The sequence below is a fragment of the Virgibacillus ihumii genome, from assembly GCF_902726655.1.
GTDB classification, from domain to species: Bacteria; Bacillota; Bacilli; order Bacillales; family Amphibacillaceae; genus Lentibacillus; species Lentibacillus ihumii.
In genome coordinates this window covers 2,422,201-2,479,871 of sequence record NZ_CACVAN010000001.1, presented here as the reverse complement: position 1 = coordinate 2,479,871, position 57,671 = coordinate 2,422,201, and the positions used below count along the sequence as shown (strand labels likewise).

50 protein-coding genes and 1 riboswitch (1 of these 51 running past the window's edge) are annotated in these 57,671 nt (G+C 42.8%); of the genes, 31 read left to right on the top strand and 19 right to left on the bottom strand.

Annotated elements, in window-relative coordinates:
- Window positions 1-92: 92 nt before the first annotated feature.
- The 3 genes from HUX68_RS11915 (at window position 93) to HUX68_RS11905 (ending at window position 3,881) form a co-directional block, all read left to right on the top strand.
- Window positions 93-227 carry a YvrJ family protein gene (locus tag HUX68_RS11915; RefSeq protein WP_174615040.1) on the top strand — a complete coding sequence of 45 codons (135 nt, stop codon included), beginning with the start codon at window positions 93-95 and terminating at the stop codon, window positions 225-227.
- Between the two features lie 229 nt (window positions 228-456).
- Window positions 457-3,618, top strand: coding sequence for a DEAD/DEAH box helicase (locus tag HUX68_RS11910; RefSeq protein ID WP_174615039.1), 3,162 nt, complete (start codon window positions 457-459; stop codon window positions 3,616-3,618).
- 113 nt (window positions 3,619-3,731) lie between these two features.
- Window positions 3,732-3,881: a hypothetical protein gene (locus tag HUX68_RS11905; RefSeq protein WP_174615038.1), complete on the top strand. Its 150-nt coding sequence runs from the start codon at window positions 3,732-3,734 to the stop codon at window positions 3,879-3,881.
- Window positions 3,882-3,943: 62 nt separating this feature from the next.
- Here the strand turns inward: HUX68_RS11905 and HUX68_RS11900 are convergent, their stop codons facing one another.
- Both HUX68_RS11900 and HUX68_RS11895 read right to left on the bottom strand, forming a co-directional pair.
- On the bottom strand, window positions 3,944-5,236 hold the full coding sequence (locus HUX68_RS11900; RefSeq protein WP_174615037.1) for a hypothetical protein: 1,293 nt from the start codon (window positions 5,234-5,236) through the stop codon (window positions 3,944-3,946).
- 18 nt (window positions 5,237-5,254) lie between these two features.
- A complete protein-coding gene (locus tag HUX68_RS11895) occupies window positions 5,255-5,980 on the bottom strand; it encodes a serine hydrolase (protein WP_174615036.1) in 726 nt (241 codons plus the stop codon).
- A gap of 246 nt (window positions 5,981-6,226) precedes the next feature.
- Between HUX68_RS11895 and HUX68_RS11890 the strand changes: the two genes are divergently transcribed.
- Window positions 6,227-7,330, top strand: coding sequence for an NAD(P)H-dependent flavin oxidoreductase (locus HUX68_RS11890; RefSeq protein ID WP_174615035.1), 1,104 nt, complete (start codon window positions 6,227-6,229; stop codon window positions 7,328-7,330).
- Window positions 7,331-7,651: 321 nt separating this feature from the next.
- On the opposite strand, the gene HUX68_RS11885 is transcribed toward HUX68_RS11890, so the two are convergent.
- A complete protein-coding gene (locus tag HUX68_RS11885) occupies window positions 7,652-9,268 on the bottom strand; it encodes a long-chain fatty acid--CoA ligase (protein WP_174615034.1) in 1,617 nt (538 codons plus the stop codon).
- A gap of 170 nt (window positions 9,269-9,438) precedes the next feature.
- Between HUX68_RS11885 and HUX68_RS11880 the strand changes: the two genes are divergently transcribed.
- The 3 genes from HUX68_RS11880 to HUX68_RS11870 are packed head-to-tail and all read left to right on the top strand — an operon-like array spanning window position 9,439 to window position 11,636.
- Window positions 9,439-10,059 (top strand): lysozyme family protein, encoded by a 621-nt coding sequence (locus HUX68_RS11880; protein ID WP_174615033.1) that lies wholly within the window; start codon window positions 9,439-9,441, stop codon window positions 10,057-10,059.
- A 12-nt stretch (window positions 10,060-10,071) separates the two neighbouring features.
- Window positions 10,072-10,449, top strand: coding sequence for a RidA family protein (locus HUX68_RS11875; protein WP_174615032.1), 378 nt, complete (start codon window positions 10,072-10,074; stop codon window positions 10,447-10,449).
- Window positions 10,450-10,466: 17 nt separating this feature from the next.
- The gene (locus HUX68_RS11870) at window positions 10,467-11,636 is read left to right on the top strand and encodes an iron-containing alcohol dehydrogenase (RefSeq protein ID WP_174615031.1); all 1,170 of its coding nucleotides are present in this window, start codon (window positions 10,467-10,469) and stop codon (window positions 11,634-11,636) included.
- A gap of 110 nt (window positions 11,637-11,746) precedes the next feature.
- On the opposite strand, the gene HUX68_RS11865 is transcribed toward HUX68_RS11870, so the two are convergent.
- Both HUX68_RS11865 and HUX68_RS11860 read right to left on the bottom strand, forming a co-directional pair.
- A complete protein-coding gene (locus HUX68_RS11865) occupies window positions 11,747-11,992 on the bottom strand; it encodes a YuzB family protein (RefSeq protein WP_174615030.1) in 246 nt (81 codons plus the stop codon).
- Between the two features lie 91 nt (window positions 11,993-12,083).
- Window positions 12,084-13,352 (bottom strand): MFS transporter, encoded by a 1,269-nt coding sequence (locus HUX68_RS11860; protein WP_174615029.1) that lies wholly within the window; start codon window positions 13,350-13,352, stop codon window positions 12,084-12,086.
- 196 nt (window positions 13,353-13,548) lie between these two features.
- Here HUX68_RS11860 and HUX68_RS11855 point away from each other — a divergent pair, with 196 nt between their 5' ends.
- From HUX68_RS11855 to HUX68_RS11845, 3 genes are all read left to right on the top strand, one after another.
- A complete protein-coding gene (locus HUX68_RS11855; protein WP_174615028.1) occupies window positions 13,549-14,460 on the top strand; it encodes a DUF1002 domain-containing protein in 912 nt (303 codons plus the stop codon).
- Between the two features lie 281 nt (window positions 14,461-14,741).
- On the top strand, window positions 14,742-16,265 hold the full coding sequence (locus HUX68_RS11850; RefSeq protein WP_174615027.1) for an MFS transporter: 1,524 nt from the start codon (window positions 14,742-14,744) through the stop codon (window positions 16,263-16,265).
- 202 nt (window positions 16,266-16,467) lie between these two features.
- Window positions 16,468-17,271, top strand: a complete 804-nt coding sequence (locus HUX68_RS11845) for a 3D domain-containing protein (protein WP_174615026.1) — start codon at window positions 16,468-16,470, stop codon at window positions 17,269-17,271.
- A gap of 53 nt (window positions 17,272-17,324) precedes the next feature.
- Here HUX68_RS11845 and HUX68_RS11840 read toward each other — a convergent pair whose 3' ends face one another.
- A complete protein-coding gene (locus HUX68_RS11840; protein WP_174615025.1) occupies window positions 17,325-17,462 on the bottom strand; it encodes a hypothetical protein in 138 nt (45 codons plus the stop codon).
- Window positions 17,463-17,670: 208 nt separating this feature from the next.
- Here HUX68_RS11840 and HUX68_RS11835 point away from each other — a divergent pair, with 208 nt between their 5' ends.
- The gene (locus tag HUX68_RS11835) at window positions 17,671-18,861 is read left to right on the top strand and encodes a glycine C-acetyltransferase (RefSeq protein ID WP_174615024.1); all 1,191 of its coding nucleotides are present in this window, start codon (window positions 17,671-17,673) and stop codon (window positions 18,859-18,861) included.
- A gap of 80 nt (window positions 18,862-18,941) precedes the next feature.
- Window positions 18,942-19,874, top strand: a complete 933-nt coding sequence (locus tag HUX68_RS11830) for an L-threonine 3-dehydrogenase (RefSeq protein ID WP_174615023.1) — start codon at window positions 18,942-18,944, stop codon at window positions 19,872-19,874.
- Window positions 19,875-19,961: 87 nt separating this feature from the next.
- Here the strand turns inward: HUX68_RS11830 and HUX68_RS11825 are convergent, their stop codons facing one another.
- The gene (locus HUX68_RS11825; RefSeq protein WP_174615022.1) at window positions 19,962-20,450 is read right to left on the bottom strand and encodes a hypothetical protein; all 489 of its coding nucleotides are present in this window, start codon (window positions 20,448-20,450) and stop codon (window positions 19,962-19,964) included.
- A 172-nt stretch (window positions 20,451-20,622) separates the two neighbouring features.
- On the opposite strand from HUX68_RS11825, the gene HUX68_RS11820 reads away from it, so the two are divergent.
- The 3 genes from HUX68_RS11820 to HUX68_RS11810 are packed head-to-tail and all read left to right on the top strand — an operon-like array spanning window position 20,623 to window position 23,020.
- A complete protein-coding gene (locus HUX68_RS11820; RefSeq protein WP_174615021.1) occupies window positions 20,623-21,486 on the top strand; it encodes an ABC transporter permease subunit in 864 nt (287 codons plus the stop codon).
- A gap of 3 nt (window positions 21,487-21,489) precedes the next feature.
- Window positions 21,490-22,491, top strand: a complete 1,002-nt coding sequence (locus HUX68_RS11815; RefSeq protein WP_246206768.1) for an ABC transporter permease — start codon at window positions 21,490-21,492, stop codon at window positions 22,489-22,491.
- 25 nt (window positions 22,492-22,516) lie between these two features.
- Complete coding sequence (locus tag HUX68_RS11810; RefSeq protein ID WP_174615019.1) at window positions 22,517-23,020, top strand: GNAT family N-acetyltransferase; 504 nt, start codon at window positions 22,517-22,519, stop codon at window positions 23,018-23,020.
- 65 nt (window positions 23,021-23,085) lie between these two features.
- Here HUX68_RS11810 and HUX68_RS11805 read toward each other — a convergent pair whose 3' ends face one another.
- Window positions 23,086-23,466 carry a DUF3899 domain-containing protein gene (locus HUX68_RS11805; protein ID WP_174615018.1) on the bottom strand — a complete coding sequence of 127 codons (381 nt, stop codon included), beginning with the start codon at window positions 23,464-23,466 and terminating at the stop codon, window positions 23,086-23,088.
- Window positions 23,467-23,752: 286 nt separating this feature from the next.
- Between HUX68_RS11805 and HUX68_RS11800 the strand changes: the two genes are divergently transcribed.
- From HUX68_RS11800 to HUX68_RS11780, 5 genes are all read left to right on the top strand, one after another.
- A complete protein-coding gene (locus HUX68_RS11800; RefSeq protein ID WP_174615017.1) occupies window positions 23,753-25,480 on the top strand; it encodes a peptide ABC transporter substrate-binding protein in 1,728 nt (575 codons plus the stop codon).
- A 324-nt stretch (window positions 25,481-25,804) separates the two neighbouring features.
- Entirely contained in the window at window positions 25,805-26,734 is a 930-nt protein-coding gene (locus HUX68_RS11795; RefSeq protein ID WP_174615016.1) for an ABC transporter permease, read from the top strand.
- Entirely contained in the window at window positions 26,734-27,753 is a 1,020-nt protein-coding gene (gene opp3C, locus HUX68_RS11790) for an oligopeptide ABC transporter permease (protein WP_174615015.1), read from the top strand. The genes HUX68_RS11795 and opp3C overlap by 1 nt, the downstream gene beginning before the upstream one ends.
- 13 nt (window positions 27,754-27,766) lie before the next feature.
- Window positions 27,767-28,783: an ABC transporter ATP-binding protein gene (locus tag HUX68_RS11785; RefSeq protein ID WP_174615014.1), complete on the top strand. Its 1,017-nt coding sequence runs from the start codon at window positions 27,767-27,769 to the stop codon at window positions 28,781-28,783.
- 103 nt (window positions 28,784-28,886) lie between these two features.
- Complete coding sequence (locus tag HUX68_RS11780) at window positions 28,887-29,906, top strand: ABC transporter ATP-binding protein (protein WP_174615013.1); 1,020 nt, start codon at window positions 28,887-28,889, stop codon at window positions 29,904-29,906.
- A gap of 77 nt (window positions 29,907-29,983) precedes the next feature.
- On the opposite strand, the gene HUX68_RS11775 is transcribed toward HUX68_RS11780, so the two are convergent.
- Window positions 29,984-31,606, bottom strand: coding sequence for an ABC-F family ATP-binding cassette domain-containing protein (locus HUX68_RS11775; RefSeq protein WP_174615012.1), 1,623 nt, complete (start codon window positions 31,604-31,606; stop codon window positions 29,984-29,986).
- A gap of 244 nt (window positions 31,607-31,850) precedes the next feature.
- On the opposite strand from HUX68_RS11775, the gene HUX68_RS11770 reads away from it, so the two are divergent.
- Both HUX68_RS11770 and HUX68_RS11765 read left to right on the top strand, forming a co-directional pair.
- Window positions 31,851-32,477, top strand: a complete 627-nt coding sequence (locus HUX68_RS11770) for a hypothetical protein (protein WP_174615011.1) — start codon at window positions 31,851-31,853, stop codon at window positions 32,475-32,477.
- A gap of 91 nt (window positions 32,478-32,568) precedes the next feature.
- The gene (locus tag HUX68_RS11765; RefSeq protein WP_174615010.1) at window positions 32,569-33,552 is read left to right on the top strand and encodes a helix-turn-helix transcriptional regulator; all 984 of its coding nucleotides are present in this window, start codon (window positions 32,569-32,571) and stop codon (window positions 33,550-33,552) included.
- 38 nt (window positions 33,553-33,590) lie between these two features.
- Here the strand turns inward: HUX68_RS11765 and HUX68_RS11760 are convergent, their stop codons facing one another.
- The 3 genes from HUX68_RS11760 to HUX68_RS11750 form a co-directional block, all read right to left on the bottom strand.
- Window positions 33,591-34,226, bottom strand: a complete 636-nt coding sequence (locus HUX68_RS11760) for a YpmS family protein (protein WP_174615009.1) — start codon at window positions 34,224-34,226, stop codon at window positions 33,591-33,593.
- A 13-nt stretch (window positions 34,227-34,239) separates the two neighbouring features.
- The gene (locus tag HUX68_RS11755) at window positions 34,240-35,157 is read right to left on the bottom strand and encodes an SGNH/GDSL hydrolase family protein (protein ID WP_174615008.1); all 918 of its coding nucleotides are present in this window, start codon (window positions 35,155-35,157) and stop codon (window positions 34,240-34,242) included.
- Between the two features lie 228 nt (window positions 35,158-35,385).
- The gene (locus HUX68_RS11750) at window positions 35,386-36,372 is read right to left on the bottom strand and encodes a homoserine dehydrogenase (RefSeq protein ID WP_174615007.1); all 987 of its coding nucleotides are present in this window, start codon (window positions 36,370-36,372) and stop codon (window positions 35,386-35,388) included.
- Window positions 36,373-36,524: 152 nt separating this feature from the next.
- On the opposite strand from HUX68_RS11750, the gene HUX68_RS11745 reads away from it, so the two are divergent.
- On the top strand, window positions 36,525-36,698 hold the full coding sequence (locus tag HUX68_RS11745; protein ID WP_174615006.1) for a hypothetical protein: 174 nt from the start codon (window positions 36,525-36,527) through the stop codon (window positions 36,696-36,698).
- Here HUX68_RS11745 and HUX68_RS11740 read toward each other — a convergent pair.
- On the bottom strand, window positions 36,668-38,380 hold the full coding sequence (locus tag HUX68_RS11740; RefSeq protein ID WP_174615005.1) for a PLP-dependent aspartate aminotransferase family protein: 1,713 nt from the start codon (window positions 38,378-38,380) through the stop codon (window positions 36,668-36,670). The two genes, HUX68_RS11745 and HUX68_RS11740, sit on opposite strands and share 31 nt — an antisense overlap.
- Before the next feature lie 89 nt (window positions 38,381-38,469).
- Window positions 38,470-38,585, bottom strand: a riboswitch (SAM riboswitch).
- A 79-nt stretch (window positions 38,586-38,664) separates the two neighbouring features.
- Entirely contained in the window at window positions 38,665-39,567 is a 903-nt protein-coding gene (gene rarD, locus HUX68_RS11735) for an EamA family transporter RarD (protein WP_174615004.1), read from the bottom strand.
- Between the two features lie 380 nt (window positions 39,568-39,947).
- On the opposite strand from rarD, the gene megL reads away from it, so the two are divergent.
- The 5 genes from megL to hutH all read left to right on the top strand — a co-directional run bounded on the left by megL (window position 39,948) and on the right by hutH (window position 47,291).
- Window positions 39,948-41,132: a methionine gamma-lyase gene (megL, locus tag HUX68_RS11730; RefSeq protein WP_174615003.1), complete on the top strand. Its 1,185-nt coding sequence runs from the start codon at window positions 39,948-39,950 to the stop codon at window positions 41,130-41,132.
- Window positions 41,133-41,771: 639 nt separating this feature from the next.
- Window positions 41,772-43,214 carry a cardiolipin synthase gene (cls, locus tag HUX68_RS11725; RefSeq protein ID WP_174615002.1) on the top strand — a complete coding sequence of 481 codons (1,443 nt, stop codon included), beginning with the start codon at window positions 41,772-41,774 and terminating at the stop codon, window positions 43,212-43,214.
- A 24-nt stretch (window positions 43,215-43,238) separates the two neighbouring features.
- Window positions 43,239-43,760 carry an acyl-CoA thioesterase gene (locus tag HUX68_RS11720; RefSeq protein ID WP_174615001.1) on the top strand — a complete coding sequence of 174 codons (522 nt, stop codon included), beginning with the start codon at window positions 43,239-43,241 and terminating at the stop codon, window positions 43,758-43,760.
- 140 nt (window positions 43,761-43,900) lie between these two features.
- The gene (locus tag HUX68_RS11715; RefSeq protein ID WP_174615000.1) at window positions 43,901-45,322 is read left to right on the top strand and encodes an alanine/glycine:cation symporter family protein; all 1,422 of its coding nucleotides are present in this window, start codon (window positions 43,901-43,903) and stop codon (window positions 45,320-45,322) included.
- A 448-nt stretch (window positions 45,323-45,770) separates the two neighbouring features.
- Window positions 45,771-47,291: a histidine ammonia-lyase gene (hutH, locus tag HUX68_RS11710; RefSeq protein WP_174614999.1), complete on the top strand. Its 1,521-nt coding sequence runs from the start codon at window positions 45,771-45,773 to the stop codon at window positions 47,289-47,291.
- A 132-nt stretch (window positions 47,292-47,423) separates the two neighbouring features.
- Here the strand turns inward: hutH and HUX68_RS11705 are convergent, their stop codons facing one another.
- Window positions 47,424-47,753, bottom strand: coding sequence for a winged helix-turn-helix transcriptional regulator (locus HUX68_RS11705; RefSeq protein WP_174616445.1), 330 nt, complete (start codon window positions 47,751-47,753; stop codon window positions 47,424-47,426).
- A gap of 287 nt (window positions 47,754-48,040) precedes the next feature.
- Here HUX68_RS11705 and HUX68_RS11700 point away from each other — a divergent pair, with 287 nt between their 5' ends.
- Complete coding sequence (locus tag HUX68_RS11700) at window positions 48,041-49,285, top strand: aminopeptidase (RefSeq protein ID WP_174614998.1); 1,245 nt, start codon at window positions 48,041-48,043, stop codon at window positions 49,283-49,285.
- Between the two features lie 75 nt (window positions 49,286-49,360).
- On the opposite strand, the gene recQ is transcribed toward HUX68_RS11700, so the two are convergent.
- The gene (recQ, locus tag HUX68_RS11695; protein ID WP_174616444.1) at window positions 49,361-51,511 is read right to left on the bottom strand and encodes a DNA helicase RecQ; all 2,151 of its coding nucleotides are present in this window, start codon (window positions 51,509-51,511) and stop codon (window positions 49,361-49,363) included.
- 617 nt (window positions 51,512-52,128) lie between these two features.
- Window positions 52,129-53,427 (bottom strand): branched-chain amino acid transport system II carrier protein, encoded by a 1,299-nt coding sequence (gene brnQ, locus HUX68_RS11690; protein ID WP_174614997.1) that lies wholly within the window; start codon window positions 53,425-53,427, stop codon window positions 52,129-52,131.
- Window positions 53,428-53,768: 341 nt separating this feature from the next.
- Here brnQ and HUX68_RS11685 point away from each other — a divergent pair, with 341 nt between their 5' ends.
- Window positions 53,769-55,658 carry a cation:proton antiporter gene (locus HUX68_RS11685; protein ID WP_174614996.1) on the top strand — a complete coding sequence of 630 codons (1,890 nt, stop codon included), beginning with the start codon at window positions 53,769-53,771 and terminating at the stop codon, window positions 55,656-55,658.
- Between the two features lie 144 nt (window positions 55,659-55,802).
- Here the strand turns inward: HUX68_RS11685 and HUX68_RS11680 are convergent, their stop codons facing one another.
- The gene (locus HUX68_RS11680) at window positions 55,803-55,985 is read right to left on the bottom strand and encodes an SE1832 family protein (RefSeq protein ID WP_174614995.1); all 183 of its coding nucleotides are present in this window, start codon (window positions 55,983-55,985) and stop codon (window positions 55,803-55,805) included.
- Between the two features lie 128 nt (window positions 55,986-56,113).
- On the opposite strand from HUX68_RS11680, the gene HUX68_RS11675 reads away from it, so the two are divergent.
- Window positions 56,114-56,965: a GNAT family N-acetyltransferase gene (locus HUX68_RS11675; protein WP_174614994.1), complete on the top strand. Its 852-nt coding sequence runs from the start codon at window positions 56,114-56,116 to the stop codon at window positions 56,963-56,965.
- Between the two features lie 71 nt (window positions 56,966-57,036).
- On the opposite strand, the gene HUX68_RS11670 is transcribed toward HUX68_RS11675, so the two are convergent.
- A protein-coding gene (locus HUX68_RS11670; RefSeq protein WP_174614993.1) for an AI-2E family transporter crosses the window boundary here: on the bottom strand, window positions 57,037-57,671 show its 3' portion. Its footprint extends 445 nt past the window's final position; 635 of the gene's 1,080 nt are visible here — the last part of the coding sequence; its start codon lies beyond the right edge, outside the window; its stop codon occupies window positions 57,037-57,039.

Below are 57,671 nucleotides of genomic sequence, written 5' to 3'. Positions count from 1 at the left end.
CGTCAGCCCTGGTCTTCCTTTTCATAAACGTCATAATGGAAGAGTCGGATTTACCCCAACCACTATACCAAATAGACAAGGAGGTAATACCAGTGGAAACTTGGATATCATTTGTGACGGAGGTTGGCTTTCCGATTGTGGTGACATTTTATTTGCTGCACCGCATTGAAGGAAAGCTTAATGATCTGATCCAGTCCATCCATGCGCTGCCGGATAAAATGCGATGAATGGTGAATAACTTCGGCCGAGGCCGGAGTTATTTGACTTTGCCTAAAAAAATTTCTTTGATTCAATACCTGAAACGCACAGGAAGGTATATAATTGTAACTGCACTCCTATCCTGTTAAAAGTATTTGGTTTAAAAAAGGCTTGACCTCGTTTACAATAAAAGTGTTTCATGAAAATTAACGGGTAATGAGGATAAAAGAGATTCTTAGAAGGTAGGTTGCTAGTGTTTTGATTAATTTTAGTGATGTGAATATACAAAAAATGTTTCCCTCTGTTGTCTACAGGAGGGGGCTCGAATATTTTCAGAATGACAGGGTCAGGAATCTTTTATATGATATAAATTACAATGTATGGACTGCCTCTGTTGCAGGCAGCGAAGATTATTTTGTGGAAATAGAAACGGAAGACTTTGACCGTGGTTCGATAAACGCTTACTGTGATTGTCCGGCATATGGCACATTTGGTCCATGTAAGCATATTGCAGCTGTGATGCTTGCGATTGCTGACAGACAGTCAGGCGGCAAAAAACAATTTGCCCGGAACTACTTCGCATCTGAAAGCTTTATGCAGTCAATTGCATCGTTAAATGACTACCAGGCGGGTGCGCAATTGACGTATCAGAAAAAGCCCCTGCAGGTGGAATATACGTGCAAATGGACATATGATCATCACCTGCTTCTGGAAATGAAAGCCGGTGATTCCCGCAATCTGATTGTAAAAAATGCAGCGGAATTTCTGAGCGATGTGCATGATGGAAGAGAGCATTATTTTACCAAGCGATTCACCTATGATCCATCGGTGCATGAAATCGATGAACGGGATAAGGAAATTTTTGAACTGCTCTATAACAGCATTCGTAACGAAAAAATTTATGCGGATCGGATATTTCATTATCGCGATTCACCGGAGCGGGCGGTCGTTATTCCGCCATTGCTTGCAAAGCAGCTGTTGCGACTGTTGGTGGAGCGGGATCTTACGGTTGAAACAAGCAGCGGTAAGACATATCAGGATATTCAAATTGTCGAGGATGAACTGCCGTTTCATTTCAATCTAACCAAAGATGACCAGGATGAATTGGTGCTGATGATTGAACAGTTGGAGCGGATGACCTATTTAAAGCTGTATGAACTTATATTTAAAGAGGGGAGCTTTTATTTCCCATCAAACGATCAAATTCCGGTTGTTGAAAAAATCAGCTCACTTCCTCCAAGTCATAAGAACCTTACCGTTCCGAAACAGAAAGCAGACTCGTTCATTTCAGAAGTTCTCCCACCGTTGAAACGGGTTGGTGATGTGCAAATCGCTGAGACGGTTTCATCGGAAATCATTCAGCACCCGCTGGTTGCAAAGTTTTACCTTGAAGTCAAAGATGATGCCATTATGGGCCGGCTGGAATATCATTACGGTGAATATCAAATTGATCCGTTTAATGGTCATGACAGCAAGGATGCCATCGTAATCCGTGATGTCGAGAAAGAACAGCAGGTCATGCATCTAATCGAGCATGCGAATTTTCATTATAATGGGAAGGAGCTGTACATCAATCCGGATGAAGATGAGTTGTACGATTTCCTTTATCATATTCTTCCCCTGATGGATGATTATGTGGAGCTATATTTAACCTCGGAAATTCGTAACATGATTGTCGAACAACAGCCATCACCGAGTACGAGTGTACATCTGGAGTCCTCATCCAATCTGCTTGATATCGGGTTTAATATCGACGGGATCGATGACTCGGAGATCAACCAGGTACTGAATGCAGTGATGGAACGCAAACGTTACTACCGCATGCAAAGCGGAGCATTGATGCCGTTGGAGGGAGAGGAGTTTTCCTCCATCAAACAGCTGATGGATGATCTGGATATTCAAAAAGAAGATATGCAGGATGGAAACGTCCGGATGCCTGTATTCCACGGCGCACAGGTGGATGAATTGATTCATACGAAAAAGGACTATGACCCGGCTTTTCGTAAACTGCTGCACCAGCTTAGGTCACCGGAGGAACAAATTTATCCGCTTCCGGATGGGCTGCAGGCTGAATTAAGAAACTACCAGTTGACCGGCTATCAATGGTTTAAATCACTCAGTAACTATTATCTTGGCGGGATTCTGGCTGATGATATGGGGCTTGGTAAAACAATTCAAAGCATCGCTTATATTCTGTCCGAACCAAGCGATCAGCCGCATTTAATTGTTGCACCATCATCGGTTTTATACAATTGGAAAAATGAGTGTGAAAAATTTGCTCCAACCTTAAAGACAGCCATTTTAACAGGCACGCCAAAAGAACGGGAGAAAATGATCCATGAGTTTTCCTATATGGATGTATGGATCACTTCTTACGCGACGTTGCGTCAGGATATAGCGCTGTACCGGGAAAAATCTTTTCAGACACTTATTCTGGATGAAGCACAATTTATCAAAAATTATGCAACCAAAACGTCCAAGGCAATCCGAGAAATCAAAGCAAGTAGACGCTTTGCATTGAGTGGTACCCCAATTGAAAATTCGATTGATGAGCTTTGGGCTATTTTCCAGGTGATTTTGCCCGGACTGATGCCAAATCAACGTACGTTTAAGCAAATGTCTCATGAAAAAATTGCTTCCATGACAAAGCCGTTTATTCTAAGACGACTGAAAAAAGATGTATTAACAGAACTTCCGGAAAAAATCGAAACCGTCCATGTTTCCGAGCTTACGAAGGAACAGAAGAATTTGTATATCGGCTACTGGCGGCAGCTGCAACAGGAAGCGGCACAGTCCATGGAAGAAACCGGATTTAACAAGAATCGTATGAAAATCCTTGCCGGGCTGACCAGACTGCGCCAAATCTGCTGTCATCCAGCGGTTTTTGCCGATAATTATGACGGGGAATCCGGGAAACTGAACCAGCTGATGGATACCATCAGAAATGCAATTGCTAATGGAAAACGCATGCTGATTTTTTCACAGTTTACAAGTATGCATGAAATCATTATTGATCGGCTGGCTCAGGAGGGAATCGACTATTTTTACCTTCACGGCCACACACCGTCACAGGAACGTGTTCGGATGAGTGAACAGTTTAACGATGGGGAGAAAAATGTTTTCCTTATTTCATTAAAAGCTGGTGGTACGGGACTAAACTTGACAGGTGCCGATACTGTCATTCTATATGATTTATGGTGGAATCCGGCTGTTGAGGATCAGGCAACAGGAAGGGCACACCGTTTTGGGCAAAAGAACGTTGTGCAGGTAATCCGGCTAATTACGGAAGGAACGATTGAAGAAAAAATTTACGAACTGCAGCAGAAAAAACGTGAATTGATTGATCAGGTAATTCAGCCCGGCGAGACAATGCTTTCCAGTCTCAGTGAGGAAGATGTTCGCGAACTGCTGAGTATTTAAATGGCCGGGAAGGGTTCCCCTCTCCGGCTCCTTCCACGCCAATCACGTTTGAATCTTTTGAAAATAAGGTGTATAATAACAGAAAGAGTATTTACTAAAAGGAGATGGTCAATTTGGTAATACTTAAAGGTGCATTGAAATTTCTCGTCTCCAACCTTACTGTAGTTCTTGTTATTATTATGCTGCCGGTTTTTCTCGTAACGGACAGTATAACTATTTTTGAAGATATTATGAATTATCTGTTCAACAACAAATCATCCTAAAGAAAAACCAGATAGCATATTCATCTGGTTTTTCTTTTGTTAATAAGGTTACAATATTTTTTTTATTGATCAATCTGAAATAATTTTCTCGGACGTCCTTTTACATATGGTTTTTCCTCACCAACTACTTTAACCACTTCACCGGCCAGCAGTTTTTTGACAGTACGTTCAGCACTGCGCTTTGTTACTTGATAATAGCCGGCGATGTCGTTTGCGGAAAATGGTTCATTATTCCTGATTTCAATAAAATCTATAAAATTATAGGAAAGTTCATTGTTGAGTCTGGCTTTGTGAATCAATGCCCGATACAATTCCGATGTGTTGAATTCCTTTTCCACACCAAGCGGACCAATTGTATCATTGCGTTCATTCACAATATAGCAGGTGCTTTCACCGGAATGTGAACACGCTTCCAATGCTGATTTAGCATTATCTTCGGCTTGTTTGGCAGTCAGTCCGAGTCCAAACCCAATGTCGACCGGTATATTAAGCGACCGTTCAATCTCCTGCAGCAGCGGGAAGTCCCGGTAATGGTTGGTAATGTGGTTTAATATCCCTTGTGTACCGAACAGGACGAATTCATTATTCCCGCTGGTAAGTACAGATGAATAGGTTTTCCGGGCATACTTCAGCAAAATCTGATGCAGCTTTAACAGAAATTCCTGTGCAAGCAAATCACCCTTACGCTGCTTCACTTCATCAAAGTTCTTTATACGGATATTGCCGGCAACAATTTGAGCGTTCTTTGACTGATTGAGCGTAGCAATTGATTTGGCCTGCTCAATGGTACGTTGTATGTTTAGCATTGGAATCTGCATACAGCTTGTCGGAATATTTTTTTCTCTCAGTTTTAGTTCCACTTCATGAATCGCTGTCAGGGCATAGTCAGCTTTTCCTTCTTTCCACAGTCTTTCATGAAAGGCTGCAATACGGTCGATGTCAACTTTGTTATCATTACCAAAACTGTGTGTGTAAATTTCTGTGTCATCAATCTCCAATTCATTTAAAACCTCATCAACATGATGGCTATTCAACACATCAATGGATAATCGGCTCAGTTTCTGATTGTGATAGTTTCTTACCCGGTAAAATGAGGTCAGAATCATATATTCATCAAACATAATCTGTACGGACGGCAGTCTTTTTTTGTCTATTTTTTCCTTCGCATATAAATATGGCAGAGGCCCTGCAAAAAGATAGATGTCACACATGACTGCCTTCTCCACAAGATCAGCCGTTTCACTTGATTCGGAATAAACAAATGGAACAATTTCCACATCATCCTGAAGCTCAACATGGCTTGTGATTCGTGCAACTATCTCCTCACAGCCAAATACCGCTATTTTAATTTTCATTTTAAAAATACCTCCACGTTAATTTGATTGTATGTATGTTATTAGAAGTTTGCCTAACTCTGCTATTATTCGTTTACCGTCACCGTTATTTTCCCATTCCTCTGACATCACCACTGCATACAGCTGTTTGTCCCGGAATTTAAAAATGGCCGCCTCATGTTCGGTACCTGCTAATTCTCCTGATTTATGAAAAATCCGCACTTCCGAATCTTCGGGAAGATAAAATGCCAGCTTGTCCCGAAATTGTTGTTTAGATAATATTTCGAAAATTTTCGCTCTAGTTTCATCGGTTACCAATGTGTTGTCCTCACCGATAATCTTAAGAAACGTCATCATGTCAGCTGCACTGGTACAGTTTTCTTTACCTTGTAATTGTGCCTGTGTATCCATAAAACTTCGCCGCAGAATAGTACTTCCACAATTCAATGTTTCGCTCAGATCATTGACAGATTCAATTCCGACAGCATCGAGCACGATATTTGCAGCTGTATTATCGGAAACAATTATCATTAATTCAAGCAGATTAAAGTTTGTGAAACTGTTCACACCCGTCAAATTAGAAATAATGCCGGAACCACCAACCATCATATGATCTTCAACAGGTACAGTCTGGTTGGCATGAAAAATGTTTCTTTCGATTTGACGGAATGCCTCAAACAGAATTGGGATTTTTGCTAAACTGGCCGCTTTTCTCTGTACGTTTCCGTTAAATTTAATTTCTCCATCTTCTGTTGTAATGCACACGGAAAAGCTGCCGTGGGAGTGTTGGAGCAACGCATATATGTCGGATTTCAGATTGGAAAAGTTAATGACTGCACCCACTTTCAATCAGCATAACGAACCAATTAACGACGTTCTTCGCTAATTAATTCTATAGTATTGAATTTTCGTAATATTGTCAAGAAGTATTTTTGCAATGTTAAAAATTCCTAGAAAAACATGTTATATGATATGCTTAAATAAGAATCGACAGCGAATGGGGGACTTGAAGTGAGTTTTTTAAATGACAGGCTATCAATTGAATTACCGCTTATTCAGGCAGGAATGGCCGGTGGAATCACAACACCGCAGTTAGTTGCCGCTGCAGCTGAAGAAGGTGCACTGGGAACGATTGGTGCAGGCTACATGGGGGCATCGCAACTGAAAGACGATATTCAGCGGGTGAAACAGCTGACTGACAAACCCTTTGCCGTGAATTTATTCGCAGTCAACCTTGAATCGTTTTCAAATGAAATTGGCCGTATGCAGCAGTTTCTTAATGGATTCAGAAGTAAACTGGAAATCGGACATGGCACAGACTTCGTGAAAGTTAACGATTACCTGCACGAAAAAGTTCATGTTGTTCTTGAAGAAGACATTCGTGTTGTCAGTACTGCATTCGGTGTGCTTTCGTCTTTTCTGATTCAACGGCTGAAAGAAAATGACGTTACGTTGATTGGCATGGCCACCATTCTTGACGAAGCACGTCAGCTGGAAGATGCCGGATATGATGCTGTTGTAGCACAGGGATATGAAGCAGGGGGGCATCGGGGAACTTTTGATATAAACAGATACCCTGATGGAAGTAACATTGGCCTGCATGTGCTTGCACAGGAATTAATGGATCACCTTACAATCCCGGTTATTGCTGCCGGTGGAATACATAATAAAAAGCAGGTTGATGCATTTTTGGAAATGGGCGCCGATGCGGTACAGGTCGGCACAAAGTTTTTAGTTGCAAAAGAAGCAGGCACCAATGCCGCGTACCGAAGAGCACTTATGAAAGCAGACACCGGTTCAACAAAAATTACCAAAGTATTCTCCGGACGACCGGCACGCGCGATTCGGAATCAGTTTGTAAGGGAAGTCGAAGGAAGTGAAATCGCACCACTCCCATTCCCGATTCAAAATCAGATGACCAAAGATATCCGGGGGGCAGGGAAGGAATTTGCCATTGCAGATATGCAGTCACTCTGGGCCGGCCAGGGTGTCGGCGCTATTCATGAAGAAGAATCAGCCGCAGATATCATCGCATCTTTGGTTGGCAGCAACGCCTCTGGTGCAGCGATTGAAAGTGGAGATGATAACGGTTTAAGCAATGGAAGCGGACGATAATTTGTTGGAAACATCGATCATATGAGGGAAACATCAACCGTATGAGAGGAACATCAACCGTATGAGGTAAACATCGACCGTATGAGAGGAACATCAACCGCACGGGAAAAACATCAACCGTACGGGGAAAACATCAACCGTACGAGAGGAACATCAACCGCATGAGAGAAACATCAACCGTACGAGGGGAACATCGACCGCATGAGAGGAACATCAACCGTATGGGAAAAACATCAACCATAAGAAACTAAAATTCTGCCAAACAGAAAATAAAAAGCCGTATCACTTCGAGAGTGATACGGCTTTTTCCAGTCCAATTGTTCATCCCTGCATGTTATAGCGCTTTTTCACTTGCTCACGTAATTCCCGTTTCAAAAATTTCCCGACGGATGTTTTCGGAATTTCATCGAAAAATAATACATCGTCAGGCAGCCACCATTTCGCAAACTGCGGACGCAGGAAATCGAGAAGGTCCTCTTTGGTTACATGATTCGAAAATCCTTCTTGCAGCACGACGCAGGCAATCGGTCGTTCCTGCCATTGGGGATCTGGTATTGCAACGACACTGGCTTCAAAAACTGCATCATGTGCCATGATAGCATTTTCAAGGTCGACCGAGGAAATCCATTCGCCGCCGCTTTTAATCAAATCCTTTGTCCGGTCAACAATTTTAATCGCACCTTCTTCATCAACCGTTACGACATCTCCCGAGTGGAACCAGCCATCTTGAAAGGTCTGTTCACTGCGGTCATCACGATAATATTCGCTGGCAATCCACGGTCCGCGCAACAGCAGTTCGCCCATTTCCTTTCCGTCCCAGGCAATTTCACCATCATTCCCAATTACTTTCATTTCAATTCCCGGTACAAGCATACCCTGTTTTGAGCGCTGGTCAAGTTTATCTTCAGCATTCAAATCCCGCTGATAGCTTTTTAATCGTGACAATGTAACAAGCGGGGTTGTTTCGGTTGCACCATATGCATGGACGAATGGGATATGATATTTTTCTTCAAATGCTTTTATCAGTCCCTTTGGTGCTGCTGAGCCGCCACATAACACTGCCCGGAGACTTGAAGTATCATAGCCTTCCTCCAGTTCACGCAATAAGCCAAGCCAGATGGTCGGTACCCCGGCTGTAATGGTGACCCGAAATTTTTCGATGAATTCAGCAAGCCGTTTTGGAGTAAACCGCGGCCCTGGCATAACTTGTGTGGTGCCAAACCATGTACAAGCGAAGGGGGTCCCCCAAGCATTCACGTGAAATTGCGGGACAACGGCCATGGAAACGTCTGACTCTGAAATCGCAGCAGAATCAGCCAGTCCGAGTGCATAGCTGTGCAGGACAATGCCCCGGTGCGAATAAACGACTCCCTTTGGCTTTCCGGTTGTTGCGGACGTATAGCACATTCCCGCGGGATCGTTTTCATCAATTGTTTTGTCAAATTCGAATTTTGGGTTTCCAGCGTGAAGCAATTCTTCGTATGAATAGAGTGGGGCGAGTCCGGATTCCGGGAGTTCGGCTTTATCGGTCATGACGACAAATGCCTCGACGGTTTCAAGTTTATCCTTGACCGCTTCAACAAGGGGTAACACATCTTCATCAATGAATAAAACTTTATCTTCAGCGTGATTGATAATGTAAATAATATGTTCCGGTGATAAGCGGATATTAATGGTGTGAAGGACGGCACCCATCCCGGGGGCGGCAAAATAAATTTCCAAATGACGATGGTGATTCCAAGCCAGTGTTCCGACCCGGTCCCCTTTTTGTACACCGAGGTTTTCCAGCGTATTCATTAGCCGCCGTGTGCGTTCACCAATATCGGCATATGTGAGGCGATGGAGCTTATCATGGGTTTGTGAAATAACTTCCTTTTTTGAAAAAAACTTTTCCGCGTGCTCAAGCATCGGTCCAACTAATAACGGAGCGTTCATCATGCAAATCATCCCCTTTTTCATTTTTATATAAGCTTATCTTTATAATATCACATTATTAAAATTATTTTAAAAATTTATCGCAGTAAACAGAACGGAAAATCCATGATACAATTGAAACAGTATAGAATAGCGAATATAGTAAAAAAAAGAATCGGTTTTCGGAGGATTAAATGAAACGAAAAACAAAAAAAGCGTTGAAAAAAACGTTTGTCATAACTGGTGCAATGATTGGTGTCTTTATACTTGTCTCGATTCTTTCCATCAGGTTGGCGGAAAACGATTTTAATATTTCCCGGCAGCTGGTTAATGAAAAAGTATGGGATTATAAACCGGTTGTTGAAAAATATGCAAAACAGTATGGAGTTACCGAGCATGTCGATGTTCTGTTGGCGATGATGATGCAGGAATCAGGCGGAAGAGGGAAGGATCCGATGCAGTCATCCGAAAGTTATTGTGGTGAACGAGGTTGTATCAACAGCCCCGAACTTTCCATTAAACAGGGCGTCTATTATTTTTCACAGGCAATCAAAGATGCTGACGGTGATGTGAAATTGGCCATCCAATCGTATAATTTTGGCAGAGGTTTCATTGATTATGTCAATAAAAATTCGGGAACATACTCACTGGAGCTTGCTATTGATTTTTCCCAAAAGATGTATCGAACTGCAGAAAATCAGGCTATTTATACATGCTTACGGGAGGAAGCTGAAAAGTATAATGCATGTTACGGGGATATTTATTATGTCCGTGACGTTATGCAATATAAGCAGAAACTAACTGCAGAAAAATAAGGAGGAGTTTAAATGGTACGATCAATTTATACAAACAATGCACCAGAAGCAATCGGTCCATATTCACAAGCAATTCAAGCGGGGGATTTTGTTTATGTCTCCGGTCAGATACCGATTAATCCGGACACAGAAGAGGTTGTCCAAGGGATTGAAAATCAGACAGAGCAGGTCATAAAGAATTTGAAAGCTATTTTGGACGAAGCGGACGTTGAGTTTGCGCAAGTAGTGAAGTTTACCATCTATCTGAAATCAATGGATGACTTTGCGACGGTAAATGAGATTTACGGCAGCTATTTGACCGATCCATATCCTGCCAGAGCAACAGTCGAAGTAAGCCGTCTGCCGAAAGATGTATTGGTAGAAATGGATGTTGTCGCGTATAAGTTATAAACAGGGGAGGCGCAGTAATGGATAATTTTACATTTCATAATCCGGTAAAATTAATTTTCGGGAAGGATCAGCTTGCTGCGCTTCCCGGGGAAATATCCACGTATGGCAAAAAGGTATTACTGCTATATGGTGGCGGAAGTATTAAGAAAAACGGTATTTATGATGCTATTATGGAAGAGCTAGGTAAAATAAACGCAGAAACAGTAGAGTTTTCCGGCATCGAACCGAATCCGAAGTTGTCAACAGTAAGACAGGCCGTGGATCGCTGTAAACAAGAAAAAATTGACTTTCTGCTTGCAGTTGGCGGCGGAAGTGTGATTGATGCTGCAAAGGCTGTCGCAATTGGGGCCAAAACAGATACTGACGTATGGGATCTCATTACAAAAAAGGAAAGACCAACAGATGCTCTTCCATGTGGAACAATTGTCACCATAGCATCAGCCGGTTCCGAGATGAATGCAAGCTCGGTCATTACAAATTGGGAAACGAAAGAAAAAAGGGGTTGGGCTTCTTCATTTACTTATCCAAAGTTTTCGATTCTCGATCCGACATTTACATATTCAGTTCCTCGCGAACAAACTGCATTTGGAATTGTTGATATTATGGCACATGTGTTGGAGAATTACTTCCATCACGCGTCAAACACCCCGGTGCAGGACGGACTTTGCGAGACGATTTTAAAGGATCTGGTAAAAACTGGTCCAGGACTATTGCATGACCCCGAAAATTACCAATATCGCGAAACGATGATGCTGAATGCAGTGCTTGCCCGAAACGGTATGCTCAATATGGGATATAAAGGTGACTGGGCAACTCATGATTTGGAACATGCTGTTTCGGCAATTCATGACATCCCGCATGCCGGCGGAATTGCTATTTTATTTCCAAACTGGATGAAACATGTACTCGATGAAACGAATACTGAGCGCTTTGCACAACTCGCCGTTCGTGTCTTTGAGGTGAGCTCTGAAGGCAAAAGTGATTACGATGTGGCGTTGGCAGGTATCAATCAACTTCGAGCATTCTGGAATCGCATTGGTACACCGGAAAAGTTGTCGGATTACGGAATAACGGAAAATGATATGGAAGCAATTGCTGACAAAAGTGCAGCGGCAAAACCGGAGTACGGTAAATTTAAAAAACTGACTCGACAGGATTCGCTGAGGATTTTGAGGGCAAGTTTATAATGCGATTCGACAAATATTTCCCGGGAAATATTTTGTCGGAACATGTTATATTTCATCAGAATATAAGAATTCGACAATGATTTTTTGCCGGAAATCAAAGAACTGGCTGCTTATTGATAAACAGCCAGTTCTTCTTTAATTGCTGAACGGATTTTGTCCAGACACTCTTCTGGAGTATTACCAAAGACGCGTTTGTTATTGACCAATGCATATGGCTTCACCCGGCAAAGTCCGCAAAATGATAAACATTCATTCATCAAAACCGCAACTTCGGGAAACTCCTTTTCAATAATTCCTTCTATATCTAAAGTAGTGATTGCATTTCCGTCACAAACCTCAACAACGACAATACCCATTGCTATCACTTTCTTTCTAATGGTAAAATATCGACTCTGTTAGTTTTAGCATATTCAGCAGAACAAATCAATCATTTCGTACATAAAAACCTCATCCGCGTGATGATGAGAAGGATTGTGCGCGTTTTCCTTCATACTCATGCCGGTACCAGGCGATAAGCATGATGGTTCCGCCAAGTATCAGCAATCCGCTTGTTACAAAGAACACACCGGTAAAGCCGAAGAACCCAGCAATGACACCTCCTAATGCAGGACCAATAATATTTCCGAGGAAACGCAAGCTGGTATTGTAGCCAAGCACTTCTCCCTGCATGGAAAGCGGTGCTTCCTGACGAATATATGCAATTCTTACCGGAACGAGACCGCCAATGGAAATCCCCAGTAAAAACCTCAGCACAACAAGCTGCCAGATATTCGTGACAAATGCTCCCGGGAAATACACGATTCCAGCCATGAATAGCAAAAAGATCATTATTTTCGTATAACCAATCCGGTCTCCAAGCCGGCCCCAGCGTTTTGCCATCAGCAGATTGCCAAGCCCTGCAGCGGAGAATGCCACACCGGAGAAAAAGGCAATGTTCGCAGGACCGTGAATTTCGGCAACATACAGGGATAAAATCGGTTGGATACTGAAGTGGGCAATCTGTACCAGTGCTGAAAGGAGCATAACAACCAAAAGCACCGGGTTCTTAGCGACGTGCAGTAACACTTCTTTTGTCGAATACGATTTAAATTCCGTTTCATTATCATCTTTTTTAATAAGCAGTTCTTTCACCCCGAAAAGAACAATTAAGCCTGATGCCATGATAGTTATGGACGTCCAGCGGAATGTGGTGGCGTAACCGAACACATCTGCAAGTGCACCGCCAAGCATTGGACCCATTAAAGCCCCAGTGATACTTCCGGTTTGCAGAGTACCAAGCACCTGTCCGGCGATTCTTTTGGACGTCTGAGTGGAAATCATCGCTTGTGACGTGGGGATAAACCCCGTAAAAATTCCCATAAACAGCCGTAATAAAAACAATTCCCAGACGGAAGTGGCGAATCCCATCAGCAATATCGATACGCCGAGCCCCGCCGCAGAGAAGATCAGAATCTTTTTCCGCCCGAATTTATCTCCAATCCGGCCCCAGATCGGGGAAAAAATAAAGGCTGTAACAAAGGTGATGCCAAAAATCCATCCTGACCATGTTTGCACGTAGTCATCGGAGAAATTTCCAAATTCTTCAATATATAAAGATATGAACGGAAGAACCATAGTAATGCTGCCTGCAACGAAAAAATTGGCAAACCACATAATGATTAAATTTCGTTTTATATTAGGATTTTGTTCAGAAATAACAAATCCCTTCTTTCCCATAAATATTTCGATACTCTAAATATATAGCAGTAAATAAGAAAAGAAAACATAAATGCTTATAAATCTGTATTATGATTTGGGGTTAATTTTTATATCACGCTCAGTGCATTTGTTCACAACAAAGATTGGCCTGTGCAGTTCTATTCCGTTATAATGTTTTTGATAGTATTCTAAATAAAAAAGGAGCACTTTCACAATGAGACGTTTTATAAAAACCAGCATTATTATGATACTGGTGTTTACATTAATAGCTGGATTCAGTGGGTCTGTCCTGGCAACAGGGGGCGGAATAAATGAAAAGCTTGGTGCCCCAATTATAGTATATGGAGAAACTTTATCTGCATCACAAGAACAGGAAGTCAGGGAACTGCTGGATGTGCAAAATCCGGAGAATGTACAGGAATACACGGTCACAGGTGAAGATATCGCAAAATATATTAACGGGAACCCGAATTCCAACATGTATTCATCGGCGAAAATAACCCGGGAAGAAGAGGGAAGCGGGCTGAGCGTAAATATTGTAACACCCGATAATATTACACAGGTGACAACTGAAATGTATGCTAATGCATTGCTGACTGCTGGTGTGGAAAATGCCACGGTAGATGTGGCGTCACCGGTGAAAGTGAGCGGCCATTCAGCTCTGACCGGCATTTATAAAGCATATGATGCGCAAGGTGCCACTCTTGATAAGGACCGCATGCAGGTTGCCGATGAAGAGCTGGGTGTGGCAACGGAGCTTGCCAATAAGGAAGGGCTAAGCCAGGAGAAAGTAAGTGAACTATTGACAGAAATCAAAAAAGCGATTGCTGAACAAAATCCTGCCACGAAAGAGGAAGTTCGGCAAATTGTTGAAGAAGAATTAAATAACCTTGGAATTTCCTTGAGTGAAGCCGATCGCCAGATGCTGATCGACTTATTTGAAAAAATGCGCAATCTCGATATTAACTTTGACAACGTCTCATCACAGCTGAACGATATCGCATCACAGGTCCAGGATAAAATCAACGACATCGTGAATAATGAAGGTTTCTGGACCAAGGTGAAAAACTTCTTTAATGATATTTTCAATGCCATCCGCAATTTATTTCAAAGTATTTTTGGATAAAGGTGGAGTTTTTGACCAATCATTAATAAATTTCAGTAAGGCGGGTTGCTCTTAATGTACGGTGGTTCTCTGCTTTTATACAGCGATTTTGGGTCAAAGTACGGCGCATTCGTACTTTTATACGGCGGATTTTGCCTAAGATACGGCGATGGGAGAGAACAACCCGGCGTACTGTATTTACGGAGCGGTGTTATACACTATTTTTTCAATGTCAGTGTTTACTAAACAACAGCGGGTCCCCCTTGAGGTGACCCGCGTACATAATTATTGGGGATGAAATGATGCCGGACAGAATGAAGTCATCACAAAAGTGGTCTATTACCCTGTTTACCATCGGTGTGTTCATGGCAGGGCTTGATAATGGAATAATCAGTACCGCACTCACAACGATTAATGAAGCATTTAATGTTTCCGCTTCATGGGGTGCGTGGAGTATTACTATCTATACACTGGGTATCGCAATCAGTGTGCCGATTATCGGAAAGTTATCGGATAAGTATGGACGGAAACGTCTGTTTATTATAGAAATTGTACTGTTCGGAATGGGCTCCCTGTTGGTTTCGATAAGTCCCACATTCCCGTTTTTGCTTCTATCGCGTTTTATCCAGGCGATCGGTGGCGGTGGCATCTTTATCATTGGCAGTTCGTATATTCTGGCGACTCTTCCAAAGAACAAACAGGGCAAAGCGCTAGGAATGCTCGGCGGAATGCATGGACTTTCAGCAATTATCGGTCCAAATCTAGGTGCAGTTATTTTAAATGTAACCGGAAATTGGCATTGGATGTTTTTGATAAATATTCCGATTGCTATTTTTTTGGTGATTGCCGGAATGATTAAAATTGACGAATCCAAGCCTGGTTCAGAGAGCGCCCTGGATTATAAAGGTATTGCCTTGCTGAGTTTGGCAATATTGGCAATGATGTATGGGATAACAGGTATGGATGGGCGCTCCATTCTGTCCGTTATCCTGTTCATCTTAATTGGATTGGTATTGTTTGGTGTTTTGCTGATACATGAACGTCACCTGGAACAGCGTGGCGGCGATCCTATCATTTCCTCATCTTTGATCCGCACACGGCTGTTTCAGGTGACACTCATTTTAGGGGTGCTGTCCGGTGGTTTTCTGGCGGGAATTATTTTCATCCCTTCCTATGTACAGCAGGTGTTGCAGGTCCCGGTTGAAAATGCCGGCTACTGGCTGACTCCGATGGCAGTTGCTTCGGGAATTGGTGCAGGTCTTGGCGGGTATATGACGGATAAAAAAGGGCCTTCCAAAGCGGTAGTTCTGGCAGGTGTCATCGGTTTGATCGGGTTCGGAATGTTTCCAGTAATGGTTACCGGATTTTGGACCTTTTTTGCAGCAAGCACAATGGCGGGTATCGGGTTGGGTATCCTGCTTGGGGCGCCGCTTAATGTGCTGGCAGGTAACAGTGCACAGGAAAATGAACAAGGCTCTGCACTTGGAACATTATCGCTGATCAGACAAATCGGGCTTACATTGTTTCCTGCATTATATGCGGGTTTTATTGCTAGTGGTATTTCAAAAGCCGAGCAGACTCTCCAGGATACATACGGTGAACGGGTAATGGTCGAAATTACGGGAAGTAATTATAATGACCTGGCAGAAAAACTAAACCAGATTACGGATACAGGATTGCAGCATGAACTTTTTGCTGTACTATCCCGCATTCTGCAAACGGGTTTTGACGGATTGTTTTTGACCGCGGCGGTGCTGTCAATTTTGGTTATTGCAGTTGGACTCTTTTTGGCTGGGCAGGGTGATTCTGTCAAAAAGCGGTCATAGCAGTATTTTCAAATATATCCCTGTTACAAAAGCGTATGCTTTTTCGTAACAATCGAGCCTTTCGTTACAATTCTATTATAATTGTAATATTTCAATGCGAGATTGGTAATCCGTGTAATACACTCTTAAATTTCCTGTAACTGCATTGATCGTCCTCCTGTGATAGAGTATTGATTGTCAGAAATTTAAGGAGGGAACACCAATGAAGAAATTAGTAGCCGCACTTGCTACTGGTGTCATTATCGCTGGCGCAACTGTATCAACTGCATCAGCCGAAGAGTACAAAGTTGAAAAAGGAGATACCCTTTGGTCCATTGCACAAGAATATGATACTACCGTTAAAGAATTAAAAGAAGCAAATGACTTAAAAACTACTGTCATTCATCCAAAACAAAAACTATTCATAAATGAATTATATAAAGTTCAAGACGGCGATACATTATATGGTATTGGACAGGAATACAATGTTTCTGTTCAGGACCTTAAAGAATGGAACAACCTGCAGTCAAGCCTGATTACGGTTGGCCAGGAACTTAAAGTTAATGGTGTAAATGTTGGTCAGGATGACGCTGCACCAGCAGATGTGAAAGAACCAAGTGCTGAAGAAGCGGACAAAGCTGCTGCTTCAGAAAGTAAAGCCAGTGAAACGAACACAGAAGAAAATACTGCAGAAGCAGCTGAAACAACAAAACAGAATAATAATGACAATCCTGAAGGAGAAACCATTACAGTAACTGCAACAGCGTATACAGCTGATTGTGAAGGTTGCTCAGGTGTAACTGCTACTGGTGTGGATTTGAATGCAAATCCAAATAAAAAAGTAATCGCAGTTGATCCGAATGTAATTCCTTTGGGTACAAAAGTATATGTAGAAGGCTATGGTTATGCTACTGCTGCTGATGTCGGCGGAGCTATCCAAGGCAACAAGATTGATGTGCATGTTCCAACAAAAAGCGAAGCATATGACTGGGGCGTACGCACTGTTGATGTAACAATCGTAGAGTAATAGTATTTGAACAAAAAAAGGAAAGCATCGATTACGGTGCTTTCCCAATTCTATCAGTTAACAACAATTGTATTATTATCTTCATGTTTCGGTTCAACAATGTCGTTTGTGTCGTCAGTGGACTGTGTATATCCGATAATTCCAAAGCTGATGACTAACGTAAGAAAAACGGCAATTAATAGTTCCTTCATCTTGCTTTATCCCCCAGTTTTGTATAGCTGTCTCCAGTATATTAAAATTGACGTAAGTTTTCCACAGGATTCACAATATTTTTCGAGAAATTTCTACACAATTTGAGAACTTGTGGGAATTATTTATAATTCATGATAACTGTCAAATACTACTTCTGATATGTTAAACTGAAACTAAGACTGTTTACATAAAAGGAGGAAGTTTTGAATGACAAGTAAAATACTGCATAATTTTCTTGAAGAAAATATTGACGATTTAAAACAACGCGGCTTATATAACGAAATTGATCCTGTACAGGGAGCTAATGGCCCGGTTATCAATATTGACGGAAAAAAGCTGATCAATCTCTCATCCAACAACTATTTGGGACTTGCGACGGATGATCGTTTGAAAGAAGTGGCCAAAGAGGCAGTAGACTCACATGGCGTTGGTGCAGGCGCTGTTCGTACCATCAACGGCACATTGGATTTACATATGGAGTTGGAAAAAAAGCTTGCGGAATTTAAGGGAACGGAAGCGGTCATTTCCTATCAGTCCGGTTTTAACTGCAATATGGCAGCGATTTCAGCGGTGATGGATAAAAACGATGCAATTCTTTCCGATGCACTGAATCACGCATCCATTATTGACGGCTGCCGGCTTTCCAAAGCAAAGATTATTCCATTTGAACATTCAAATATGGAAAATCTCCGTCAAAAAGCAAAAGAAGCCGTCGAATCCGGTCAGTACAATAAAATAATGGTAATTACGGATGGCGTATTTTCGATGGATGGTGACATTGCCAAATTGCCGGAAATTGTCGAAATCGCCGAGGAATTTGACTTGATTACGTATGTCGACGATGCCCACGGCTCTGGTGTACTTGGAAAAGGTGCCGGAACTGTTAAACATTTCGGACTGCAGGATAAGGTCGATTTTCAAATGGGAACATTGTCGAAAGCAATTGGGGTAATCGGCGGATATGTTGCTGGTAAGACCGAACTGATTGACTGGCTCAAAGTTCGTTCCCGTCCATTCCTGTTCTCGACAGCCGTCACACCAGCAGATGCAGCAGCAAGCACCAAAGCTGTGGAACTATTGCTCGAATCAACGGATCTGAATGAAAATCTTTGGGAGAATGGCGATTATTTGAAAGACGGTCTTAAACAACTTGGCTTTGACATTGGTAACAGCGAAACACCGATTACACCGTGCATTATAGGCGATGAAAAAGATGCTCAGAAATTCAGTAAACGATTAAATGAGGAAGGTGTTTACGCCAAAGCTATCGTTTTTCCGACCGTACCAAGGGGAACAGGACGCGTCCGCAATATGCCGACTGCCGCACACACGAAGGAAATGCTGGATGATGCAATTGCTATTTATGAAAAAGTTGGCAAAGAAATGGGTCTCATCTGATTAAGATGAGACTTTGATTTGCACATCAGTTGTACATATAACAAAGAGAAGTTTCTAAAGGAATGCTGGAGGTAAACAACATGAAAAAGATTTTGGTCACAGGTGCTCAGGGGCAAATCGGCTCTGAGCTTGTTACAACGTTACGGCAACATTATGGAGCATCCAATGTCGTTGCGACAGATATTTGGGAACGGATTGGGGGAGAAGGTCCATTTGAAATTGTTGACGTTACAAATGCCAAGGATTTATATACCGTTGCAAAAAAATATAATGTCGATACCATCATGCATTTGGCAGCACTGCTTTCGGCTAAAGCTGAAGCAAGTCCACAGAAAGCATGGGAGTTGAACATGGGGGGATTGATGAACGCGTTGGAAGTGGCGCGCGAGCTCAATTTGCAATGTTTTACACCAAGTTCCATTGGTGCATTTGGCCCGACAACACCAAAAAAGGGTACACCACAGGATACAATTCAGCGCCCAACAACGATGTATGGTGTTAATAAAGTTGCCGGTGAATTACTGTGCGACTATTATTACGACCGTTTCGGTGTGGATACAAGGGGTGTTCGCTTTCCCGGCTTGATTTCCTATGTAACACCACCAGGCGGCGGAACTACTGATTACGCTGTTCAAATCTACTATGAAGCAGTAAAAAATAAGAAGTACACATCCTATATTGCCGAAAATACGTATATGGATATGATGTACATGCCCGATGCACTGAATGCAATCATCAAATTAATGGAAGCAGACCCTGATAAGCTGGAACACCGTAACGCATTCAACATTTCATCGATTTCCGCTTCACCGGCTGACTTTGCCAAAGAAATTCAAAAGCACATACCAGATTTTGAGATTTCCTATGATGTGGATCCGGTACGCCAAGGGATCGCCGACAGCTGGCCGGACAGTATTGACTCAACGGCAGCAACAAAAGAATGGGGCTTTGAGCCGGAATACAATCTGGAAGGCATGACAAAGGATATGCTGGAGAAAATACGGGAGAAATGAATAAATAGTAATAAATAACCCGCAACACATTAGGTAGTGTTGCGGGTTATTTACTACAGAGCCCCTGTAAGACTCTGCGGATCCACACTATTTTTCAAATTTCAATTGGAATTGACCTAAAATGTTTCTGCGCTTACCTTCCATTTTAAATACACTTGCCTGGTATACACCGGGCTTAGGTACTTGTACCTTGCCATTGTACTTGCCGTTTTTAAGTTCCTCAACTTCAAACGGAATATCACCGATTGGTACCTTCACCATTAAACCAAGCTTACCACCAGTTAATGGTTCACCATTTTTGGCGACTTTAAACGGTATATCAAGTTGTTTATCTTCAAATTTAAAAGTTTTCTTCTCGATAAATACACTGTACTGAGCAGGGGCTTCTTCTGATTTATTTTCTTTATCTTTATCGTTGCTTCCCTGCTCGTTGTTACTTTTATCCTGTTGTTCATTTTGCGTTGTTTCAGACTGGCTGTTGTCGCTTTTCTCGTCACTTGCCGATTGGTTGTCCGATGAACAGGCTGTCAACGCCAAAATCAGTACGAACACGGCTGCAAATAAGATGTTTTTCATTGCAGTAGACCCCCTTTTTTCATGCCAGCTCCAAAGTCAATTGTACTATATTTTAGAATAATGACAATACAAAATTCCATACCAGAACGTTTAAATAATATTTAAAAAATTCCTCCATCTTGTGTTATCATCTTTAATATAGAAAAAAATAGGGGTTAAATGGGGGAGAAACATGGGTAATTTTACATATCGATTAGGTGTAAAGTTCGTTTTGAGTGTAATTGGAATTATTTTGATAGGGTCCTTGCCGGCGCTCTTTAATGGTATTCATCTGGACTTCGGGTCCTATGTGGGACAATTGACAAGTATTTTACCTGATATTGTTCGTCCGTGGGAGTGGACGTATACGATTGGGGGCTTTGACCGTTCCTTATTTCCTAAAATTTTGGATCCGTGGGCGTACTCCATAACATTGTTGCTTGGTTCTTTTTTTATCGCGTTTTTGGTGGCAATTGTTTTTGCCTTTGTTACATTACTATTGCCAAGAAAGTTGATTAATGGTATTAAATTTATTCTATTTTCCCTGGAGTCGCTGCCGGATGTACTTGTTATTGCGATGTTCCAGATAGCCGTTATCTGGTTGTACCAGAAAACCGGAATGTTAATGTTTTACATAGCCGAGTATGGGGATCATCAGCCATATGTATTGCCAATTATCGCGCTTAGTATTCTGCCTGCTATTTTCATGTACCGGATTTTTATCCTTGATTTGGAAGATGAATCAGAGCAGCCATATGTGGAACTTGCCAAGGCTAAGGGATTGAAGCAATATACTGTCTTGCTGAAACATATTTTGCGTAATGCCATTATGGGGATTTTCCTGCATTCGAAGTTCATCCTTTGGATTATGCTGTCCAATTTGCTGGTAGTGGAGTATATCTTTGGAATCAGCGGATTAATTCAATTTATGATTTCACTGCCGACACCGCAAATCTTTACGATTGGAATTCTACTGTTTTTCGTTCCCGTTTTTTTCACGATGGCTATTGGGCAGTTTGTTATTGAAAAAATTGCTGCGCAAAAGGTGGTGCTGTAATTGATGCGGGAACTGTTTAAAAAACCGCTGTTTGTCATCGGGTTTTCATTTATATTTCTATTGTTTACGGCCAGTATGATCCATTGGTTTTATGGTGCCCCGGTACCGGAATACGATTTGCTTTATGATGATAATAAGCTGACCGGCGCTGCGCCGCACAGCCCATCGGAACTTCCTCCTTTAGGGACGGATCAGTCTGGAAAGGATTACTTGTATCTTCTGTTGAAAGGAGCAAAGATGACAATCGGTTTTGCTTTTGCAGCAGCTTTTTTGCGAATGATCTTTTCAGCAGGACTTGGATTGTTTTATGCGTTTTTCCTGAAACGGGCCAATAAATTCATCACCGGATTGACTGAAGCGTTTCAGTATTTGCCAATAGCTTTGCTTGCCTATGTTATCTTGAAGCCTGTATTAATGCAGAATGAATTTAACCGAACGTTTATTGCCGGTTTTTGGGAACGAATTATCTTTGAATTGATTATCTTTGTCATTATTGCAGTTCCTACAATATCGGTGCTGATTGGAAATGAAACAAAAATATTATTGGAGCGGGAATTCATTACAGGTGCTCGTGTAATTGGGACTGGACGCTGGCATACTTTGAAAAAACATGTCATGCCGCATTTGGCACCAAAATTGTGGGTTAACTTTGGACAGCAGGTTATTCAGGTACTCGTCCTGCTGGTGCACCTTGGTTTATTGAAACTGTTTCTGGGGGGAACCATTAAGCATACTAGGGTTATAGAAAGCTTTGAATCCGTTACGGCTGAATGGTCTGGGCTCATCGGATACTCGTATGCCTATCTGGATATTCAACCGTGGCTTCCGCTCGTTCCCCTCGGTGCGTTTGCCATTACAATTTTGGCGATGAACTATATGATCGAAGGCATGAAACAGGTCTTAATCAAAGACACCAGGGTACGTCAGCTAAGGAAGGACGTAAAATCTCCAGTGAAAGAATCGAAACCGGAGTTGACGAAGGAGGATTTTCAATCTGTTTCTTAAATGATGTTTGCAAGGAGATGGGATTTTGTTTGAGATTAGAAGAGGAAGAACTGAAGATGTAGATGGCATTTCTCGAGTATGCTCTGAAAGCTGCCTCGATACGTATGATGGAATTCGCAGCAGGGAAAATATTTTGAGGAATAATAAAATTTTCTACAATCACGACCGAATCCAAAATGAGCTGGACGAGGTATCGGGATGGGACGGTTATTTTGTAGCATTGGATGATAATAACGTAATTGGAGCAATCGGCGGCGGGATGACCGGATCTGAAAAGAGCGAGGTATTCGTCTTGTATATGGATCCCGAGCGCCGCGGAGAGGGAGTAGGTACTATGATGTTAAATTATTTGACGGAAATTCAAAAGAATAAAGGCTCAGTTGAACAATGGGTCTCTGTCCAAAAAGGAAACAGTAAAGGAATCCCCTTTTACGAGGCTAGAGGATTTCAATTTGTCAATGAACAAAAGGCTTACAGTAATGTGGAAGATGAAAATTATATTTCCCTGCGCTATCGCCGTGAAATATAAGCACTACCAATTATTATGGAGACAGCAGTCCGGGCTTCCCGGGCTGCTGCTATTTTATCAATAAGCTATATAGTTAATGCGATTAAAAGTGTTATCACAAAGAATATTCCGCCTGATGCAAGAATAGGATAAGCAATAGGAAAGTAATGCTCCTTCGGCAAGTAGCTTTCTTCCTCTGCCTGTGGATTTGCTTCATAGATCATTTCATCACTTTTACGTGTGCGCCGAAAAAATCGTTTGAAACTGTACGTGATCCCGTTAAAAAAACCAGTTTGAACCAAAAACAAGGCCGAACCAAAAATTAAGTAGAACAAACTGACTAAAAACGTTGCATTCACAAGTGCAAGTAATGTAAAAGTCTTGTATAGAAAATAGGTGAGCAGAAGACTCAGCATAACTCCTATTATAAAAGTCCTGATAAATTGCTTTTTATTCAATAAATTCACCTCAATTCCCCTTTATCTTATCAAATCAACCGATAAATATCACTACAATTTATGGCTGGAAAATATATTAAAAGTATAAAAAGACTATAAAAATATATAGGTAAATAGACCTATTTTTCGTTACAAAACCTTAATCTCATAGGCATTTTTTAAAATTGTCTAAAAAAACTAATGCAAAAAAATGAGAATACTTGTATAATGCTTATGTAGACAATTTTCAAACAAACATGAATATTGTTGAGAGAATGTCTGCGAGACACATAATATTTTGAGGAGGGTCAAATTTATGAGCAAAGGAAGATTAAAATGGGGCTTTCTTGCTGCCCTGTTGCTGGCACTTGGTATGGTGCTTGCGGCATGTAGCGGTGGCGGCGATGGAGGTTCAGGAGAAGGTGACTCCGGTAGTGATTCTGCCAGCGGCAATGATGAAAAATCATCCGAAAACAAAGAATTGGCGGATGAGCAGGTATTGCACTTTGTCCGCAGTTCAGACTTACCGTCAGTCGATCCATCGATCGCAACTGATACAACTTCTGCAGAGGTAATTGGAAGAACGCACCCCGGACTGTTAACATTTAAAAATAAAGAATTGGTGCCTGAAATGGCAGCAGAAATGCCTAAGGTAAGTGAGGACGGATTAACATATACGTTTAAACTCCGTGAAGGCCTGACATGGTCCAATGGGGATCCGCTGACAGCAGAGGATTTTGTGTTTGCCTGGCAGCGTCTGATTGACCCGGATACTAAATCCGAATATGCCTACATTATGGGTGTAGCAAACGTTAAAAATGCTGATAAGATTATGAACCAGGATAGTGATATCTACGGTCAGGTTAAAAAACTGGGCGTTAAAGCAGTTGATAAACATACACTGCAAGTTACATTGGAATCTCCAATTCCATATTTTAATAGTTTAATGACATTTAATAAGTTTGCACCGTTAAACAAAAAATTTGTTCAAAAGCAGGGAGATAAGTTTGCTAAGGAACCGGAAAACCTGCTTACAGTTGGTCCTTATGAGTTGACTAGTTGGGATCACGGTGTCGGCTGGACGCTTGAAAAGAATCCTGACTACTATGCGGCAGATGAAGTGAACATTACAAAAGCTACGTTTAAAGTTGTTAAAGAGAGTAACACTCAGTTGAGCTTGTACAAATCAGACGAGATTCAAATGGATGCGCTTTCGTCTGAACAGGTGGATGCTTGGCAAAATAAACCTGACTTCAAGCAGGTACCTAAGAACTGTGTGTTCTACTGGACTTTGAATGCGAATAATGTACCAGAATTTAAAAATGAAAAAGTCCGTAAAGCAATGTCCATGGTTATTGACCGTAAAGGCTTAACAAATGTACTGCTGAATAACGGGTCTATTCCTGCACAGTATATTGTTCCTAAAGGTCTTGCAACAGGACCGGACGGCAAGGATTTCCGTGAAGGCGTGGAAGATTATCTTCCAGGCGGAATGGAAGAAGCGAAGCAGCTTTGGAAAGAAGCTAAAGAAGAGCTTGGAATTGATTCACTTGAAGTCGAATATGCAACAACTGATGGTGATGTATCGGCACAAATGGGCGAATATATGGCTAACCAGCTTGAGCAGCTGGAAGGTTTGAAAGTGACGATTAAAAAGTTGCCTTGGAACGCATATCTTGAGTATACACAAAACGATAAACAGGATATTGGTGCAGGCTCCGGCTGGTGCCCTGACTACAAGGACCCAATGACATTCCTTGGCTACTGGTATTCTGAAAACCCGAACACTGATGGGCTTGGTCTTGACCGACCAAAATATGATAAGCTGATTGAAGAGGCTCGTCAGCTTGCCAAAGAACAAAAACCGGAAGAACGTTGGGCTGCATTGAAAGAGGCAGAAAAAGTTCTGATTGAAAATGCGTATACTATTCCAACATATCAGCAGGGCGCTGCGCTTGTAATTAAGCCATATGTAGAAGGAATAGTGCCTCAAAGTTTTGGTATTGAATACTACTTCAGAGAGGCAAAAGTTTACAAACACTAAAATGATAAAAGGTGTTTCGTAATAAAGATGGTTGAAAAGGAGGTGCGTATTTCAAGGTACGCACCTCTATTTTTCTGCACTGAAAATTTAAGTGACTTGCAATATTCTGAAAGCGCTTTATTTACTGAATTTAATCCTGATTTCGTTAATTTATCATGAAGAAATCGATGGATAAAGTCAGTCGTTTCAGGAGTTAGACTATGATTCTAGTATTAATAGATGGGCTGTTGTAAAATTTGCATATTTACAAATGGCAGAATTTTATATTGACTTTTGTACGTAATAATTAGAAAATATAACTACAAACTATGGAGGTGTGAGAATTTGGTAGGATACATCATAAAGCGTTTGGCATATATGTGCCTGACAATGCTTGTCATCATAACACTTACATTTGGAATCGTTAAATTATTGCCAGGCTCTCCTTATCAGAATGCCCAAAAATTAACGGAAGCCCAAATTGAAGCATTAAATGAACAGTATGGACTGGATGATCCGCTTCCTGTCCAATACGTACGTTATTTGGGGAATGTGTTGACAGGAGAATTTGGAATTTCATTTCAGTTTGATGGTCGTTCAGTTGGTACGATCATTGGGAATAAATTACCGGTTTCAGTACAACTTGGATTGGAGTCGGTTATCGTAGGTACGATTATCGGTATAATTTTAGGGGCAATTGCTGCTTTGAGAAAGGGTGGTGTCCTGGACTATGGGACCACATTATTTGCAGTATTGGGTATTTCCATACCATCCTTTATATTTGCAATGCTGTTACAGTATATATTTGCAATGAAATTAAACCTTCTGCCACTTGCATATTGGGAGGGGTGGAAACATCATATTATGCCTGTAGCCTCTCTTGCAGTTATGTTTATAGCACTTATCGCTAGATATATGCGGACCGAGCTTGTCGAAGTAATGGGTTCCGATTATATCACTACAGCTAAGGCAAAAGGCCTTAAAAGATCCACCGTAATTGTGAAACATTCGATACGTAATGCGTTGATTCCGATTGTTACCATTATTGGCCCTGCAACGGCCAGCATTGTGACCGGATCACTGGTTATTGAGCAAATTTTTGCAATTCCGGGAATTGGCGATGCATTTGTTAACGCCATTTTCACGAATGACTACCCGGTAATAATGGGAACTACAATATTGTTTGCACTATTCTTTGTTGTCGCAATCTTTTTAACAGACATGGTATACGGAATAATTGATCCTAGGATTCGACTGTCAGGAGGCGATTCATAATGGCATTATCAAAAGACGAAATCACCCAAGATATGTTTGAACCGGCTGACATAGAAGCTGGTAAAGAAGAAGAAATCGCCACTGAGAGTATTAGTTTCTGGCGGGATGCATTTCGCCGTTTGCGCAGGCAAAAAGCACCGATGGCTGGAATGATTGTAATCCTTGCTATTGTTGCAATGGCCTTTATCGGTCCTTACTTCAGTCCGGCAGATTCAATTGATGACCAGAATTTGCTCCGTTCCAATCTGCCGCCAAAAATCTCTTGGCTGCAAGATGTCGGCTGGCTCCCGTTCACCGGTGAAAACGCGCAAGGCGTTGACATGTATGAGTCCCGGAGTATAGAAGAGAATTATTGGTTCGGTGCCGATGAACTTGGACGGGACCTGTGGATTCGTGTATGGGAAGGTACCAAGCTTTCTCTCTTGATTGGGCTTGTCGCCGGTGTCGGTGACATCATTATCGGGGTCATTTATGGCGGTATATCCGGTTATTTTGGTGGACGAGTCGATGAATTCATGGAGAGGATTATTGAAATTCTGATTGGTATTCCGCAGCTTGTCTTAATGATTTTGCTTATTGTCGTGATGGAACCGGGAATTGTTCCGATTATGTTCGCGATTATGTTCACTGGCTGGATAACTCAGGCCAGGATAGTCAGGGGGCAGACATTGCAGCTGAAGACACAGGAATTCACGCTTGCAGCAAGAGCACTTGGAGCCAATCACGGTAGAATTATCCGAAAGCATATTATCCCAAATACTATTGGAATGATCATTATTACGATGATGTTCAGTATTCCAAATGCTATATTTGCTGAGGCATTTCTGAGCTTTATCGGTCTGGGTGTACCAGCACCGGAAGCATCGCTGGGGTCATTAATTAATGAAGGGTTTAAACAGATTCAATTTCACCCGTATCAGGCATTATTCCCTGGCATATTAATCAGTTTACTATTACTTGCGTTTAATATATTCGGTGATGGTCTGCGTGATGCACTCGATCCAAAAATGAGAAGATAGGAGGCAGACAGTGTTGGAAAATATATTAGAGATAAACGATTTACATGTATCGTTTGATACATTTTCCGGTGAGGTGCAAGCAGTCCGGGGGGTTGATTTGAAGTTGAAGAAAGGTGAAGCACTTGCAATCGTAGGTGAGTCCGGTTCAGGTAAATCGGTAACATCAAAAACAATTATGCAGCTTAACCCCAGTCCGCCGGGACGCATTAAATCCGGAGAAATTCTTTTTGATGGGAAAGATCTAGCTAAATTAACGGATAAACAGATGCAAGATATACGAGGTAAAGACATTTCGATGATTTTCCAGGATCCGATGACATCGTTGAATCCGACAATGACAGTCGGCAAACAGATTATGGAAGGTCTAATCAAACACCAGAATATGAGTAAGCCTGAAGCAAAACAACGGGCGGTAGAATTGTTGAATCTGGTAGGTATCCCGAATCCGGAAACGCGGGTTAAACAATATCCGCACCAATTTTCCGGGGGGATGAGACAGCGGGTTGTCATTGCCATCGCATTGGCATGTAATCCGAAAGTCTTAATTGCTGATGAACCAACAACAGCACTTGACGTTACCATTCAGGCACAAATTCTTGATTTGATGAAAAACCTGCAGGCTGAAGGCGATACTTCCATTATATTAATTACCCACGACCTTGGTGTTGTGGCTAACATGGCACAGCGTGTTGCGGTTATGTATGGTGGCAAAGTAGTGGAAGTCGGAACCGTTGACGAATTATTTTACAATGCGAAACATCCGTATTCATGGGGGCTATTGTCATCCATGCCACGGTTGCATGAGAAACAGGATGACTTAATGACGATTGCGGGTACACCGCCGGATTTATCGAATCCGCCCAAAGGATGCCCGTTTGCGGCACGTTGTCCGCATGCGATGAAAGTATGCACAGAACATATGCCTGAGCATACGAAAGTAAGTGAAACACAGACGGCTGCATGCTGGCTGCTTGATGAGCGTGCACCGGAAGTGGAACCACCTGAAGCAGTTAAGGCTGCCAGTAAATAAGATTGTAAGCTTTAGCTACTATTAACTGGATGATGAAACGACGAAATAACCGGTACCAAAAAATAAATTTGGATTATATCCAAACGTATGAGGGGGTTGAAATTTGTCACATTCAAATGAAAAACTGCTGGAAATCAAAAATTTGAAAAAACACTTTAAAGTTGGCAGAAAGGCAATTTTGAAAGCTGTCGACGGCATAAGTTTTGATATATATAAAGGCGAAACATTTGGACTCGTTGGCGAGTCCGGCTGTGGTAAATCAACTGCAGGACGGACAATTTTACGATTATATGATGCAACAGAAGGTGAAGTGAACTTTGAAGGTGTCGATGTCCACGGCAAGAAGTCAAAGAAGGAACTGAAAGCATTTAACCGTAAAATGCAGATGATTTTCCAGGATCCTTATGCATCATTAAATCCTAGAATGACTGTTATGGAAATTATTGCGGAAGGCATTGATATTCATAACTTGGCAAACAGCAAAGAAGAGCGTGAAAAAAGAGTTTATGAACTGCTTGAAACAGTAGGTCTGAACCAGGAACACGCGAACCGCTATCCGCATGAATTCAGTGGCGGACAGCGTCAGCGTATTGGAGTTGCGCGCGCACTTGCGGTGGACCCGGAATTCATTATTGCTGATGAACCTATTTCGGCACTTGATGTTTCCATCCAGGCACAAGTTGTTAATCTGATGCAAAAATTGCAGAATGAACGCGGACTTACGTATTTGTTTATTGCCCATGATTTATCCATGGTGAAGCATATAAGTGACCGTGTCGGTGTTATGTACCTGGGTAATATGGCTGAAGTGGCAAGCAGTGATGACATTTACGAAGAGCCATTGCACCCATATACACAGGCATTGCTCTCAGCAATTCCGCTGCCGGATCCGCAAGTGGAACGATCCCGGGAACGGATTGTTATTGAGGGTGACGTGCCAAGTCCGATTGCACCACCAAGTGGCTGTCGTTTTCGGACAAGGTGCCCGCACGCGATGGATATTTGTGCAAAAGTTGAGCCGGAGTGGCAGGAATATAAGAAAGATCATTGGGTGGCATGCCATCTGTATAATGATAAATATAATGAAGAATATAAAGAAAGACAGTTGCAGACACAAAACTAATGTTTATATGTGTGCATATAGGAGAACCCCCCAGCTGAATGACTCAGTTGGGGGGTTCGTTTTGTTCTGGATTAAAATTAAGCTGTGTACATTTCCTCAACTTTCTTTTGTAACTCAGCATCGGCAATATATTCGTCATAACTTATTTCTTTATCGATAATGCCATTTGGTGTTATTTCAATCAGACGATTTGCGATACTCTGAATAAATTCATGGTCATGAGACGCGAACAGGATGGAGCCTTTAAACTTAACCAACCCTTTATTCAATGCGGTAATTGACTCCAAGTCCAGATGGTTTGTCGGTTCATCCAGCACTAGAACGTTTGCACCGGACAGCATCATTTTACTCAGCATGCAGCGAACCTTCTCACCACCGGACAGGACACTTGGCTTTTTCAATGCCTCTTCACCCGAGAAGAGCATACGGCCAAGAAAGCCACGCAGAAATGTTTCTGTTTCGTCTTCAGGGGAGTATTGCCGAAGCCATTCAACCAGCGTCGGCTCTCCGCCTTCAAAATATGCCGCATTATCCTTAGGGAAATAGGACTGTGATGTTGTCACACCCCATTTATATGTTCCTGCATCGGGTTCCATTTCTCCCATAATTATTTTGAACAGTGTTGTCTTAGCGATTTCGCTTTTGCCGATAAGGGCGATTTTGTCATCTTTTTTCATCGTAAAGCTGACATTATCAAGCACTTTCTCTCCACCAATTGTTTTGGTTAAACCTTCGACACGCAGCAGGTCATTACCGATTTCACGATCCGGTGTGAATGAGATATACGGATAACGGCGTGATGATGGCTTAATGTCATCTAGTGTAATGCTGTCGAGCAGCTTTTTACGTGATGTAGCCTGTTTTGACTTGGATGCATTTGCACTGAACCTCGCGATAAACGATTGCAGTTCTTTAATCTTTTCTTCCTTTTTCTTGTTTGCTTCCTGCGCCATTTTGTTTGCCAGCTGACTGGACTCATACCAGAAATCATAGTTACCGACATAGATTTCGATTTTTCCGTAGTCGACATCCGCAATGTGGGTACAGACTTTGTTCAAAAAGTGACGGTCGTGTGATACGACAATGACCGTGTTTTCAAAGTTGATCAAAAACTCTTCCAACCATTGAATGGCATGGATATCAAGACCGTTTGTCGGCTCATCCAGGAGCAGAATGTCGGGGTTACCGAACAGTGCCTGGGCAAGCAGCACTTTTACCTTTTGATCACCGGAAATTTCGGCCATTTTTTTTGAGTGCAGTGATTCATCAATACCTAAACCTTTTAAAAGGACAGCAGCATCAGACTCTGCTTCCCAGCCGTTCATTTCGGCAAACTCGCCTTCCAGTTCAGCGGCACGCATGCCGTCTTCCTCGGAAAAGTCAGGTTTCATGTAGATGGCGTCTTTTTCCTGCTTCACCTCATAGAGCCTTTCATGTCCCATCAGGACGGTTTCCAAGACTTCGTACTCCTCATAGGCAAAGTGATCCTGTTTCAAAACGGTCATCCGCTCGCCAGGGGAGAGGGAAACATTTCCTGACTGGGCTTCCACCTCACCGGAGAGGACTTTCAAAAAAGTCGATTTACCGGCACCATTGGCACCAATCAGGCCATAGCAGTTTCCGGGCGTGAATTTCAGGTTTACATCCTCAAATAACTTTTTATCTCCATAACGTAAACTAACATTATTAACAGTAATCATGTAAAACGTTCCTCCATTAAATAGTCATCATCGTTAGATTACGGGATTTAGAGTATTTCGTCAATCATGATGGTTTGGAAATGCTTGTCACTGGTTGAAACTCCCGACAATTGGCGTCACCAGAATTTTGTCGAATAAAAAAAGACTATATTTCTCAGGGAAAATATGTAACAATAAAGTTAAGGAAATATAACGTTAATTAGCTGTCATGCCATCAGAATTGCTTATAACGGAGGGGAAGTCAATGGGTGAGAAGACGATATACTTTCTCTTTACGGATACAGGTACATGCCTGTCAAAGGTAATAAATTATGTCACGAAACAATCGCTGAACCATGTTTCACTGGCTTTCGACCCGGATTTGCAGCAAGTTTACAGTTTTGGAAGAAAGAAACCGCATAATCCGTTTATTGGCGGATTTGTAAGAGAAGATATACGAAGCGACTTTTTGCGGAATGCCGCCTGTGCTGTCTATTCGTTCAATGTTTCTGAAAAAGAAGTTGCACTCATTCAAAAGCGAATCGCCGAGATTGAACTTCGGAAAACCAATTACAAATATAATTTCATCGGACTGTTTGGGATTTTGTTGCAGGTGGAGATTAACCGCAGTAATGCATTGTTCTGCTCACAATTTGTTGCCACTGTCTTACATGATGTTGAGTCATTGCGGTTTGCCAAGCCGATTTGTTTTATAACACCGGCCGATATCCGCAACCATCATGGAATGCGCTTAGTCTATAAAGGTATGCTTGGAAGCTATCAATCCTGTATCCCTGCCGAACGAAAATTAACAGCGGGTGAAAACACGTTGCCAAAACAGTCATTCCTAATTGACCTATCCAAAAAAGTAAAGAATTTTGTCATCAGATGAGAAGAACCTTGCAGATAACATTGTATAGGTTCTTTTTTAGCAGGTATGAGCGATGGGATATGCAAACTTTCTATGTAAGGGGGATACCGTAATGGAGCGGGGGAGCAATTACCGTTTATTAAATTTACGCGACATTCTATTTGAGGAAACAGATGATATGCATGAGCTTGGTATCAGCGAACTGAGCGAGAAACTCAAAGCCAGTACCGGTGATGCAGTTTTTGATACCCGGACAATTAAACGTGATCTGGAAACACTCGATGAGACAGATTTTGAGATTGTCCGCAACACAGGCAGATACGGCAAAATGTATTTCAGTCATCAGACACGGCTGTTTGAAACATACCAGCTCAGATTAATTATTGACGCAATTTTATCAGCTAAGTTTATTACAACGAATGAAAAAGAAAAACTCATTCAGAAGGTAAAAAATCTGACGAGCAGACATATTGCCAACACATTGCCTGAGCCAATTCTGTTCAGTCAGTCGGCAAACATGGACTATGAGCTGGTCAAATTGAATATCGACTGTGTGCACCGGGCAATTTCAGAGAGCAGGGTTCTGACGTATCAGTATGGGAAGTTCAACGTTAAAAAAGAGTTTGAGTATCACCGGAATGCGGAGCGGTATCATGTGGAGCCGTATGCGTTAATCTGGCAAAATGACTATTATTATTTGATCGGACGGTTTCAGGAGAATGATGAGCTGCGACATTACCGTCTTGACCGGATTCGTGATATACAGATCAGTGAGCAGTCTTTCCGGAAAAAGAAGTTTAATCTGCAGGAATATGTGGACCAGAGTTTTCATATGTTTGCAGGCGAGGAAATGTGGATGAAAATTCGATTCGATAATAGTCTGGTCAATGTGGTGCTGGACAGATTCGGGCAGGATGCGGATATCCGTGAATTGGATGATAACCATTTTGTGTTGTCCACGAAGGTGAAACTTTCGGATGGTCTGGTTAATTGGATACTTACGTGGGGGCATAAAGCAAAAGTGCTTTCCCCGGACCATCTGGTTGAACGAATGCGTCAAAAGATTGAGCAGATGTATGCAATTTATATGGAGTGATTATAAGAAGGAAAAGATAGCGACGTATTGTTTTGTCGCTATCGTGCAGAGTCCTTCTTCGGTTCAATTCCCAGCGTTTTATACGGAATTTTTATTTTAAATGCCAGATTGTTTGCTTTAAGATCAATATGTTCAACGCCGACATGGAAGTTACTTCTGATTTTCATGTCAGTGACCGCAACATAAATTTCTTCGTCTTCCGGGTTGATGGTCACCCACTTCGGTACGGGTAAATATTTTTTCATATATTCCATGATTTTCTGATTGGGCAGCTCGAGCAGCCCAATGGAAATAGACTTCTGCTTCAGGATGACATCACCGTTATCCTGCACAAGCGGTTCCAGGTGTACGGATAAAGGGACAGTGGTCGAGAATACCGGAAGCTCTCCTTGCAGATGAACATCATCATTTAATGACACTTTATAATGATGATTTGACCCCTCCAACAGCTTATCAATGTAAGCGTTCATGAGTTCATTCAAATTCTGTTTGGTGGTGCGCACAACGAATTCTGAGCTTTTCTGTGTGAATTCTTGTTCCGGATATGAATCCTCCGTATCGGAAACAGGCCAGAAAATTAATGCAATAATAGCAATGAATATCACCATGTTTAGTCCAAACAGCATAAGAAATAATCGTTTCCACCTGTTTTTCCGTTTTGTGTGTTGCGCCAATCTGTCCACCTCCTTATTCGGTTATATATTCCAGTACCCGTTTGGCTATTAGCTGGTATCCCTGGTGGTTCGGGTGAAAATTATCCGAGGCAAATAAATCCGTTTCTTTGCCTTTGAATAAATCAGCTGTTGGTATGAAAGTTGTATTCTCATATTGCCGAACAACTTTTTTGCCCGTTGAATTCCAGCTTTCTACTATCACACCGAGTTCCTCCAGACTCGGGAAATACTTGGCAAACGGATTATAAAATCCAATCAGGTAGATTTCAGCATCTGCATTATATTCCCGCATTTGATTCAATATGTTTTTAAGTCTCTCTTTATACGCAATTCGTTCCTGTTGAAAGTCTTTGAGGGTCAAATTGGTAAAGTTCTGTTTGACAACTTCCATGACATCGTTCGCGCCAATCGTAATTAAAATGATATCAGCATCTTTTAACGATTGTTTTATTTTCGGGTCATCCAGCCGGTCGTACAGTTGACTTGATGTATTTCCGCGTACGCCATAGTTATCAAATGTTACCTGCTTATCTCCACCATCATTCATAATATTTTTTAGAATGCCGACATAGCCGCCTTCTACAACGTCATCCCCGACACCCTGTGTTAATGAATCACCAATTGCAACGATATGAGATTCCTTGCTGGTAAACAGATCAACCGTTCGCTCCAATGCCTCGCCCAGGATGAGTTTCAACGACTCGGTAACTGAATTCTCTTCTTGTTCTTCTTCTGCCTTCTTTTCTTCCTGTTTTTTCGTGTTCGGTTCATTTGCTTGCTCCGAGTCTTTTTTCTGTTGTTTTTCCTCTTGCTGCGGCTGCTCGTGTGTTTCGTTAAATTGCTCTTCGGGATTTTCCCGGAACATAAAAAATAAACTGATGAAACCTATAAGCAGTATAACCAAAATAATGTAAATGTATCTTCTTTTCAACTTGCTCACACCTATGCTTCTTCTTCGTTTAGCTGTTCATGTATACACTATATCTGTACCCGATTATACAGGCAAGTATAGCAATAGGATGTTTCGATTTATTAACATTTTATGCAGAGATTGAAAAAGTGCACACGCCTATATGATAATTGGTAATGAAATTGAAAAAATCGCCTTCAGGCAGAAGACGATTTTTGCTCGTGGTCGAAATAGACAATCTTATTTTATTTAACTGATGGGGATGGGAGCGGGCCGCTTACTGAGAATTAGGCAAAAATCTTCAATCATGGCACTTGCGGTTGGAAATGAACCTGCACCGGGTCCGGTTAATGTTATATCCCCAACGATGTCTGCTTTCAGGTGGATTGCATTATCGACACCTTCGACCGCATAGAGGGGATGTTCCTTTGAGACAGCCACCGGTTCAATTGCCGCTGTCAAATTGCCTGCCTTATCGTAATTGATTGAAGCGATATGTTTGATCCGATTACCATCCTGTTGCGCTTTTTCAATGGAGTCGCCAGTTATTCCGGTGATTCCGGAATGGCTGATGTTTTCCGGGTCAGGTTGCTTATCGTAAATAAGCTCACTGAGAATCATCAATTTGTAAAAAGCATCATATCCCTCGATATCGTTCGTTGGATCTGCTTCGGCGTAACCCCATTTTTGTGCCTGTTTCAGTGCAGTGGAGAAGGAGAGCTTATTTTCCCGCATCTCAGTCAGGATATAGTTTGATGTACCGTTCAAAATTGCCTGCACCTGCTGAATCTGATTGGCCCGAAACAACTGGCTGATTGTTTGGATGATCGGAATACCACCGGCTGTTGTCGCGTCATAGCCGATTTGGACATCATTGGTTTTGGCCAGTTCCTTCAGTTCCCTGCCATGTGATGCGAACATTTCCTTGTTGGCAGTGACCACATGTTTTCCGGCTTGAATGCACTGTTTTAAATAGGTGAAAGCCGGTTCTTTCCCATTGATTGCCTCAAAAACCACATCAATTTCCGGGTTGTACAGAATATCTGAAATATCTGTTGAGATGGGCGCCTTTTCGGCAATCCTTTGGTGTTTATCCGGGTTTTCGATGACAACCGTTGTCAGCTCAACCGGTGCACCAAGCACGATTTCCAGGCGCTGCTTGTGTATATGCAGTGTTTGGTAGACTCCGCATCCGACGGTCCCAAGACCAATCAGCGCAACTTGAATCGGTTTCATCAATAAAAACTCCCTTCTTAAAAAATTTTAACGTAGCAGAAAGATTAACTGTACGAGTGGAACATCAACCGTACGGGCGAAACTTCAACCGTATGGGGAAAACATCAACCGCACAGGCGGAACATCAACCGCACAGGTGAAACATCAACCGTATGGGGAAAACATCAACCGCACAGGCGGAACATCAACCGTATGGGGAAAACATCAACCGCACGGGCGAAACATCAACCGGTTCGGAAAAAGCGGGACGGGGGCAATCTTTTTACCAAGACTTCTCCCCGTCCGCTGCATTTCCTTATGCGTTTGTCAGTACTTTATCAGATTGACCACTACGAAGTCTGGTTGCTTCTTGATAGGCATCCTTTCCGGAAATAACAGTAATTCCGGCGGCTTTGGCATTCTCCAAAGTTTGGTCACTTTCGCTCGGATTATCTGTCCAAAGAATTTTTCCTTCTTTATTAATAAACTGTTCAATCGTCTCAGGAGGCAGTGCCTGATTATTCGTTGCAACAGCATCCACATCAAATGGAATTTCCTGCAATGAGTTGTAGTTCCCATGATTGCCGACTGTAACGATCTGGAATCCTAATTTATCCAAATTATTGAACGATGTTTCGCCATAGACAGCAATGGTTTTTTTGCGAAGTCCGTTCTCCCGGTTGAATGGGGTGGACAGCAGCCAGTTAATGGCATCAGCATCCGTCGTCTCAATTGTTTTTTCAACACCGGCTGCATTTGCGATTGCCTGATCCAGGTCGGCTAACGTATCCTTAGTCGATTCAAGGCCAACTGACAGGCGGATTAATTCCTCTGTAACACCGCTTTGCTTCAGGTCTTCAGCACCCAGCTGCTGGTGTGTCGTTGATGCCGGATGAATGATCAGCGATTTAGCGTCGCCGACATTGGCAACGTGGGACCAGATAGAAATATTATCAATTACTTTGCGTCCAGCATCACGATCACCTTTAATACCAAATGTAATCACCGAACCAAATCCGATCTGAAAATATTTCTGTGCGGTCTGGTGTGATGGATGATCTTTTAAACCAGGGTAGTTGACCCATTCGACTGCAGGATGATTTTGCAGGAAGTCAGCAACTTCTGCCGCATTTTTATTATGTCGCTCCACCCGTAGATGAAGGGTTTCCAGTCCTTGCAGCAGTTGGAACGCATCCTGTGGTCCAAGACATGCACCAATATCGCGCAGCAACTGGACACGCAGTTTTGTGGCAAATGCTACAGGACCAAGATCCGCATAGCGAACGCCGTGATAGCTTTCGTCAGGCTCGGTGAACCCAGGGAATTTCCCTTTTGTCCAATCAAATCTGCCGCCGTCAATCGCCACTCCGCCTATTGTTGTACCATGGCCGCCGATCCATTTCGTTGCGGAATGAATGACAATGTCGGCCCCCCATGTTAGTGGCTTCGAAACGTAAGGTGTAGCAAACGTATTATCAATGATAACCGGAATATCATTTTCATGCGCGATTTCGGCAATCTTTTCAATGTCCAATACATTCAGGCTCGGGTTAGTGATCGTCTCACCAAAGATTGCTTTTGTTTTGGATGTTATCGAACTGCGAATCTGTTCCAGGTCCGTTCCGTCGACAAATTTTACATCGATGCCATAACGTGGGAGTGTATTGGCAAACAGATTATATGTCCCGCCGTACAAATTACTGTCGGCGATGATTTCATCTCCACTTTGGGCGATGTTTAAAATGGATAGTGTAATTGCTGCCATCCCGGATGAAGTCGCCACCGCTGCAGCACCGTCCTCAAGTAATGTAATCCGCTGTTCAAATGCATCAACGGTCGGGTTGCCGATACGGGTATAAATATTGCCTGCTTCCTTCAGTCCAAAAAGATTCTGCGCATGTTCCGTATCCCGAAACACATAGGAAGTAGTCTGATAGATTGGCACCGCGCGTGATCCTGTAGTCGGATCAGGCTGCTGTCCGCCGTGAAGCAGGTTAGTTTCCGGGTTAAAAAGTTGATAGTTTGACATGAAAAATTCCTCCTTGAATTGTATCTGGAGGAAGAGGAGAATGAAAAAGCCCTCTTCCTAAGAAGAGGGCGTTATTTACAACGATCCTCCTCTTATCTTCCAGATCGAAAATTGATCTGTAGGATTTAGCACCTTTCAAAGCAATGACTGCCTTTTAGGTTGCCGGGCTTCACAGGGCCTATCCCTCCGCCGCTCTTGATAAGAAGATATAACTAACTTTAATTAATTTAATGAATATTATATACATGTTCCGTGCCGTTCGTCAACAGATTTTTTAAAATAATTTAGATTTCTTTTTGGCGTACCGGTTTTTTATGCCGTGCCGCTCCCATGTAGATGATTAATGCCACCCAAATGAATAGGAATGAAACAAGATGTGCCTGTGTAAATGGTTCGTCATACAAAAACACGCCGAGAACAAGCATAAGAGTCGGTGCAATGTACTGTAGAAAGCCAACCATTGACAGCGGAATCCGTTTCGCCCCGGCAGCAAACAGCAGAAGCGGGATCGCCGTGGCTATACCGGCACCAAACAGTAAAGTACCATTTCTGGAGAGCATTATGTCAGGTGCAAGCGTACTGCCAGGAATAACAACCAGATAAATAAGTGCAATCGGTGTTACAATCATCGTTTCAATCGTCAGCCCGAACATTGCTCCGATATCGACCATTTTTTTCAACAGTCCATACAGCCCGAAGCTGAATGCCAATACGAGGGAGACCCATGGAAACACGCCAAAACTGATGGTGAGATTGATAACCCCGATCGCCGCCAGGATGAATGAAAGCAGCTGCCGTCTGCTTAGAGATTCATTTAAAACAATCATGCCCAGTAAAATACTGACAAGCGGATTTATGTAATAGCCAAGGCTTGCCTGAACAACATGTTCACTGTTAACCGCCCAAATAAACGTCAGCCAGTTGATGCTGATAATGACGGAAGCCGCAGAAATCCCGATCAGTTTCTTTTTGTCGTGCAGTATTTGTCTGCACTCCTTGAAAAATGGCCGCAGCTTGCCGGATACAAGCACGATGATCATCATAAAAATGAATGACCACAGAATGCGGTGTGCAAGAATTTCATCTGCCGGAACGTGCTGGACAAGTTTCCAATAGATTGGCAGAAACCCCCAAAGTGTATAGGCTGCCGCTGCATAGATAATTCCAAGTTTATTCTCCTGATCCAATTAGCAAGCCTCCTTTGTAATAGTTTTGCATGAATTGAAATTTGAAACGAGCGAACTCCCAGCTCAAACGTGCGAACCCACCCGCAAACGTGCGAAGTGAAGCCACAAACGTGCGAATTCCGGCCCAAACGTGCGAATTCCAGCACAAACGTGCGAACTCCCAGCCCAAACATGCGAACCCACCCGCAAATATGCGAACTCCAGCAGCAAACGTGCACACGCTGCGCCATTTGCTAAATAAATCAAGTTTAGATTCTTTTTTCGGTAAAAGCAATCACCGCGACTCGTAAAAATCCCGGGAAACGCTTTCAAATTGTTGTGGAATAGAATAAGATAGTAGTATATGAATATACTAGATTTTTTAAATTGGGGGATTCTGAATGACAAACGAAAATAAACATTTTGAGACGACGGTAATTCATGAAGGATACGATTCAAAAGAGATGCTTGGAAGCTTGGCAACACCGCTTTTCCAGACCTCGACATATACATTCGACACGGCTGAACAGGGGGAGCGTCGTTTTGCCGGGGAAGAAGCGGGTTATGTGTATTCCCGTCTGGGCAATCCAACCGTAAGCGTGCTTGAGGAGCGGATTGCAGCACTGGAAAACGGTGAACGCGGCCTCGCTTTTGGTTCCGGAATGGCGGCGGTATCGGCAATTCTGATTGCACTGACAAAGGCAAACGATCATGTGCTATGTTCGTCGGGACTCTACGGGTGTACATTTGGCTTATTATCCATGATGAAGGACAAGTATAATATTACGCATGATTTTTCGGAAATGCAGACGAAAGATGAAATCCGTTCATTGATCAAACCGGAAACAACATGTATTTACGTGGAGACACCCATTAACCCGACCATGAAGCTGATTGATCTTCAGATGGTAGCTGAAGTTGCCAAAGAATATGGGATTCCGGTGGTTGTCGACAATACCTTCTCATCACCATATTTGCAGCGGCCGCTTGATCTCGGTTGTGATGTTGTGCTGCACAGTGCGACGAAATACCTCGGCGGGCATGGGGATGTCGTGGCTGGCCTTGCTGTCGGTAAAAAAGACTTCCTCGATGAAGTGGCCATGACCACGCAAAAAGATATTGGCGGAATTATGGCGCCGATGGACGCCTGGCTGCTGCTGCGCGGGTTGAAAACTTTACCGCTCCGGATTGACCGTCATTGTGACAATGCGGAAAGGGTCTTTGAAAAACTGCGCAGCCATCCGAAAGTGAAGCATATTTATTATCCCGGTGATGAAAGCAACCCGGACAATGCCATCTGTAAAAAACAGATGAGACGCGGCGGCGGGCTGATTTCATTTGATGTAAAAGGAACCAAGCAGGATGCCCAACAGTTCCTTAACCATCTTAAATTCTTAAAAATCGCGGTTAGTCTGGGCGATGCAGAGACATTGATCCAGCACCCGGCCACAATGACACATGCCGTTGTGCCGGAAGATGCGCGCCTTAACATGGGTATCACCGACCAGCTCATTCGTCTTTCCGTTGGCCTCGAGCACTGGGAGGATATCTGGTCTGATCTGGAGCAGGCACTTAACAATCTTTAGGGGAGGGCTTATGTACTGAAAAGGCCAGCCTCAAAAAGTTTCATCAAGTGTTCCAACGTATTTTCAGAACGTAAATAAACACGCCTGTACAAGCTATTTGCCGGTGCAGGTGTGATTTTTTGCCAAAAATGACAGTGATCCAGCTCGATTACCAAGGGAAATTTTGTCGGGAAAGCAGGAATTTTCAAGTCGTGTGGCGTATATTAATATTACTAACTAGCAAAGGAAGTGCGCCATTTGATTATGAAACCACTCGAGCCGCCTATTTTGATGAGACAAACCGAGGCTCTCAGCAGGCGGATCCACTCCCATTATTATAGAAAGGCGGAAATATATTTTGAAATTTTGATGTGAAGGTTGAAATCGCGGATATATAGCTTAGAATCGTGAATATCGACAACAAAATCGCGGATATCCGGCATCAAATCGCGGATATCTGCCCCAAAGGGAGCCTCCTCCAAGAAAGAGTATCCGCGCTAAATCCGGTGCGGTTACTTTTTTTGGTTAAATTTCAATTACATGAATGTTATGTTCGCTGTTTGGGAATAGAAAAATTAAGGACTTCACAACACTAACGTAAAGATAAAAATTATGCTATATTATGGTTACTCTGATTGCTCGGTGAGAGGAGATCAATGAATGAGTCTTACTTCAATTTTATTGGGATTTGTGCTGGTTTCAAACATTGCCTTGGCCCTGACGATTATCTTTTTGGAACGAAAAGATCCCAGTTCAACCTGGGCATGGTTGATGGTGCTTTTATTTATTCCGATTGCCGGGTTCTTTTTGTATTTGATATTTGGAAAAAGAATCAGTTCGCAGCGGATTTTCACCTGGGATACGAAAAGCAAATTGGGGGTAAAAAAAGCTGTTCAACGGCAACTTAGGGCGATTGAGGAGAACCGGTTCTCCTATAAAAATAAAAAGCTGATTGAATTCGAGGATCTTTATTATCTTCATTTGCGTAATGACGATGCGATTTTCACCCAGGATAATGCAGTGGAAATTTATACAGACGGGAAAGAGAAGTTTGATGCCCTGATCCAGGATTTGGAACGGGCAAAAGATCACATTCATCTGCTTTATTACATAATCCGGTATGATGGGCTTGGCCAAAAAATCGCCAACGTCCTGATTAAAAAAGCGAATGAAGGGGTGGAGGTACGGGTTCTATATGATGATATGGGATCCCGCGGAATCAGCAGAAAATTTCTCCGGCGTTTAAGAAAAGCCGGGGCACATGTGGAGTCATTTTTTCCACCGAAGATACCGAAAGTCAATTTTAAAATTAATTATCGAAACCACCGCAAATTGGCAATAATTGATGGTGAGATTGGTTATATTGGCGGATTTAATATCGGTGATGAATATTTGGGGAAAAATCAGAAGTTCGGGTATTGGCGGGATACACACTTGCGTATCAAAGGAGATGCTGTCAATAACATGCAGACCCGGTTTATTCTCGACTGGAATCAGGCCTCACGGAATCATATCGGGTATGAAGACAGATTTTACAGCGGGAAGGTCAGTGGTGATGTCGGCATCCAGATTGTTTCCAGCGGACCGGACTCCGATTGGGAGCAGATCAAAAACGGGTATATTAAAATGATCATGTCGGCGAAGGAATATATTTATATTCAGACACCTTACTTTATACCGGATGAAAGCTTGAAAGACGCATTGCGGATTGCAGCGCTGTCAGGTGTCCATGTGAAACTTATGATTCCGAACAAACCGGATCATCCGTTTGTCTACTGGGCAACATTATCGTATACAGGTGATTTGCTTAACGCAGGTGCAGAAGTGTATATTTATCAAAATGGTTTCCTGCATGCCAAGACAATTATCGTCGACGGAAAAATTGCATCCGTCGGGACGGCCAATATTGATGTGCGAAGCTTCCGTCTCAATTTTGAAGTTAATGCATTTCTCTATGACAAAGGGCTCGCATCACGTCTTGTTGATGCTTTTAACGATGATTTGGAATTGTCCACAGTTATAACAAAAAAGCTTTATGAAAAACGGTCAATCGGAATTAGGTTTAAGGAGTCCATTTCCCGATTGCTGTCACCAATTTTGTAATTACGATATTAGGAGGAATTTTAAATGGAACATAAACCTTGCAGTCAATCTTTAGCAGTAAAAACTTCACATGTGCTGCCGCCCGACACGAATGCACACGGCACGCTATTTGGAGGGAAACTAATGGCCCATATTGACGATGTAGCGGCAATTGCTGCCGGTCGTCATGCCAGAAAGCCCGTCGTAACTGCATCGACGGATTCGGTGGATTTCCTGGCGCCGGTCAAAGAAGGTGATGCGGTATGTGTTGAGGCATTTGTGACGTGGACACATAATACGTCGATGGAGGTTTTTGTCAAAGCGGTAACTGAGAACATCCGGTCGGGGAATCGGAAAGTGTGTACGACTGCCTTCACAACATTTGTTGCGGTTGATGATAATGGTCGTCCATCAGAAGTTGCGACCGTTTACCCGGAAACTGATGACGAGAAAAAACTGCATGCATCTGCACCAAGACGTGCCGAGCTCCGTCAGGAAAGAAGAAAAGAATCCAAAGATCTCGCAGCAACTTTTGGCACTGATTTCCCATGGAACAGGGGAGTATAATTTTCCCATTGCCGATAAAGAAATAGATTGAGTATAATGTTAAAAGAGGCCAACTGTTGGCTTCTTTTGTTTTTATGAGAAAAATTAAGGGTATACCTTTCTACATGTATTTTTAACAACTTGAGGGGAGAACAGAAATCATGGAGTTTTTGGAAAAAATTATCGGCGCAGCAAACGAGGTCATGTGGACTTACGTCTTAATTGCTGTATTAATCGGACTTGGAATATGGTTTACAATTAAAACCGGATTCGTCCAGTTCCGGTTGCTTCCGGAGATGTTCCGCGTATTATTTGATAAGCGAACGGTAAGTGCTTCCGGCAAGAAAGGAACATCATCCTTTCAGGCGTTTGCCATCAGTGCCGCATCACGAGTCGGAACAGGTAACCTGGCTGGCGTTGCATCTGCAGTCGCTCTCGGTGGCCCGGGTGCAGTGTTCTGGATGTGGATCATTGCATTGCTCGGATCTGCAACAGCCTTCGTGGAAAGTACATTGGCACAGGTTTATAAAATACCGGAAGAAAATCAGTATCGCGGCGGACCGGCGTATTACATTGAAAAAGGGTTGAACAAGCGCTGGCTGGGAGTTGTGTTTGCCATTACGATTACATTTACATATGGTCTTGTGTTCAACTCTGTGCAGTCCAATACAATAAGTCTGGCTTTTAACGGCCAGTTTGATGTTGGCAAAAATATGATGGCGATTGTGCTGGTGGTTCTAACTGCCATTGTCATTTTCGGCGGATTGAAAAGTATCGCAAATGTCGCACAGATTATTGTACCGGTCATGGCGATTTTGTATATTATTCTTGCATTTTTTGTCCTGATTATGAATATAACCGCCGTCCCGGATATAATCGCATACATCTTCAGCAATGCCTTCGGGTTCCGTGAAGTAGCAGGTGGTGGATTTGGTGCTGCTATCCTGATGGGAACCAAACGTGGGCTGTTTTCCAATGAAGCCGGTATGGGTAGTGCACCGAACGCCGCAGCAACCGCGGAAGTGTCCCACCCGGCCAAACAAGGGCTGATTCAGTCACTTGGTGTATTTTTTGATACGATCTTAATCTGTAGTGCGACTGGATTTATTATTATTGCTGCCGGCGGGTTTGAAGGAAGTGAGGCAGATGGGATTCAGCTGACCCAAAATGCATTTGAACAGCATCTGGGGGACGCTGCATCCATCTTTATTGCAGTTGCCATCTTCTTCTTTGCCTACAGTTCGATTTTGGGCAACTATTATTATGGTGAAAATAATATCGGCTACATTAAAAACAGTAAAGTCGGCTTGTTCATTTACCGGATTGCTGTCCTGGCCATGGTCGTGTTCGGTGCTGTTGCAACGTTTGACCTTGTCTGGGCACTGGCTGATTTATCGATGGGAATCATGGCACTGATTAACTTGTACGCCATAACCAAACTGTACAAAGTTGCGGGTAGTGTATTGAAGGATTACATGAAACAGCGCAAAGAAGGCAAGGATCCCGTCTTTTACCGGGATACGCTCGATGACCCGACTGGTGTTGAGTATTGGGGCCGTGATCAGACGGGTGAAACAGAATAAGCTATGATTGGCTGTTAACTGCCTGTTTCTGACTGGAACGGGCAGTTAGTTTTTATGTATCCATTCAGTATAGTCCTGCTGTGAAATGTGTTCGGATCAAAAGTAAGGGGGAATGTTAGAAGATCACGAGAAGTTGTTACAAGTTTAACAGGTGATGTCAGAAGTTGGCGGGTAAGTGTAAGAAGTTCACAATTCAAGTGTAAGAAGTTCACAATTGCATTCGCCCAAAGGAAATGGCAGCTATTTAAAGTTCTTGCATTTCATTTAGAAAACGCTTACAATATAAAGTGAGAAAATTAATACTTTTGAGGTGCAGGTATGTGCAAACATCGGAAAAACAAGCATATTGCCACCAATAATGGATATTCAGGAGGCATGGTTCAGCGACCATAGCCTCCTTTTACTTTGCCTGCTTTATTATAGTAAAGCGGTAATATGGAGGTGGAGCATGGTTATTTTAACAGGGGAAACGTTAACGATGGAGGAGGTTCGTCGTGTCGTTTTTGATGAGGAGCCGGTTTCTTTAGCCGGTTCATCAAGGGAAAAAATTATCAGCAGCAGAAAAACGGTTGAAACAATGCTGGTCGACAAGCAGACGATGTACGGCATTAATACAGGTTTTGGTAAGTTTAGTGATGTCGTTATTGAAGATGATGACTTGGAGGATTTGCAGCTGAATTTAATTTATTCCCATGCGTGTGGAGTGGGAGAGCCTTTTTCTGAAAAAATAAGCAGAGCAATGCTGCTGCTCCGAGCAAATGCGCTCATTCAGGGCTGCTCCGGGGTGCGGATTGAACTGGTGGAGCAGCTTCTGCATTTTTTAAACGAAAAAATTCATCCCGTCGTACCGCAGCAGGGATCACTTGGTGCAAGCGGTGACCTTGCGCCATTGTCCCATCTGGCATTGGCACTGCTTGGTGAAGGGGAAGTTTTCTGCAATGGAAAACGGGCAATAACCGGAGCGGTACTGCAAAACGCCGGGTTAACACCGCTTACACTGAAAGCAAAAGAAGGGCTGGCGCTGATTAACGGAACACAGGCGATGACCGCGGTTGGTGTCATTACGTATCTGGAAATGGAAAAGCTCCTGCGTCAGAACGAGCAGGTGGCGGCTATGACATTGGAAGGGCTGCACGGAATTATTGATGCATTTGATGAAGATCTGCACCGGGTTCGCGGACATCAGGAACAGATGGATGTTGCGACGCGATTTCGCCAAATGCTTCATGACAGCCGCCTGATAACGAGACAAGGGGAATTGCGCGTACAGGATGCGTATTCACTGCGCTGTATTCCGCAGGTGCTTGGTGCCTCCTGGCAAACATTTCACTATGCAAAGGAAAAGTTGGAAGTGGAAATGAATGCGGTAACCGATAATCCGCTCATTTTTTCCGAAAAAAACAAAGTTATTTCAGGCGGGAATTTTCATGGACAACCGATAGCGTTTGCGATGGACTTTTTAAAGTTGGGGATTGCCGAGACAGCTAATATTGCCGAACGCCGGATTGAGCGGTTGGTCAATCCGCAGCTGAATGATCTCCCGCCATTTCTCAGTCCGAACCCGGGGCTCGAGTCCGGGGTGATGATTATGCAGTACAGTGCCGCATCACTTGTTTCGGAAAATAAAACATTGGCACATCCGGCCAGTGTCGATTCTATTCCGTCATCAGCCAATCAGGAGGACCATGTCAGTATGGGGACGATTGCAGCTCGGCATGCGCTTGCAATGCTGCAAAATACACGCAATGTAGTGGCAATTGAACTGATCTGCGCGATGCAGGCGGTTGAATTTCGTGGTGTTGACAAAATGGCTGCGGCAACACGTGAATTTTACGAAAAGGCTCGCAGCATTGTACCCAGCATTACAAAGGATCGGGTTTTTTCGACTGATATTGAAAAAATGGCAAACTGGCTGAAAGGTTACAAGGAAGACAGCATAATTCAACAAGGGGGCGTTTTGCATGAGTAACGTGATGGAGAAGAAAGGGATCGAATTCAAATTTTAAGGCTGGTAGCATGAAGCTGAATTAATATTGGTGGAAAATCAGCTGGCAAGCAGGAATAGCATAAAAAGAAAGGACCCGCCAACGCCAGGTCCCTTCTATGCTTTGCTTTTTTCAATGTCTTTGGCAGTTATCCAATCGTCGGCCCAATTTTGAATTTCCTCAATAACCGGCTTTAGTGACATGCCTTTATCTGTTAACGAATATTCAATCCGAACAGGGAATTCAGAGTATATGTTACGTTCAACAATGTTTTCTTTTTCAAGCATTTTCAATCGATCAGAGAGAAGTCTTCCGCTGATGGGCAAATCAGCTTCCATTTCGGAAAAGCGCTTTGCACCATGTAGCAGTTCAAACAAAATAAGACCAACCCAGCGTTTGCTGATAATTTCCATTGCATTTTCAAAACGCGGACATAAATTTTCCATCATCTTACTCACCCCTCTGACAATATAATTTACTTACAAAAAGTAACCTGATTATATCTTAACACATTTCGGGGAAAGCGTAAATTGTTTTAAGTATTTTTACCCATTAACCGGTCAGAAATACGGTTACAGGGGAAAGATGACAGGATATTCGGGCATTTAATACGCGGTGGTGAAGTGGCAAAAACCTCCACTGATAGATACAACTTATTATTTGGTATTTTCTCAATCCTATGAAATAATATCGTTAGTGAAAACGAATGTAAATATAATTTGGAGGTAGAAGTATGGTAAATCAACATGTAAAGGAAAAGTATGCTGACTTAGCACTAAAAACCGGGGTTAATTTACAAAAGAATCAGGCACTCATGATTAACGCACCGATTGAAGGTGCGGATTTTACGAAAATGGTAGCCCGCAAAGCGTATGAATTGGGGGCGAAAGATGTACATATTAATTGGGTTGATGATGAATTAACTTTGTTGAAATTCGAAAATGCACCTGATGAAGTCATTGCTGATTTTCCGGAGTGGAAAGTGAAATTGCATGATATGTATGCAGAAGATGGTGCTGCAGTATTATCAATCCGCTCGACGAACCCGGACCTTTTAAAAGACATTGATTCCTCACGGGTTGCTAAAGCGAATAAAGCAGCTGCACAAGCAATGACCAATTTTCGCCAGTATACGATGAACGATCGGATTCCATGGTCTATCATTTCCATCCCAACCGGTGACTGGGCACAAAAGATTTTCCCTGAAAAATCACAAGAAGATGCCATCGAAAGTTTGTGGGATGCAATTGTAAAAATTGTCCGTGTTGATCAGGAGAACCCTGTTGCTGCATGGGACGCACATAATGAAACATTGAAAACTGCGCGGGAAATATTAAATAAGAAAAACTACAAAAAACTTATTTATAAAGCGCCGGGCACAGACCTTGAACTGGAGCTTCCGGAAGGCCATATCTGGAAAGGCGGCTCAGCTGAAACGGAGAAAGGAACCACCTTTAATCCGAATATGCCAACCGAAGAAGTATTTTCCCTGCCGCATAAATATGGTGTAAATGGAACGGTGTCAAGCACCAAACCGCTTAATTACGGCGGCAGCCTGATTGATAACTTCAGCCTGACATTTAAGGATGGCAAAGTCGTTGACTATAAAGCGGAGCAGGGGGAGGACACATTGAAACATCTCCTGGATACCGATGAGGGTGCACGCCGCCTTGGTGAAGTGGCACTTGTACCGCATGAATCACCGGTTTCACAGTCCGGTCTGATTTTTTACAACACACTGTTCGATGAAAATGCTTCATGCCATATTGCGCTTGGCAAAGCATACCCGACCAATCTGGAGGACGGCGCTTCCATGAATGACGCAGAGCTTGATAAACATGGTGTGAACGACAGCCTGACCCACGTTGACTTCATGATCGGCTCTGAGAACCTTGATATCGATGGTGTCCTGGAAGACGGCAGCACCGAACCGGTATTCCGTAATGGTACATGGGCATTGAATATAAAAGGGGAATAGAAATAAAAAAGAGGGAATCCTGCTTGTAATTTGGAGCCGGGGATTCCCTTTTTTATTACCTGAATTAAGTGCACGCTACATAATCCCATTCTTCACTAGGACAGCTTTGATTGTCGTGTAATCAAATTTATCATGCAGTGCTTCCTTCAGCGGTTTGAGTTTCTGCTCATCAATTGACTTTCTGGCTTCCAGAACAGCCGCTTCTTCCGTCTCCGTGAAAAAAATATTCCATGCGATTGGGTAGCCATCCTTATACGCTTTAAAGATATGCCCTTCAATTGTCTGTGGCGAGTATTCCCGGATTGTCGCAATATCCTTGATTGATTTGCCCGATTGGAACATCGTATAACTGATGACATGGCTCGGGCGGTCATCCGTCTGCTTCTTTTCCCGCCGTGGTGCCACTGTGGAATCCGTTATCCGAACGGCCCGGTTCGCATCAGGATTGTCAGTCCGCCATTTTTGAATGATCTCCAAAAACTCCTGACCGTACTGTTCAAACTTTCGCTCGCCAACTCCCTTAATCGTCAGCATATCTTCCTCTGTTTCCGGAAAATAACGGCTCAGTTCTTTCAGGGTGGCATCGGAGAACAGGACATATGGCGGAACATTCCGCTCATCGGCCATCTCCTTCCGCCGCTTCCGTAATGCAGCAAACAAATCCTCGCGGTAATCCGCTTCGCCATGGGAAGGAATTGGTGCAGTGTACATCCACACCGTCCGCTCCCCTTTCAGGACTTCAACTGAATTATGGTTCAATTTTAGCGTCGGGAATTTTCCTTCTTCAGTTGCCAGCAGCTGCTCGGCGATTAAAAAATGAATCCATTCGGTCAGTTCTTTTTCAGTGTATGCGGACAACAGTCCATAGGTGGAAATTTTATTTAAACGGAAATCAGTAATTTTCCTGTCCCTGGAGCCTTTCAAAACTTTCGCTGTCATCCCAACACCAAAACGTTCGCCCATCCGTTTGACACACGACAAAATCATCTGGGCCTCCTCCGTTAAATCGACACGTTCCTGCCGGTGCAGACAATTGCTGCAGCGTCCGCACGTGTTGCTGCCTGTCGGATTGTCATTGAAATAATCAAGAATAAATGTAGTTAAGCAGCTGTGTGTATGGCAATAATTGATCATTGCCTGCAATTTCCGGTATTCTCCTTGTTTTGCTTCATCATCCATGAGTGATTGCTCGATTAAAAATTTCTGCAGTTGAATGTCCTGTGGCGAGAAGAGCAAAATACAGTCACTGTGCTCGCCATCCCGACCTGCTCTGCCTGCTTCCTGATAATACGATTCTATGGTCATCGGCATCGCGTAGTGAATGACAAACCGCACATTCGACTTATCGATACCCATTCCAAACGCATTCGTTGCAATCATAACGGTTGTTTCATCGTGAATAAATGCGGCCTGTGCTTGTTTACGCTCAATCTCGCTCAGCCCGGCATGATATTTTGCCACGGAAATGCCGCGCTTCGACAAGAGGTCATATAAAGAATCTGTCTGTTTCCTTGTTGCAGTGTAAATGATTCCTGATTCCCCTGGGTGTTCACTCAAAAAAGAACGCACATAGGTGGATTTATCTTTTCCTTTTACAATGTGGAATGCCAGGTTTTCCCGCTCAAAGCCGGTATTTACAACGCGGTCATTTCCAATCTGCAACAACGCGCAAATATCAGAAATGACTTCTCCTGTAGCTGTTGCAGTCAGAGCCATAAGAACTGGGAGATTCGGCAGTTTTTTTAGATTGGGTACAATCGAGCGGTAACTCGGCCTGAAATCATGCCCCCACTGTGAAATACAATGCGCCTCATCAAAGGCGATTAAGGAAAGGTTAACCTGCCTGATGGCATTTATAAAAATTGGTGACTCAAAACGCTCCGGGGCAACGTAAACAAATTTATATCTGCCAGCTGCCATGTCGTCAAGACGCGTCTGTTGTTCACCGGCGGACAGTGAACTGTTTATGTAAGTAGCATGAATGCCCAGCGACTTTAGTGCATCGACTTGATCTTTCATCAATGATATTAACGGGGAAATAATGACTGCTGTACCATCCAGTGTCAAACCCGGAATCTGATAGCAGAGGGATTTCCCGCCGCCCGTTGGCATAACAGAAAGGGTGTTTGCACCTTGAATGACATTGTCAATTGTCTGCTTCTGACCCGGCCGGAACGTTTCATAACCAAAATAGGTTTGCAGTATTTGTTCTTCTTGCGCAATCATCATATCGATTCTCCTTACCAACCCATCCTAACTTATTGTGGGGAATGGCTGTTTAATAGTTTTGGTTTTAATTCAGGGAGTGTTTTTAATAGAGAAATAAGCACAATTTCTACTGAAGAATAGCTGGAATGGATAAGCGAAGTTGCAGATATATGGTAAAAAAGACAAGGGGATATTACCATTGTTAATTTCTATTTTATCTGATTCAAGTAGAAAAACAAAGAGATTTTTATACGGAAAGTGTATGTTTAAAACAAAAACGAGCTTTTAAAGAATAATCACGCCATCAGAGCTGGAAACGGTCCTATTACACCTATAAAAAAGGGGCTGGGACAAAACAAATATGCGTATAAGAAAAGACGAACGATACTCTATTTTAGCGGAGGAAATATGCGTAGACTCCTGCGGGGGGACAGGCCTAGATGAGACTCTGAGTGCAAAGCACGAAGAGGCTCAACAGCCGCCCGCGGTAAAGAAGACACAGCGAAAGTGATTTTCTTGAGCTGATGTCGCACTTATGCTCGAAAGTGAAAGCGAAGTATATTTCCGGAGCGGCTAAATTCCTCAATTAAGTTAATTCGTATTTTCCTTTGATAAAACACTTTTGTCCCAGCCCCTTAACTGGTATAAGCAGGCTCCGGTTTCCCTTTGAACATGTAACCGATCAAGCCACCGATTAAAGCCGGAATAATCCAGCCAAGTCCAATCGAGAAAAACGGTAAATATTCCAGCGTATCCGTAACTGCAGGCATTTTTAATCCGAAAGCGGTAAGTCCGTCATAAAACGAAATAATGGCTGTGAAGAGGATCGCACCGCGGAAAACGGAACGCGCACCGCCGAACAGCCGCTGCATAAAGGTAAGCAGAATCAGCACGATAGCGATTGGATAAATAAATACCAGCACTGGAACCGATACTTTAATAATTGTGTTCAGTCCCTGATTGGCAATCAGGTAGCTGACAACTGTAACCAGTGTAATAACCCATTTGTACGATAACGGTGAAATTTTTGCGAAAAACTGTCCGCATGCCACAATCAGGCCGACACAAGTCGTGAAGCATGCCAGCGATACAATAACCCCAAGCAGAAGCGCTCCAAACGTTCCGAACATGACATCAGCCGCTCCGGATAAAATCTCACCACCGTTCGCGAAGTTCCCTGTTCCAGCCATTTTTGCGCCAATCCAGCCGATGGAGGAGTATACGGTAATCAAACCAATTCCGGTAATAGCTCCTGCCTTTAGTGTTGATTTCACAAGTTCCTGCTTTGACTGGATGCCGCGGTCTTTAAACGCATTTACTACAATAATGCCAAAGGCCAGAGCTGCAATTGCATCCATTGTTAAATATCCTTCAACGAAGCCGGTGAAAAAAGGTGCTGAAGTATATTTTTCAGATGGTTCCGTTAAAGGGTTGTCCAGCAAAAAGAAACCGCCAACAATTAATCCGATAATGGATAGCAATAAGATCGGTGTCAAATACTGGCCGATCCGGTCAACCATTTTGGATGGGTTTAGGCTGACAATAAAAACAAGAATAAAAAATACCGTCGTGAAGATAAACAGCATAAGTGAAGAGGTTCCACTCATGAACGGCTCCATACTCATTTCATATGCTACCGTTGCAGCGCGAGGTACACCAAAAAACGGCCCGATGGCCAGATAAACTGCTGATGTAAATATGAGTCCAAACAAAGGGTGTACCTTGTCAGCAAGTTCCCGGGCGTCATTATTTACGTATGAAATAGCTGTCACCGCAAGAATCGGCAGGCCGACCCCTGTAATGACAAAGCCGGCAATCGCAGCCCAATATGATGTGCCTGCTTCCATTCCCAAAGTTGGCGGGTAAATCAGATTACCCGCACCAAAAAATAATGCAAATAACATAAAGCCGATAATAAAGGTGTTTTTATTCATGCTGCTTCGATCCTTTCCTGTTAATGAGGTTATTTGTCACCTGTCAACGTTTAACGGGTGACAGTACCCGCCAAAATGATGTCGAATAATCTTATTAAAAAACAAAATAGTTTGACAATTTTGTGATAAAAATTTCTAAAATGTCGCAAAGCAGAGTACATTTTAACAAGTTGCATAATTAAAAGTCAATAAGTTTTTCATGTGTATTTTCGACATTTTGGTGAAAATATAACAATAATGGCCTGCCTTCATGAAATAAAATTGTTTACATTACAAATCTCCACCTTTAAAATAACCTTATGTTATGAACCCGAATGCCAAATCATTTTAGGGGGTTGTGTATGGTTCCATCTCTTTTGTTTGAAGTAATGCTGATAGGTCTTTTAGGGGTTGGTTCACAGTGGCTTGCATGGCGTTATCGTATTCCTGCCATTGTTTTAATGTCTGTCTCCGGACTGATTGTAGGTCCGATACTGGGAATCATGAATCCTGAGGAAGACTTTGGCTCTTTATATAGTCCTATTATTTCCGTTGCAGTAGCCATTATTCTGTTTGAAGGAAGTTTGAACTTAAGCTTTAAAGAACTAAAGGGACTTGGAAAGCCGGTGGTCCGGATTTCAACCATTGGCGCTTTCATTGCCTGGATTTTAGGCTCGTTTACCGCACATTATATTGCAGGGCTTTCCTGGACGGTTGCCTTTGTAATAGGTGGTCTCTTCATCGTTACCGGTCCAACGGTTATCCTGCCTTTGCTCCGTCAGTCAAAATTAAAGGCAACACCTGCAAAACTGCTGAAATGGGAAGGCATTATTGTTGATCCCATCGGTGCATTGCTTGCGGTTTTCGCCTTTGAAATTATTGCGTTTATTACCGCGACTGATCCGAACGTTTCATCACTGATCTTATTCTTTGCTGCTTCCATCTTTGCTGTTATTTTGGGCTGGGCATGTGGACGTGGGGTAGGCTGGATGTTTGAAACCGGTCATATTCCGGAATTTCTGAAGTCACCCGCCGTATTCATTGTCGTCATTTTTGCATTTACGCTGGCAGATGAAATAGAGCATGAGACAGGGCTTCTGGCTGTAACTGCGATGGGTATGACCCTTGCAAATCTTGGCATAAGCTCTGTTGCCGACATGCGCCATTTTAAGGAAAATATATCGATACTGCTTATTTCTGCTATTTATGTAATGCTCACAGCTTCATTGCAAATGGACGTATTGCTGAAAATTTTCGACCCGAACATCATCGGATACGTTATATTGATGATGATTGTTGTCCGGCCATTATCGATATTCCTGTCAACATGGGGCACGACACTGTCATTGAATGAAAAGCTGCTGGTTGGCTGGATTGCGCCACGGGGTATTGTGGCACTGACTGTTTCCGGTTATTTTGCATCAATATTGTTAGAAGCTGGTTATGAAGATGCATCTATCATTACGGCACTAACATTCGGGTTGGTATTTTTCACCGTCTGTGCGCACGGATTTACGATCGGACCACTGTCGAAAAAGCTGCATCTTTCACTTGAAGGAAGACCGGGAACGCTTATTGTCGGAAGCAATAAGTTTACGGTAAATCTTGCTAAAACACTGACCAAATCAAGAAATCCGGTGCTGATTGTCGATTCATCATGGGAGCGGCTGCGTTTGGCGCGGGAAGCGGGGATCCCGTTCTACCACGGAGAAATGATGTCTGAACAGACAGAATACCACCTGGACACCAATCCATACGAATATTTGGTGGCTGCCATGGATTTTCATTCCTACAACGCACTTGTATGTACGACATTCATGCCGGAATACGGACGAACCAATGTATTTAAAGTCAGCCCATATAATATGGTTGATGGCGGTGTGAATAGTTCCGTTGATCGTGTTGGCGGGAGAATTCTGTTCAGGGAAAATGTGGCCATGGAAGATCTGATCAATAAAATAGCCAAACATTATGTGTTCCGTCAGACGACATTGACAGATCAATACGGCTATAAGAAGTATCTGAATGAAAAGGATGAGGAAGCAGTCATGTTGTATGCACTGAAACCATCCGGGAAAATTAAATTTTACACAGAAGAAATGCGGGTATCGCCAGAATCTGGCGATACGATTGTCAGTCTGACGCCACCAAAAAAAGAAATTAAAAAAATTAAGAAACGTCTTGAAAACCAACGGAATAATGGAAACGGAAATAGTAGCGGGAACGGAAATAATGAAAACAGTGAAGGTTAATCATTAGAAAACTTGGTTGTCACCAAGCCTTTGGGTGACAGCCTTAGTTGCACTTATGCAGTAAGAAAGGATTTTATACTTTCTTAACTGCTAAAAACAAGGCTGCCTCATATTTAAGGCAGCCTTGTTTTTATCATATGGATTTTATTTTTTCAACTGATCCAACTGCTGATTAAGTTCTTTCATCCGTGTCTCCATTTCAATCAGCTGCTGTTCTCCTTTGGATGTATTGACACCGAACGATGTTGCCTTTTCCAAGTCACCTTGTATACGAATATAATCTGATTTAAGATCCATCAGTTCTTCTTCTATTTCTTTTTTCGTCATTTCCATCACTCCCACTCCCAGTTTAGCGGAAATAAACGGTTTTTACAAAAACATTTTTAACTTTTGGTTGCTCAATCCTGAGATATATAGTAAGATTATAGAAATTTTCAGGACGGGGGAATCGATCCATGAAAATCAAACTTGAGCTGGCGGTCGATTATTATATACAACAGGTCGAGCCGTTGTTGTTAAAAAAAGAAGCTTGCAATAACTTGATGCTCGGTATTTTGGGACGTATTAAGGAAACCCCGGATGCCTATGAAAATGGTTACTGCCTTGGGATTGTTGAACAGGAGAATGAAGCGGTATTTGCCTTTATGCAGACTCCTCCGAATAACTGGATTCTTGCTGCAGTTGACCGTGTTCCGGACGATGTGATTCAAAAGGTGGCATTGTTTATATTCAACAAGCGGACTGCTGTCCCTGGTGTGCTTGGGCCGATTGAGGAAGCAGAAATGTTTAAAAGCGAATGGGAGCGTCTTTCGAATGTTGGTTCGTCCATCCACGTGAAACAGTTAATCTACCGGCTTGATGATGTTAACCCACTGCCAGAGGTTGAAGGTGAGTTGAGGCACGCAACACAATATGACTGTGAATTGGTTAAAAATTGGCTCGTTCAATTCGGTGTGGAAGCGAATGAGCCGGTCTCAAATGAATATGCTGTACAATTGGCAAGCAGTTTTATCGGGAGATCCTCATTGTATTTGTGGGAAGTGGATGGTGTACCTGTTTCCATGGCAAATCAGTCCAGGAAAACAAGAAACGGTTCGACCATCAATGCCGTTTTTACCCCGGATGAATATAAAAGGAATGGGTTTGCAACTGCCACAGTAGCAACTCTCTCATCAAAATTGCTTGCAGAAGGATCCGGGTTTTGCAGTTTGTACACTGATCTGGATAATCCGGACTCCAACAGCATTTACAGGAAAATCGGCTACTATGAAGTAGGCAAATCGATTGTATATGAATTTAAGGCGTAGCAGCATACTCACGCTGCTGCGCCTTGTTGTTTCATTTAAAGCATTCTGCAACTAATTTTTTGAAGCAGGCATTATATCAGCACATCATCTCCATTTTTCTTGGAATACGTCTCATAAAAATGGACTATAATTGTTTTGACAATGGCGTAGAATGGGACTGCAAACAGAATGCCGAGAAATCCTGCGATACTGCCTGCTGCGAGAATTAGTGTTATAACAGTAAGCGGATGGAGCCTCAGCGCGCGTCCCATGACGTTTGGCGATACAAGGTTTCCCTCCAGCTGCTGGGCAACCAGCATGATGATGCCTATCCAAACCACCATGATCGGATCCTGAAACACCCCAACAATTAATGCTGGAATAACCGCGAGAAATGGTCCAATAAACGGGATGACATTTACAAGCATCGCAAACAACGCCAGTGTCATGGCATACTCCAAGTCAATAATCGTGTAACCGATGTACAGAAGAACACCAATGCAAAGGCTGACAATCAGCTGCCCCTGTATGTAGGAGGTTAATGTTTCATCGATTTTATGCAGCAATTTCCGGAAATTAGCTGCTTTCTTTTCTTCAAATATTTGCGTAACAAACGGGACGAATTTGTCTCCGTCTTTCAGCATGAAAAACAGGAAGAACGGAATCAGGACAATCGCAAAGACAAAACTGATCAGCTCTCCGACAAATCCAAACAGAAATGACATGG

Excerpts from the sequence above, each read along its gene's own strand:
- recQ (WP_174616444.1), bottom strand. The coding sequence starts at position 51,511 with ATGATTGCGCAAGAAGAACAAATACTGCAAACCTATTTTGGTTATGAA.
- HUX68_RS11815 (WP_246206768.1), top strand. The coding sequence starts at position 21,490 with ATGCGGGAACTGTTTAAAAAACCGCTGTTTGTCATCGGGTTTTCATTT.
- megL (WP_174615003.1), top strand. The coding sequence starts at position 39,948 with ATGACAAACGAAAATAAACATTTTGAGACGACGGTAATTCATGAAGGA.
- HUX68_RS11740 (WP_174615005.1), bottom strand. The coding sequence starts at position 38,380 with ATGTCAAACTATCAACTTTTTAACCCGGAAACTAACCTGCTTCACGGC.
- HUX68_RS11855 (WP_174615028.1), top strand. The coding sequence starts at position 13,549 with ATGAGACGTTTTATAAAAACCAGCATTATTATGATACTGGTGTTTACA.
- HUX68_RS11775 (WP_174615012.1), bottom strand. The coding sequence starts at position 31,606 with ATGATTACTGTTAATAATGTTAGTTTACGTTATGGAGATAAAAAGTTA.
- cls (WP_174615002.1), top strand. The coding sequence starts at position 41,772 with ATGAGTCTTACTTCAATTTTATTGGGATTTGTGCTGGTTTCAAACATT.
- HUX68_RS11840 (WP_174615025.1), bottom strand. The coding sequence starts at position 17,462 with ATGAAGGAACTATTAATTGCCGTTTTTCTTACGTTAGTCATCAGCTTT.
- HUX68_RS11700 (WP_174614998.1), top strand. The coding sequence starts at position 48,041 with ATGGTAAATCAACATGTAAAGGAAAAGTATGCTGACTTAGCACTAAAA.
- brnQ (WP_174614997.1), bottom strand. The coding sequence starts at position 53,427 with ATGAATAAAAACACCTTTATTATCGGCTTTATGTTATTTGCATTATTT.
- HUX68_RS11845 (WP_174615026.1), top strand. The coding sequence starts at position 16,468 with ATGAAGAAATTAGTAGCCGCACTTGCTACTGGTGTCATTATCGCTGGC.
- HUX68_RS11705 (WP_174616445.1), bottom strand. The coding sequence starts at position 47,753 with ATGGAAAATTTATGTCCGCGTTTTGAAAATGCAATGGAAATTATCAGC.
- opp3C (WP_174615015.1), top strand. The coding sequence starts at position 26,734 with ATGGCATTATCAAAAGACGAAATCACCCAAGATATGTTTGAACCGGCT.
- HUX68_RS11820 (WP_174615021.1), top strand. The coding sequence starts at position 20,623 with ATGGGTAATTTTACATATCGATTAGGTGTAAAGTTCGTTTTGAGTGTA.
- HUX68_RS11770 (WP_174615011.1), top strand. The coding sequence starts at position 31,851 with ATGGGTGAGAAGACGATATACTTTCTCTTTACGGATACAGGTACATGC.
- HUX68_RS11880 (WP_174615033.1), top strand. The coding sequence starts at position 9,439 with ATGAAACGAAAAACAAAAAAAGCGTTGAAAAAAACGTTTGTCATAACT.
- HUX68_RS11800 (WP_174615017.1), top strand. The coding sequence starts at position 23,753 with ATGAGCAAAGGAAGATTAAAATGGGGCTTTCTTGCTGCCCTGTTGCTG.
- HUX68_RS11835 (WP_174615024.1), top strand. The coding sequence starts at position 17,671 with ATGACAAGTAAAATACTGCATAATTTTCTTGAAGAAAATATTGACGAT.
- HUX68_RS11680 (WP_174614995.1), bottom strand. The coding sequence starts at position 55,985 with ATGACGAAAAAAGAAATAGAAGAAGAACTGATGGATCTTAAATCAGAT.
- HUX68_RS11750 (WP_174615007.1), bottom strand. The coding sequence starts at position 36,372 with ATGAAACCGATTCAAGTTGCGCTGATTGGTCTTGGGACCGTCGGATGC.
- HUX68_RS11850 (WP_174615027.1), top strand. The coding sequence starts at position 14,742 with ATGCCGGACAGAATGAAGTCATCACAAAAGTGGTCTATTACCCTGTTT.
- HUX68_RS11830 (WP_174615023.1), top strand. The coding sequence starts at position 18,942 with ATGAAAAAGATTTTGGTCACAGGTGCTCAGGGGCAAATCGGCTCTGAG.
- HUX68_RS11720 (WP_174615001.1), top strand. The coding sequence starts at position 43,239 with ATGGAACATAAACCTTGCAGTCAATCTTTAGCAGTAAAAACTTCACAT.
- HUX68_RS11900 (WP_174615037.1), bottom strand. The coding sequence starts at position 5,236 with ATGAAAATTAAAATAGCGGTATTTGGCTGTGAGGAGATAGTTGCACGA.
- HUX68_RS11870 (WP_174615031.1), top strand. The coding sequence starts at position 10,467 with ATGGATAATTTTACATTTCATAATCCGGTAAAATTAATTTTCGGGAAG.
- HUX68_RS11675 (WP_174614994.1), top strand. The coding sequence starts at position 56,114 with ATGAAAATCAAACTTGAGCTGGCGGTCGATTATTATATACAACAGGTC.
- HUX68_RS11765 (WP_174615010.1), top strand. The coding sequence starts at position 32,569 with ATGGAGCGGGGGAGCAATTACCGTTTATTAAATTTACGCGACATTCTA.
- HUX68_RS11875 (WP_174615032.1), top strand. The coding sequence starts at position 10,072 with ATGGTACGATCAATTTATACAAACAATGCACCAGAAGCAATCGGTCCA.
- HUX68_RS11715 (WP_174615000.1), top strand. The coding sequence starts at position 43,901 with ATGGAGTTTTTGGAAAAAATTATCGGCGCAGCAAACGAGGTCATGTGG.
- HUX68_RS11860 (WP_174615029.1), bottom strand. The coding sequence starts at position 13,352 with ATGGGAAAGAAGGGATTTGTTATTTCTGAACAAAATCCTAATATAAAA.
- HUX68_RS11885 (WP_174615034.1), bottom strand. The coding sequence starts at position 9,268 with ATGATGAACGCTCCGTTATTAGTTGGACCGATGCTTGAGCACGCGGAA.
- HUX68_RS11825 (WP_174615022.1), bottom strand. The coding sequence starts at position 20,450 with ATGAAAAACATCTTATTTGCAGCCGTGTTCGTACTGATTTTGGCGTTG.
- HUX68_RS11685 (WP_174614996.1), top strand. The coding sequence starts at position 53,769 with ATGGTTCCATCTCTTTTGTTTGAAGTAATGCTGATAGGTCTTTTAGGG.
- hutH (WP_174614999.1), top strand. The coding sequence starts at position 45,771 with ATGGTTATTTTAACAGGGGAAACGTTAACGATGGAGGAGGTTCGTCGT.
- HUX68_RS11745 (WP_174615006.1), top strand. The coding sequence starts at position 36,525 with ATGGGGAAAACATCAACCGCACAGGCGGAACATCAACCGTATGGGGAA.
- HUX68_RS11865 (WP_174615030.1), bottom strand. The coding sequence starts at position 11,992 with ATGGGTATTGTCGTTGTTGAGGTTTGTGACGGAAATGCAATCACTACT.